General features: G+C 61.8%; 52 protein-coding genes (2 of these 52 running past the window's edge). 15 read left to right on the forward strand and 37 right to left on the reverse strand.

What is annotated here, in order from left to right; translation table 11 throughout:
• Window positions 1-796 carry the 3' portion of an SDR family oxidoreductase gene (locus ASG19_RS20005; protein ID WP_062461526.1) on the forward strand. Its footprint begins 266 nt before the window's first position, so 796 of the gene's 1062 nt are visible here — the last part of the coding sequence; its start codon lies beyond the left edge, outside the window; it ends in the stop codon at window positions 794-796.
• Between the two features lie 323 nt (window positions 797-1119).
• On the opposite strand, the gene alaE is transcribed toward ASG19_RS20005, so the two are convergent.
• The 3 genes from alaE to ASG19_RS20020 all read right to left on the reverse strand — a co-directional run bounded on the left by alaE (window position 1120) and on the right by ASG19_RS20020 (window position 4148).
• Window positions 1120-1584, reverse strand: a complete 465-nt coding sequence (gene alaE, locus ASG19_RS20010) for an L-alanine exporter AlaE (protein ID WP_062461529.1) — start codon at window positions 1582-1584, stop codon at window positions 1120-1122.
• A gap of 84 nt (window positions 1585-1668) precedes the next feature.
• Window positions 1669-2925, reverse strand: coding sequence for a DUF763 domain-containing protein (locus ASG19_RS20015; protein WP_062461532.1), 1257 nt, complete (start codon window positions 2923-2925; stop codon window positions 1669-1671).
• Between the two features lie 26 nt (window positions 2926-2951).
• Window positions 2952-4148, reverse strand: a complete 1197-nt coding sequence (locus tag ASG19_RS20020) for an aminotransferase (RefSeq protein WP_062461534.1) — start codon at window positions 4146-4148, stop codon at window positions 2952-2954.
• 90 nt (window positions 4149-4238) lie between these two features.
• On the opposite strand from ASG19_RS20020, the gene ASG19_RS20025 reads away from it, so the two are divergent.
• Entirely contained in the window at window positions 4239-4898 is a 660-nt protein-coding gene (locus tag ASG19_RS20025) for a sulfite oxidase-like oxidoreductase (protein WP_062461537.1), read from the forward strand.
• 476 nt (window positions 4899-5374) lie between these two features.
• On the opposite strand, the gene ASG19_RS20030 is transcribed toward ASG19_RS20025, so the two are convergent.
• Genes ASG19_RS20030 through ASG19_RS20040 form a run of 3 tightly spaced genes read right to left on the reverse strand, consistent with a single transcriptional unit; the run spans window position 5375 to window position 9157 of the window.
• Window positions 5375-7666 (reverse strand): xanthine dehydrogenase family protein molybdopterin-binding subunit, encoded by a 2292-nt coding sequence (locus ASG19_RS20030; protein ID WP_062461540.1) that lies wholly within the window; start codon window positions 7664-7666, stop codon window positions 5375-5377.
• Entirely contained in the window at window positions 7663-8661 is a 999-nt protein-coding gene (locus tag ASG19_RS20035; protein WP_062461542.1) for a xanthine dehydrogenase family protein subunit M, read from the reverse strand. The genes ASG19_RS20030 and ASG19_RS20035 overlap by 4 nt, the downstream gene beginning before the upstream one ends.
• Window positions 8654-9157 (reverse strand): (2Fe-2S)-binding protein, encoded by a 504-nt coding sequence (locus tag ASG19_RS20040; protein ID WP_062461544.1) that lies wholly within the window; start codon window positions 9155-9157, stop codon window positions 8654-8656. Before ASG19_RS20040 ends, ASG19_RS20035 begins: the two co-directional genes overlap by 8 nt.
• A 323-nt stretch (window positions 9158-9480) precedes the next feature.
• Between ASG19_RS20040 and ASG19_RS20045 the strand changes: the two genes are divergently transcribed.
• From ASG19_RS20045 to ASG19_RS20055, 3 genes are all read left to right on the forward strand, one after another.
• Window positions 9481-10068 (forward strand): TetR/AcrR family transcriptional regulator, encoded by a 588-nt coding sequence (locus tag ASG19_RS20045; protein ID WP_244476237.1) that lies wholly within the window; start codon window positions 9481-9483, stop codon window positions 10066-10068.
• 80 nt (window positions 10069-10148) lie between these two features.
• On the forward strand, window positions 10149-11255 hold the full coding sequence (locus tag ASG19_RS20050) for a carbohydrate kinase (RefSeq protein ID WP_062461550.1): 1107 nt from the start codon (window positions 10149-10151) through the stop codon (window positions 11253-11255).
• A 95-nt stretch (window positions 11256-11350) separates the two neighbouring features.
• Window positions 11351-12274 (forward strand): pseudouridine-5'-phosphate glycosidase, encoded by a 924-nt coding sequence (locus ASG19_RS20055; RefSeq protein ID WP_062461553.1) that lies wholly within the window; start codon window positions 11351-11353, stop codon window positions 12272-12274.
• A gap of 99 nt (window positions 12275-12373) precedes the next feature.
• Here the strand turns inward: ASG19_RS20055 and ASG19_RS20060 are convergent, their stop codons facing one another.
• The 12 genes from ASG19_RS20060 to ASG19_RS20115 form a co-directional block, all read right to left on the reverse strand.
• Window positions 12374-12976, reverse strand: a complete 603-nt coding sequence (locus ASG19_RS20060; RefSeq protein WP_062461556.1) for a DUF2026 family protein — start codon at window positions 12974-12976, stop codon at window positions 12374-12376.
• Between the two features lie 191 nt (window positions 12977-13167).
• A complete protein-coding gene (locus ASG19_RS20065; RefSeq protein ID WP_062461559.1) occupies window positions 13168-14541 on the reverse strand; it encodes a M20/M25/M40 family metallo-hydrolase in 1374 nt (457 codons plus the stop codon).
• A gap of 10 nt (window positions 14542-14551) precedes the next feature.
• Window positions 14552-16354 carry an adenine deaminase C-terminal domain-containing protein gene (locus ASG19_RS20070; RefSeq protein ID WP_062461562.1) on the reverse strand — a complete coding sequence of 601 codons (1803 nt, stop codon included), beginning with the start codon at window positions 16352-16354 and terminating at the stop codon, window positions 14552-14554.
• Window positions 16355-16522: 168 nt separating this feature from the next.
• Entirely contained in the window at window positions 16523-18862 is a 2340-nt protein-coding gene (locus tag ASG19_RS20075) for a Wzz/FepE/Etk N-terminal domain-containing protein (RefSeq protein WP_062461565.1), read from the reverse strand.
• 93 nt (window positions 18863-18955) lie between these two features.
• A complete protein-coding gene (locus ASG19_RS20080) occupies window positions 18956-19858 on the reverse strand; it encodes a UTP--glucose-1-phosphate uridylyltransferase (RefSeq protein WP_062461568.1) in 903 nt (300 codons plus the stop codon).
• 47 nt (window positions 19859-19905) lie between these two features.
• A complete protein-coding gene (locus ASG19_RS20085; protein WP_062461571.1) occupies window positions 19906-20868 on the reverse strand; it encodes a glycosyltransferase family 2 protein in 963 nt (320 codons plus the stop codon).
• Window positions 20865-21797, reverse strand: a complete 933-nt coding sequence (locus tag ASG19_RS20090; protein ID WP_062461573.1) for a glycosyltransferase family 2 protein — start codon at window positions 21795-21797, stop codon at window positions 20865-20867. The genes ASG19_RS20085 and ASG19_RS20090 overlap by 4 nt, the downstream gene beginning before the upstream one ends.
• Entirely contained in the window at window positions 21794-22813 is a 1020-nt protein-coding gene (locus ASG19_RS20095; RefSeq protein WP_062461576.1) for a glycosyltransferase family 2 protein, read from the reverse strand. The genes ASG19_RS20090 and ASG19_RS20095 overlap by 4 nt, the downstream gene beginning before the upstream one ends.
• A gap of 13 nt (window positions 22814-22826) precedes the next feature.
• Window positions 22827-24020, reverse strand: coding sequence for a glycosyl transferase family 1 (locus tag ASG19_RS20100; RefSeq protein WP_156466573.1), 1194 nt, complete (start codon window positions 24018-24020; stop codon window positions 22827-22829).
• A gap of 24 nt (window positions 24021-24044) precedes the next feature.
• A complete protein-coding gene (locus tag ASG19_RS20105; RefSeq protein ID WP_082476447.1) occupies window positions 24045-24950 on the reverse strand; it encodes a family 16 glycosylhydrolase in 906 nt (301 codons plus the stop codon).
• The gene (locus tag ASG19_RS20110; RefSeq protein WP_244476238.1) at window positions 24947-26101 is read right to left on the reverse strand and encodes an acyltransferase; all 1155 of its coding nucleotides are present in this window, start codon (window positions 26099-26101) and stop codon (window positions 24947-24949) included. Before ASG19_RS20110 ends, ASG19_RS20105 begins: the two co-directional genes overlap by 4 nt.
• 389 nt (window positions 26102-26490) lie before the next feature.
• Window positions 26491-27975 (reverse strand): lipopolysaccharide biosynthesis protein, encoded by a 1485-nt coding sequence (locus tag ASG19_RS20115; RefSeq protein WP_062461581.1) that lies wholly within the window; start codon window positions 27973-27975, stop codon window positions 26491-26493.
• A 109-nt stretch (window positions 27976-28084) separates the two neighbouring features.
• On the opposite strand from ASG19_RS20115, the gene ASG19_RS20120 reads away from it, so the two are divergent.
• Window positions 28085-29068, forward strand: coding sequence for a glycosyltransferase family 2 protein (locus ASG19_RS20120; protein WP_062461584.1), 984 nt, complete (start codon window positions 28085-28087; stop codon window positions 29066-29068).
• Between the two features lie 45 nt (window positions 29069-29113).
• Complete coding sequence (locus ASG19_RS20125; protein ID WP_062461587.1) at window positions 29114-30076, forward strand: polysaccharide pyruvyl transferase family protein; 963 nt, start codon at window positions 29114-29116, stop codon at window positions 30074-30076.
• On the opposite strand, the gene ASG19_RS20130 is transcribed toward ASG19_RS20125, so the two are convergent.
• A complete protein-coding gene (locus ASG19_RS20130) occupies window positions 30067-31098 on the reverse strand; it encodes a glycosyltransferase family 2 protein (RefSeq protein ID WP_062461590.1) in 1032 nt (343 codons plus the stop codon). The two genes, ASG19_RS20125 and ASG19_RS20130, sit on opposite strands and share 10 nt — an antisense overlap.
• Window positions 31099-31200: 102 nt before the next feature.
• The gene (locus ASG19_RS24645) at window positions 31201-31482 is read right to left on the reverse strand and encodes an exopolysaccharide production repressor protein (RefSeq protein ID WP_082472025.1); all 282 of its coding nucleotides are present in this window, start codon (window positions 31480-31482) and stop codon (window positions 31201-31203) included.
• Between the two features lie 742 nt (window positions 31483-32224).
• On the opposite strand from ASG19_RS24645, the gene ASG19_RS20140 reads away from it, so the two are divergent.
• From ASG19_RS20140 to ASG19_RS20155, 4 genes are all read left to right on the forward strand, one after another.
• Window positions 32225-32905: a sugar transferase gene (locus ASG19_RS20140; protein ID WP_062461596.1), complete on the forward strand. Its 681-nt coding sequence runs from the start codon at window positions 32225-32227 to the stop codon at window positions 32903-32905.
• A 151-nt stretch (window positions 32906-33056) separates the two neighbouring features.
• Window positions 33057-34424, forward strand: coding sequence for a polysaccharide biosynthesis/export family protein (locus ASG19_RS20145; protein ID WP_082476448.1), 1368 nt, complete (start codon window positions 33057-33059; stop codon window positions 34422-34424).
• A gap of 10 nt (window positions 34425-34434) precedes the next feature.
• On the forward strand, window positions 34435-35748 hold the full coding sequence (locus ASG19_RS20150; protein WP_082476449.1) for an O-antigen ligase: 1314 nt from the start codon (window positions 34435-34437) through the stop codon (window positions 35746-35748).
• 34 nt (window positions 35749-35782) lie between these two features.
• The gene (locus tag ASG19_RS20155; RefSeq protein ID WP_062461988.1) at window positions 35783-36808 is read left to right on the forward strand and encodes an acyltransferase; all 1026 of its coding nucleotides are present in this window, start codon (window positions 35783-35785) and stop codon (window positions 36806-36808) included.
• Between the two features lie 33 nt (window positions 36809-36841).
• Here ASG19_RS20155 and ASG19_RS24265 read toward each other — a convergent pair whose 3' ends face one another.
• The 3 genes from ASG19_RS24265 to ASG19_RS20165 form a co-directional block, all read right to left on the reverse strand.
• Entirely contained in the window at window positions 36842-36997 is a 156-nt protein-coding gene (locus ASG19_RS24265; protein ID WP_092659468.1) for a hypothetical protein, read from the reverse strand.
• A 41-nt stretch (window positions 36998-37038) separates the two neighbouring features.
• A complete protein-coding gene (locus ASG19_RS20160; protein WP_062461599.1) occupies window positions 37039-37734 on the reverse strand; it encodes a superoxide dismutase in 696 nt (231 codons plus the stop codon).
• Between the two features lie 109 nt (window positions 37735-37843).
• On the reverse strand, window positions 37844-39889 hold the full coding sequence (locus tag ASG19_RS20165; RefSeq protein ID WP_062461602.1) for an NAD(+) synthase: 2046 nt from the start codon (window positions 39887-39889) through the stop codon (window positions 37844-37846).
• A gap of 275 nt (window positions 39890-40164) precedes the next feature.
• Here ASG19_RS20165 and ASG19_RS20170 point away from each other — a divergent pair, with 275 nt between their 5' ends.
• The gene (locus tag ASG19_RS20170; protein ID WP_062461605.1) at window positions 40165-40383 is read left to right on the forward strand and encodes a hypothetical protein; all 219 of its coding nucleotides are present in this window, start codon (window positions 40165-40167) and stop codon (window positions 40381-40383) included.
• Window positions 40384-40407: 24 nt separating this feature from the next.
• On the forward strand, window positions 40408-41058 hold the full coding sequence (locus tag ASG19_RS20175; protein WP_174197076.1) for a hypothetical protein: 651 nt from the start codon (window positions 40408-40410) through the stop codon (window positions 41056-41058).
• A gap of 6 nt (window positions 41059-41064) precedes the next feature.
• Here the strand turns inward: ASG19_RS20175 and minE are convergent, their stop codons facing one another.
• The 7 genes from minE to ASG19_RS20210 all read right to left on the reverse strand — a co-directional run bounded on the left by minE (window position 41065) and on the right by ASG19_RS20210 (window position 48918).
• Window positions 41065-41328: a cell division topological specificity factor MinE gene (gene minE, locus ASG19_RS20180; RefSeq protein WP_062461607.1), complete on the reverse strand. Its 264-nt coding sequence runs from the start codon at window positions 41326-41328 to the stop codon at window positions 41065-41067.
• A complete protein-coding gene (gene minD, locus ASG19_RS20185) occupies window positions 41325-42140 on the reverse strand; it encodes a septum site-determining protein MinD (RefSeq protein WP_062461610.1) in 816 nt (271 codons plus the stop codon). Before minD ends, minE begins: the two co-directional genes overlap by 4 nt.
• 53 nt (window positions 42141-42193) lie before the next feature.
• A complete protein-coding gene (gene minC / locus ASG19_RS20190; protein WP_062461613.1) occupies window positions 42194-42997 on the reverse strand; it encodes a septum site-determining protein MinC in 804 nt (267 codons plus the stop codon).
• 91 nt (window positions 42998-43088) lie between these two features.
• Window positions 43089-44741, reverse strand: coding sequence for a urocanate hydratase (locus tag ASG19_RS20195; RefSeq protein ID WP_062461616.1), 1653 nt, complete (start codon window positions 44739-44741; stop codon window positions 43089-43091).
• Window positions 44742-45199: 458 nt separating this feature from the next.
• The gene (locus ASG19_RS20200) at window positions 45200-46288 is read right to left on the reverse strand and encodes a DUF917 family protein (RefSeq protein WP_062461619.1); all 1089 of its coding nucleotides are present in this window, start codon (window positions 46286-46288) and stop codon (window positions 45200-45202) included.
• Between the two features lie 10 nt (window positions 46289-46298).
• Entirely contained in the window at window positions 46299-47537 is a 1239-nt protein-coding gene (locus ASG19_RS20205; RefSeq protein ID WP_062461622.1) for a Zn-dependent hydrolase, read from the reverse strand.
• Window positions 47538-47541: 4 nt separating this feature from the next.
• Window positions 47542-48918 (reverse strand): amidohydrolase family protein, encoded by a 1377-nt coding sequence (locus tag ASG19_RS20210; RefSeq protein ID WP_062461626.1) that lies wholly within the window; start codon window positions 48916-48918, stop codon window positions 47542-47544.
• A gap of 173 nt (window positions 48919-49091) precedes the next feature.
• Between ASG19_RS20210 and ASG19_RS20215 the strand changes: the two genes are divergently transcribed.
• Window positions 49092-50306 (forward strand): LysR family transcriptional regulator, encoded by a 1215-nt coding sequence (locus ASG19_RS20215; protein ID WP_062461629.1) that lies wholly within the window; start codon window positions 49092-49094, stop codon window positions 50304-50306.
• Here ASG19_RS20215 and ASG19_RS20220 read toward each other — a convergent pair.
• Window positions 50278-51597 carry an Nramp family divalent metal transporter gene (locus ASG19_RS20220; RefSeq protein WP_062461632.1) on the reverse strand — a complete coding sequence of 440 codons (1320 nt, stop codon included), beginning with the start codon at window positions 51595-51597 and terminating at the stop codon, window positions 50278-50280. The genes ASG19_RS20215 and ASG19_RS20220 overlap by 29 nt on opposite strands.
• A gap of 222 nt (window positions 51598-51819) precedes the next feature.
• Here ASG19_RS20220 and tsaA point away from each other — a divergent pair, with 222 nt between their 5' ends.
• A complete protein-coding gene (gene tsaA, locus ASG19_RS20225; RefSeq protein ID WP_062461635.1) occupies window positions 51820-52347 on the forward strand; it encodes a tRNA (N6-threonylcarbamoyladenosine(37)-N6)-methyltransferase TrmO in 528 nt (175 codons plus the stop codon).
• Window positions 52348-52350: 3 nt separating this feature from the next.
• Here the strand turns inward: tsaA and speB are convergent, their stop codons facing one another.
• From speB to argH, 6 genes are all read right to left on the reverse strand, one after another.
• Window positions 52351-53403 carry an agmatinase gene (gene speB / locus ASG19_RS20230; RefSeq protein ID WP_062461637.1) on the reverse strand — a complete coding sequence of 351 codons (1053 nt, stop codon included), beginning with the start codon at window positions 53401-53403 and terminating at the stop codon, window positions 52351-52353.
• 21 nt (window positions 53404-53424) lie between these two features.
• A complete protein-coding gene (locus tag ASG19_RS20235; RefSeq protein ID WP_062461640.1) occupies window positions 53425-54303 on the reverse strand; it encodes a polysaccharide deacetylase in 879 nt (292 codons plus the stop codon).
• A gap of 145 nt (window positions 54304-54448) precedes the next feature.
• Window positions 54449-55282: an ABC transporter substrate-binding protein gene (locus ASG19_RS20240; RefSeq protein ID WP_062461643.1), complete on the reverse strand. Its 834-nt coding sequence runs from the start codon at window positions 55280-55282 to the stop codon at window positions 54449-54451.
• A 50-nt stretch (window positions 55283-55332) separates the two neighbouring features.
• Window positions 55333-56103 (reverse strand): amino acid ABC transporter ATP-binding protein, encoded by a 771-nt coding sequence (locus ASG19_RS20245; RefSeq protein ID WP_062461646.1) that lies wholly within the window; start codon window positions 56101-56103, stop codon window positions 55333-55335.
• A gap of 8 nt (window positions 56104-56111) precedes the next feature.
• Window positions 56112-56984: an amino acid ABC transporter permease gene (locus ASG19_RS20250; protein ID WP_062461649.1), complete on the reverse strand. Its 873-nt coding sequence runs from the start codon at window positions 56982-56984 to the stop codon at window positions 56112-56114.
• Window positions 56981-57671, reverse strand: partial view of an argininosuccinate lyase gene (gene argH, locus ASG19_RS20255; RefSeq protein WP_062461652.1) — the 3' portion only. The gene runs 770 nt beyond the window's last position; only the last 691 of its 1461 coding nucleotides appear in the window; its start codon lies off the right edge, out of view; it ends in the stop codon at window positions 56981-56983. Before argH ends, ASG19_RS20250 begins: the two co-directional genes overlap by 4 nt.

Raw genomic sequence — 57671 nt, forward strand, 5'->3', positions numbered from 1 at the left:
GCGCAACGTCCTCGATGCGCTGTCTCCGGCCGGTTCCGTCAAGCATGTGGCGCTGGTAACGGGCCTCAAGCATTACCTCGGCCCGTTCGAGAACTACGGCAAGGGCGCCCTGCCGCAGACGCCGTTCCGCGAGGAACAGGGCCGGCTCGAGGTCGATAATTTCTACTACGCCCAGGAAGACGAAGTGTTTGCGGCAGCCGCCCGCGACGGCTTTACCTGGAGCGTCCATCGCCCGCACACGATCGTCGGCAAGGCTGTCGGCAATGCCATGAACATGGGCACGACGCTTGCCGTCTATGCTGCCATCTGCAAGCACACCGGCCGTCCGTTCCGCTTCCCCGGCGTCGAGATGCAGTGGGAGGGGCTGACCGACATGACCAGCGCCAACCTTCTCGCCCGCCATCTCCTGTGGGCTTCCACGACACCGGGAGCAGCCAACGGCGAATTCAACGTCGTCAATGGCGATGTCTTCCGCTGGAAGTGGATGTGGAGCCGCATCGCCGCCTGGTTCGAGCTGGAACCCGCCACCTTCGACGGGACGGTCCAGCCGCTTGAAAAGCAGATGGCCGAGGATGCCGCGATCTGGCGCGAGATTGCTGAACGCCACAATCTGGCCGAACCGGATATGAACCGGCTCGTCTCGCCGTGGCATACGGATGCCGATCTCGGTCGCCCGATCGAAGTCGTCACCGACATGTCGAAGAGCCGCCGCCTCGGCTTCCTCGAATACCAGCCGACCGACGATGCCTTCTTCGATCTGTTCGAAGATTTGCGCGCAAACCGTCTGATCCCGTAAGGCAGCGAGCGCCAATAGAATCATGTGCCCGGGGATTTCTTCCCGGGCGCATCAGACTGCTGACGAACTCTGAAGAAGCTTTGTTGGGGAGAGCGATACCCCACTCTCCCTCATCCTCGCCCTTGTGGCGGGGATCCAGCGACCCGACGTCCGTCGGGTCAAAGACTCCTTCAGCTCAAGGACTTGAGCTGACTGGATCCCCGCCACAGGGGCGAGGATGAGGGGAGTTTGGCGACAGGCTCAGTTTCCCAAGTAACCTGCAGAGCTGTGAGGAAATACTTCCTCAGCAGTCTGATGCGCCCGGGCATTCTTCCCGGGCGCATTTACGTGTTGAGAGACATCGGCTTCGTTCCGCCCGGCGACAGGCCGAAGCGGCGCCTGATGAAGTTGAGGAAGGCTCCGTAGGGCCGACCCGATGCCAGCATGATCACGATCACACCCAGCGTCCCCCGCAAAAGCTCAGCACTATCAGCCCCGCTGATGGCGAGGATCGCCGCATAGAGCGGCACCTGGAAGCTGACGAGCGCGAGCGTATCAAACAGGATCTGCGACACGCGTCCGGGGCCGGCAAAGCGCATTACCCAGTCTCGCCAGAGACCGTATGGCCGTCCCGACGGAACCATCAGCACGGCGCCGAGAAGGCGCGCGTCAAACACCTGCTCCCAGCTCATTCCCGCAACGAACCGCTCGTTGATGATGCCGGTCGTGGTGAAGAACAGGATGAGGGCTAACGTATCGGCCGCGAACGATCGCCACCCGGCGCTTCGCGTCTCCGTTTCATGCGACAAATTGCTGGTCTCCCGGCCATCTCTGGAACGAGCGCCTTCGTGTTGAGGTCGATATGGGACAACCACGGTCGACGGCAAGCGCACTTACCCAGTCCGTTTATCGTCTTCCGCCTCCGGCTCCCAGCCGAACACGCTGCGTCCATCCCATTCGTGCGAGCGGGAAAATTCGCCGGCGACGATTTCCTTGAGGTCGGGGCCGGTCACGTATTTTTCGAGCTGGCGGGCCTGGTCGTCTAGGCGGCGCAACGCCTGCATTTCCTCGTCGCGGCCAAGCCTTGCCTTGCCGACGGCCGATTTCATCACCCTGATCGTCTCGTCATAGACCCGGATCGGCACCGGGAACGGATGCCGGTCCTTGCCGCCATGGGCGAGCGAAAAACGCGCCGGATCGGAAAAACGGCAGGGTGCGCCGTGCACGACTTCGGCGACCATGGCGAGCGCCGACACGGTGCGGGCGCCGACGCCGGGCGTCAGAAGCAGATCCTCGAAATCCTTCGGCCCACGATCGGCAGCGGCGGCAAGCGTGCCATGCAGGCGCCTCATGTTGACGTCTTCCTGGCGGACGTCGTGATGATCAGGCATGATCAGATGCGGCAGCATCGGCTGGGCCAGATCCTTCTTGCGCTGCCGGCCCGGATCGATCGCGATCACTTCGCGGACAATGCGGTCGGGACCGAGCGATGCGAGCAGATCCAGTTGGCCGTTCCGCGACGCCTGTGCGCGGTGATCGGAGAGGTTGACGATGTCGCCCTGACCGCGTCCTTCGATCGCCGCATGCGGCGAATCCACGAAGCTTTTGAGGCCCTGCGACTGCCAGTGATAGCGCCGCGCCTGCTTCCGGTCGCCATTCATGCCCTGCTGGACGACGACCCACTTGCCATCGTCGGTAACGATGAAACCGTGCAGATAGAGATCGAAACCGTCCTGCACCGCGGCGCTGTCGACCTTGGCGACGAGCCGGCTGGTCTTGGCAAGGGCAAAGCCATCGATGCCGACGCGGTTGCCGATGGCGATCAACTCGTCCGGCGTCTGCCGCGAATTGCGGCCGCGACCGCCGCAGACATGAATGCCGAGTTCGCCGGACATCGGCGTCAGCCCGCGTTTGAGCGCGCCGATGACGCTGGTGGTGATGCCGGATGAGTGCCAGTCCATACCCATCACCGCCCCGAAGGACTGGAACCAGAACGGATGCGCCAACCGGCTGAGCAGCTCGTCACGGCCGTAATGCAGGACGATAGCTTCGGTGATGACGGCGCCGAGCTTGGTCATGCGGTCGCCCAGCCACCGGGGAACCCGGCCACCATGAAGCGGAAGATCGGCGCTGCCTGCTCTCTGAACCATGGTTCCTTATAGAGCCGGCAGCCGCTTTACGACAGCGAAAAGTTCCGTAAACGTTCTTCCAGAAGACCGATGGTTTCGACATCCGCATTGGCAAAGGCAAACCGCAGATAGCCATCCTGGCCTTGCCCGAAATAGACGCCGGGGATGCAGCTGATGCCGGCGCGTTTGGCAAGCTGTTCGGCCACCTCGGCCGAGCCCTTGCCCGGGAAGGGATGCCGCACAAAGGCGAAATAGGCGCCGATCGCATCGAGCTTCCAGCCGGAGACGCTGCGCATGACCGCTTTCAGCGCTTCGGCACGACGGCCGATTTCCTGACGATTTTCCTCGCGCCAGGCAGTCAGCAGCGGCAGCGCTTCGGCAACCGCTGCCTGGGCGGCACGCGGCGCGCAGATCTGCAGATTGTCCATGATCTTGGCGATCTGACCGATCGCCGCCTCGCCGGCGGTGATGGCACCGAGGCGATGGCCGGGGATGCAGAAGGATTTAGAAAAGCTGTAGAGGCTGATCAGCGTTTCTTCCCATCCGGACTGCGAAAACAGCCCATGGGCGCGGCTTCCGGCTTGTGGCAGGAAGTCACGATAGGTCTCGTCGAGGATCAGCCAGATGCCTTTTTCCTGGCATAGCTTGAAGATCGCCTCGAGCAGCGATGCAGGATAGATCGCGCCGGTCGGATTGTTGGGCGACACCAGCGCCAGCGCCTTCACCCCATCCGTCATCGCCGCTTCGAGCGACACGAGATCCGGCAGGAACCCGTTTTCGGCAGAACAGGGCACGAAGGCGGTGCCGATGCCCATCATGGCAAGCGTCGTTTCGTGGTTGAAGTAGAACGGCTCGGTCATCAGGATGCTGCTGCCGGGACCCGCAACCGTCATCGCCGCGCAGACGAAAGCCTGGTTGCAGCCGGAGGTGATGTGGATGTTTGCCTCGCCAAGCGCTGCGCCATAGACTTCCGCGACGTGGCTTGCATAGGCGGTGCGCAGACCCGCCTCGCCCTCGATCGGGCCGTAGCCGGTATAGGCCTTGGACGACGCCGTCTCGCCCAGAAGCCGCAGCATGTCCGGATGGGCCGGATAGCCGGGCACCGCCTGCGACAGGTCGATCAACGGCCCCAGAGCCTTGTCATAGGCACGACCCCAGGCCGCGACGGCGGGAACCGGTGGCAGGGACAGTTGTTCGATCAAGGGGTTGAAGGGGGCATTCAGGCGCGGATGGGAGGCGGGCATGGGGTCTCGACGAAATCTCGGGCGGGGGCATCAGGAATTGATTGCCCTTGTTGTTTATCAGATTATCCTCCGAGGCAAGGAGAACCACTTATGGACGACAATCTTCCGCAGGATTCCAAGCTCACCAGCACCAAGCGCAAATGGGCTGATGAAGGGAAATTCCTGACCGGCCGGCATGCGCGGCCAGATACCGATCGCCTACCGCCCGGCCAGCATCTGGTCAAGAACTGGCCGGTGCTCGATCTCGGCCAGCAGCCCAGCATTGCGCCGTCGCAGTGGAAGCTCGACATCTACGGTCTCGTCAACAAGCCGACGACCTTCAACTGGGAGAGTTTCCAGGCCTTGCCGCAGTCCGAGATGCGCTCCGATATCCACTGCGTGACGACCTGGTCGCGCTACGACAACGACTGGAAGGGCGTGTCCACCCGCGATCTGCTCGATGCCGTGGAGCCGACCGACAAGGCGACCGCGGTGATGCTGACCGCCTATGACGGCTATACGACCAACGTTCTCCTTTCCGATTTCGCCGTCCCCGACGCGCTCATCGTGACCCACTGGGAGGGCAAGCCGCTGACGGAAGAGCATGGCGGACCGGTGCGCCTCGTCGTGCCGCATCTCTACTTCTGGAAAAGCGCGAAATGGCTGAAGCGGATCGACTTCCTCGGCATCGACAATGCCGGCTTCTGGGAAAAGAACGGCTACCACATGCGCGGTGACCCCTGGGCCGAGGAACGGTATTCGGAGGATTGAGCGGCGCCGACCTATCCCGTTGCTTTGCCTGAAAGAATATGCAACGGAAAGTTGATCACCCTTCCGTTGCTCCAGGAATTTTCATGCGTCCGATAGCCCTAGTCTTACTGAGCTTTCTCGTTGTCGGCTGCAGTCCTGGCGAAAGAATTGGAGAAGTCCTGATCAGGACAGATGCGGCGGGAAAAATGGCCACAGTTTCCATGCGGAAATCGACTGGAAATCCCAAGGCAGATGCCCGCGTCATGCTGTATGCGCGCACGACGTTTCCTTCCAGAGTTCCGCATGCGAAGCCTAACCACACCTACATCCATGCGGTAGTTGGTGATCCGAAAACAAGTTCTGGCGACGTAAGGGTGTGGGGACCGCTCGGGGTGTGGGGACCGCTCGGGTTGCGGTGACACTGCAAACGGGAATTCCAGCCAGCCGATACCGCAAAGTGTGAGAAAGGCTGCCGCCAGAGGCGACAGCCCATAAGATCACATCAGTTTTTCCAGCGTGATCGGCAGGTCGCGGATGCGTTTGCCTGTCGCGTGGAAGACGGCGTTGGCGATTGCCGGGGCGACGCCGACGATGCCGACTTCGCCAACCCCTTTGCCGCCCAGCGTCGATGCATCAAGATCCGGCACGCCGACCGAGATCACCTCGATATCCGGAATGTCGGCATTGGTCGGCACCAGATAGTCGGCCATGTTGCTGTTGATGGTGCGGCCGTTGCGCGGATCGACGACACCTTCCTCAAGCAATGCCTGGCCGATGCCCATGATGATGCCGCCCTTCCACTGGCTTTCCACCAGCTTCGGATTGTAGAGGCGGCCGCAATCGAAGGCAGAGACCATGCGCGAGACCCGGATCGTCCCGAAATCCTCATCGATCCGGACCTCGACGAAATGCGCAGCCCAGCTGTGCATGGAGAGGTCGCCCGAGGTCGGCCCCTGCACTTTCGACATCGTGGTCCAGGCCTGCTTCTGATCATCAGGCGTCTGCGCGTTTTCGGCAAGCGTGTTGCGGCGGATCTCTAGCTCGTCACGGCCGAGCGCCTGCATCAGCTCCTGCAGCGAGAGCGATGGTCCACCCCCACGTGATGCCTCGATCCGCCCGCCAACCAGCGAAAGCGTGTTGGCGCCGGTATCGCGGAACGGCGAACCGGTCTCGTTGAGCGCAAGGCCGATCAACTCGTCGCGGGCTGCGATCGCGGCCTTATGCACGGCACCGGTGATGGATCCCGCCAGCATCGATCCGCCGGCGATCGACGAACCCGGCATGCGGCTGTCACCCAAGAGCACGTCGACCTGCGAGACCGGAACGCCGAGCGCTTCGGCGGCCGTCTGGGCAAGGATCGTATAAGTGCCCTGCCCCATATCGATCGAGCCGCTGACCACCTCGACGCGGCCGTTCGCAAGCACGCGGATCATCGCTTCGGACGGTGCCCGGATGACCGGGAACGTGCCGCAGCCGATGCCCCAGCCGATCAGCGTCTTGCCGTCCCGCATCGAGCGGGGCTGTTGGCTGCGCTTTTCCCAGCCGAAGGCGGCGGCCCCTTGCGTCAGGGCTTCGCGCAGCATCCGCGTCGACCACGGCTTTCCGGACTGATAGTCGTGATCGGCATAGTTCTTCAGCCGCAGTTCCAGCGGATCCATATCGAGCTTGTAGGCAAGCTCTTCCATGGCGCTTTCGATGCCGTAGGCGCTGGGGTTCTTGCCCGGGCCCCTAAGCGCGCCTGGTGTGACGGTATTGACGGGCACGACGCGCGACTGGGAGGAGAAGTTTTCCACCTTGTAGAGGATGGGCGTCGCTGCTCCGGTCTGTTCCGGGTAATCCATATAGACTGACGTCTCGGTCCGGCCGCGGTGGACGATCGCCTGCAGCACGCCGTCTTCGGAAGCGCCGAGCGCAATCGTCTGGCGAGTTGCCGCACGACCGCCATAGCTGGTGAAGTTCTGCGGCCGTGTGACGGCAAGCTGGACCGGTCGGCCAAGCTTTCTCGCCGCCGCAACCGCCACCGCGCCATAAGCGAGCGGCTGGCCCTTGGAGCCGAAACCGCCGCCGATATAGGGCGAGATGATCCGCACCTTTTCATAGTCCATGGCGAACCATTCGGCATACATGCGGGCCATGCCATGCGACCACTGGCTGGGCTCCCAGATCGTCAGCTCGTCGCCGTCCCACTTGGCCGTCAGCCCGTGCGGCTCCATGGCGCAGTGGTATTCGCGCGGCGTGCTGTATTCGCTTTCGATCCGGACCGGCGATGCCGCAAGGGCGGCTTCCGCATCTCCCCAGCCGATGGTGAGATTGTCCATCAGCTTGCCTTCGCCAGCCGCGGGATCGTCGATGCTCATGACCGGCGACGTTTCCTCATAGGTGACGACAACAAGTTTTGCGGCCTCCGTCGCCTGTTCGCGGCTTTCGGCGATCACGGCTGCAATCGACTGGCCGTTGAACTGCACCTCGCGCGGCAGCGGATGATAAGGCTTGTCTTCCGGCCGGTTGCCCTGCCAGTCGGCGGAAACACGCAGTCCGAGATCGTCTTCCGGTGTCAGCACCATCAGGACGCCGGGCGAGGCGAGCGCGCGGGTCACATCGACGCTGACGACGCGGCCTGCGGCAATCGTGCTCTGCACGAGGGCCGCGTGGGCGAGGTTATCGATCGGGTATTCCAGCGCATAGGTGGCAGCACCTGTGAGCTTGAGGCTGCCTTCGAACCGGGTCAGACGTCCGCCGACCATGCCATCGGAGGCATCGCCGTGTTTGCGGGGGGGCATAATAGTCATGCGAGACCTCCAGATTTGTCCGTCGAGACCGTCTCGATCGCCCGGGCCACGACCCGCGGCACAAGATCGATCTTGTATGTGTTATCGCTCTGGGCAACGGCGCCCTCCATGGCAAGCAGGCTCGCCGCTTTGATGGTGGCATCGTCGAGCACTTTGCCGATCAGCGCCTGTTCGACGGCGCGCGCCCGCCACGGCTTGGTGGCAACGCCGCCGAGCCCAACGCGGATATCCCTGACCGTGCGGCCATCGTCCTCCAGTTCCAGGCCGACCGCAGCGCTTGCGGCCGCAAACTCGTAGGACTGGCGGTCGCGAACCTTCAAGTAGGTGGAGTTTTTCGCGGCAGCGCTTTTCGGGATCGACAGGCCGATGATCATCTCGCCGGGCTGAAGCACGGTTTCCCGGTCCGGGGTATCGCCGGGCAGGAGGAAGAACTCGTCGAATGGAACCCTGCGGGAACCGAGATCGACGACGGCATCGAAGGCGACAAGCGCCACAGCCAGATCGCCCGGATTGGAGGCGAGACAGTGCTCGCTGGTGCCGAGAACCGCATGGTTGCGGGTGATGCCGCCAAGCGCCGAACAGCCGGAGCCGGGATTGCGCTTGTTGCAGGCCGGAAACGTGCCGGGATCGCGGAAATACGGACAGCGCGTGCGCTGCATCACGTTGCCACCGATCGTCGCCATGTTGCGCAGCTGCGCCGACGCCGCCAGCAGCAGCGATTCCGAAACAGCCGGCATTTCCGCCTGGATGCCGGAATGATCGGCAACGTCAGACATGCGCGAAAGCGCGCCGATGGTGACGGACTGGGGCGTGACCTCGATGCCGGAGAGCCCTTCAAGATGGGAGATATCGACGACCGTTTCCGGTTCAGCAACGCCGCATTTGGCAAGGTCGATCAGGGTCGTGCCACCGGCCAGGATGGATGCCCCCGCCTGCAGCACCGCCTGGCGAGCCTCATCGAGGGTCGAGGCGCGAAGATAGGAAAAATCACGCATCGGCCATCTCCTTCGTTGCAGGAACGACGGCCTGCGCCGCCTGGCGCACCGCAGCGACGATGCTGTTATAAGCGCCGCAGCGACAGAGATTGCCGGACATATATTCGCGGATTTCCGCATCCGATCCCGCATGGCCCTCACGAATGCAGGCGACTGCCGACATGATCTGGCCCGGCGTGCAATAGCCGCACTGGAAAGCGTCCTGCTCCAGGAAGGCAGCCTGAACCGCATGCAGGGTTCCGTCGGCCCCGGACAGTCCTTCGATCGTTTCTACCTGACGGCCTTCGACCTGGGCCGCCAGGGTGAGACAGGATAGTACCCGTCTGCCATCCACATGGCAGGTGCAGGCGCCGCACTGGCCCTGGTCGCAACCCTTTTTGGTGCCGGTGAGAACAAGATGGTCGCGCAGCGCATCGAGCAGCGTCACGCGCGGCTCGACATCGAGGTCGTAACCCTTGCCGTTGATATCGAGGTTGAGGTGAATGGTTCGTGTCATGACAGGCTCCTGCAATCTTCACGAAGAGAATTTCAAAGAATTAGGCTGGACCGGCCGTCTGGGGAGGGCATGGGTCGATGATATCGTGTAAACGTCCGCCGCCGATCGCGGTCGATAAGGCGGAGCGACATCTTTCGACATGACATCCGGCCGCCTTCTGATCTAAAAAGACATATGCGCCGCCTCAAACGGAGGCAACTCCGTTTAAACTAGCCGCTCGCTGAGATCAGTCAAGGCTGGATTTCGAAAACATCCGTTTCAGGATGCCGGAAACCAGGATTACGACCCCAGAGAGCCTAACCACTGGAACAGGATTTCGGGCTTTGGCCACGCCGAAAAATGCACAGACCCCGGCTCCGAAACTTCGCGCGGACGCTCGCCGCAACCGCGACAAGCTGGTTGAAGTGGCAGCCCAGGCATTTGCGGAAAAGGGCGTCGAGACCTCGCTGGAAGAGATTGCCCGCCAGGCCGGCGTCGGCATCGGCACGCTGTATCGGCATTTCCCGACCCGCGAACATCTGGTGGAACTCGTCTATCGCCGCGAACTGACGGCTCTAGCGGCAGCGGCGGACGAACTTGCCGCCAACCATCCGGCCGACAAGGCACTGGAGCTCTGGATGCTGCGCTTCGTCGGCTATATGGCGACCAAGCGCGGCATGGCCAACAGCCTGAAAATCATCGCCAGTTCCAACACGACACTGTTTGCGGAGGGGTTCGGTACCATCCGGCAGGCACTCGACAGGCTCCTAACAAACGGCCGCGAGGCAAATCTCATCCGCAGCGATATAGGCCAGGCGGATCTGATGCACGCCATGTCGAGCATCTATTCCATTCCCGACTCCCCCGAATGGCGCGCCAGCGGCAATCGCCTGATCATGCTTTTGATGGACGGCCTGCGGGTTCGAAGCTGACGGCGTGAAGCGCGATCTAAAACAACTGTTGACGAGAGGAACAGTTGTTTATACACCGTGATCCTTCACGGGAAGCCACGATGGACGATCTGACCAGCCAGGAAGCCGCCGTTCTCGGCATTATCAGGGACAATCCTTTTGCCGGACAGCAGGAGATTGCCGAGATGCTGGGCCTCGCACGCTCCACCGTGGCAGCGCATATCGTGCAGCTGATGCAGAAGGGGCATGTCCTCGGCCGCGGCTATGTGATGCCGCAGCCGTCACGCGCGATCTGTCTCGGCGGCGCCGTTCTCGACCGGAAATATCACGCGAAGCAGGAGATCGTGCCGGGTACGTCGAACCCGGTCGACAGCACCCGCTCGATGGGTGGCGTCGCCCGCAACGTCGCCGAAAACCTCGCCCGTCTCGGCACGCAAACCGGTTTCATCTCGATCGTCGGCGACGACGAGGGCGGCCGCACGCTGATGACCTATATGCGCGAGCGCGGCATCGACGTCAGCCAGATGATCATCAGCACCGAGCGACCGACCGCCGAATATGCGGCCATCCTCGATCCGCGCGGCGATCTTTCGCTCGGTATCGCTGACATGGGCATATTCGATCTGCTGCGACCCGAACATCTCGACCGCGTCTGGCCGCATCTGGCGTCGGCAAGCTTCGTGTTCTCCGACTGTAACCCGCCCGCCGAGACGCTGGCAGCGCTGATCACGCGGCGACGCGACGCGCGGTTCCGGCTGGCGATCGATGCGGTCTCGACCGTCAAGGCCATGCGCCTGCCGAAGGACCTTGCCGGTATCGACCTTCTGTTCATGAATATCGACGAGGCCAACGCCATTCTCGGCCTGTCGGCCCGCGAGACGATCGACGACGCGCTGAAGGCGGCACGCGGCCTGCAGGCGGCCGGTGCCCGCGAGGCGGTGGTGACGATGGGGGCGGCCGGCATTGCGGTCGCCGGCATCGACGCTTCAGCCAGTTTCGAAGCAGTCGAAGCCAAGGCGATCGACATGACCGGCGCTGGCGACGCGATGATTGCCGGCACCCTGCACCGCGTGATTGCCGGCGACGACATTCACACCGCTGCCCGCATCGGCGCACTGGTTGCGACGCTCACGACCGAAAGCGCGGCAAGCGTCCACCCCGAACTCTCCGAGGCCTTTTTGCAGGTCCATATGCACCGTTTGTCCTGAAGTACTTGAGTGCTTCCAGTGTTTAATCCCAACGCAGGTCCAGACGCAAAACCGCTTCACGGCTTTGCCGGAACTGCTTCCAGAAAGGAAATCCCATGTCTTTGCTGAAGCCGAAACTCAGCCCGGAAGTTGCAGATGCTCTTGCGAAGGGCGGTGCCATCGTGGCGCTCGAATCGACCATCATCACCCATGGCATGCCCTATCCGGCCAATCTGGAAACGGCGCTGTCTGTCGAGGCTGTCGTGCGTGAAAACGGTGCCGTGCCGGCAACTATCGCCGTCATCGACGGTGAACTCCGCGTCGGCCTGGAACACGATGAGCTGGAAAAGCTCGCCCAGGCCAAGGGCGTGGTCAAGGCTTCCGGCCGCGATCTCGCGGTTGCCATGGTGCGCGGCCAGACGGCGGGCACGACGGTGTCCGCCACCATGCTTCTGGCGGAACTTGCCGGCATCGAGATCTTCGCAACCGGCGGCGTCGGCGGTGTGCATCGCGGCGCCGAGCAGACTTTCGACATCTCCGCCGACCTGACCGAGCTTGGCCGCACCAGGACAGCCGTGGTTTGCGCCGGCGTGAAATCGATCCTCGATATTGCGAAGACGCTGGAATATCTGGAAACCCAGCGCGTGCCGGTCATTGCCTACGGCACCGAGGACTTCCCGGCCTTCTTCACCCGCCAGAGCGGCTACAAGGCCGATCACCGGCTGGATACGGCAGAAGAGATTGCCCGCGCCATGCACCACCACCACCAGCTCGGCACCGGCACCGGCCTCCTGATCGCGAACCCGATCCCGGAAGAAGCTGCACTGACGCCCGACTTCATCGACGGCACCATTGCCGATGCGGTGCGCGAAGCGGAAGAACGCGGCATCGGCCGCAAGGAACTGACCCCGTTCCTGCTCGCCCGCATCAACGAGTTGTCGAAGGGCGAAAGCCTGAAGGCCAATATCGAGCTGGTCAGAAACAACGCCCGCCTCGCCGCCAAGATGGCTGTGGCCTATGCGGCGCTGAAGAAGGGCTGAATTCAAGGGCGGCGGGGTGCGACAGCATCCCGCCGCTTAGCGGCTCGCGCAGGCTGGTCGGCTATGGGCGAGCCTGTGCCGGCTCGCAAGCCTCCGACATCACCAGGCGCCCGAAAGCGCATTCCCCAGCAACGGCACGTTATTGCCCGGCTCGCTCGCGATGGACAGTGACTTCGGCATCTGCTTAGGCGACTTCCGGAACCAGTTTGCGGCGACCGAGGCGAGATCCCCGATCATGGCGTGCTTGTGCCAATCCGCGAACCGCCTTGCGCTCGCCTCCGGCTCCGACTGATAGAAGAAATCGCCGGATTGCTCGAGATCGTTGATGCTCGAAGCCATGGACGACAGCTGCCGCTGGAACATCTTCGAGGGCACGCGAAGCTCGGATGCGCTCTGCGAAAACGCAGGCGCCATGAAATCGATCGCCCAGCCGTCGGCCTCCACCCAGCAATGAAAATTCTCGCCCGCCCCCGTGACATACCCGTCTTCGCGCTGATCTGCGAAGAGAATGCGGGTGCCGCCGAGGTTATAGGCAGCCAGCCCACTCTTCGGCGTGGCCGTGACCCCGTAATGCTGGCGCAGGATGAACGCGCCGAACGTGCTGAAATACATGCCGGCAACGGCGGTATTGGCGTTTTCGTTGACCAGCAGGCTGTTGATGACCCGGTAAATGCGGTGATAGTCGCTCTGCTTGATCAACATGATCCGTAACCTGCCCGTTCCTGATATGGCACCCTGCCTAGGCGGCCAGCGCGGCAATGTAAACTGCGGCGTTGCAGTGGGGCCGGACAGCCTGAGCTTTGAACCATAATAAGGGTCAATTTTCTGATTGACCCTTATTATGGTAAATTATAGCGCCTCGGCACCCCACTCCACCATCCCTGCCCTACCATTCACCCCTTCATCTCACCCAGCTTCGCCAGCAGCGCAGCACCGGTGCGGATGCCGGCGTGGAAGAGGTCGAGCTTGAGGTTTTCGTTGGGGGCGTGGTTTGCCTGGTCGGCATTGGCATAGGGCACGACGAAAGCGGGCTTGCCGAGGATTTTTGTGAAGACGTAGTCTGGGAGGCTGCCGCCGAGGCTTGGGTAGAGAAGTGGTTCGACGCCGCGGGCTGCGACGATCGCTTCGCGGATCACGGAAGCGAATGGGCTGTCCATCGGGGTTTTCGATGGCAGCATCGAGTTTTGCGGCACGAACTCCACTTCTGGCGCGTATCTTTCCACATGCGCCCGGACCTTTTCGAACACGTAGTCCGGCGTCAGGCTCTCGACGAGGCGGATATCGCATTTGGCATAGGCTTCGCTTGGAAGAACCGTCTTCTGTCCCGGTCCGCCATAGCCGCCATGCAGGCCGTTGATGGTGAGCGTCGGCTGGAACATCAGCCGCTCGTAATAGGGGCGGTCCACAGGCTCGTCGATCGCCGTCATGCCAAGCTCGGCCTTGATCTTCTCGATATCGAGCGGCAAGGCCGCCATCGCCTGCAGTTCCAGATCGGTCGGCGGCACCACCGGATCGTAGATGCCGTCTATGGTGATCTCGCCGCGGTCGTTCTTCATCGTTGCGAGCAGATGCACGAGCTTCCAGATCGCATTCGGCATGACGCCGCCGAAATTGCCGGAATGGGCATCGCGATTGGCAGTCTTTGCGCGCAGCTCGAACGAGGCGACGCCGCGCACGCCAAACGTGACGACCGGGCGGCCGCTGTCATGCAGCGAGCCATCCGAGGTGACGACGAGATCGGCATTGAGCTTGTCGGCATGCTCGGCGACGAATTGCGCCATATGGGGACTGCCGATCTCCTCCTCGCCTTCGAGCAGAAAGATCACATTGCAGGGCAGTTTGCCGACCACCTTGAGATAGGATTCGATCGCCAGCAACTGCGCGAAATGCTGGCCCTTGTTGTCGCCGATGCCGCGCGCATAGATCCGGCCATCGCGGATTTCAGGCTCGAAGGGCGGGCTCTTCCAGAGGTCGAGCGGCTCGGGCGGCTGCACGTCGTAATGCCCGTAGAGCAACACGGTCGGCTTGCCGGGCTGGTTCTCCATCCGGCCGATCACCATCGGGTGGTTGCGGGTGGTGATCGCCTGGGCCTGCATGCCGAGACCATTGAGGATGCCGACGAGGATATCGGCGGCTTCCGTGATCCCCTCGTTGGAGGCGCTGATCGACTTGTGCTTCACATACTCCATCACCCGTTCGACGAAACTGTCGCTGTTGGCGTCGATATGGGCGAGAACGCGGGCGAGATCGGTGTTTTCAGGTGTCATTCTCAAAAACTCATGCCGGTTCGAACAGGGTCTGGATCTGCATTTCCGGCACCAGCACGAGGCCCTTGTCGGTAATGCGGATATCCGGAATGACGGACAGCGGAATGAGATTGAAGCCCATATAGGCGATCGTGCATTCGGCCTTTTCCCATTCGAGCTTCAAGGCCTTCACCTCGTCGGCGACCTCGTGGACGCGCTTGTCGGACAAAAGCCCGGCGATCGGCAGCGGCACCATGGCCGTCACCTTGCCATCCATCACCACGCAGACACCGCCCTGGGTAGCCTCGATCGCATCGAGCGCCACCTGCATGTCGCGTTCATTGGTGCCGGCGACGATGATATTGTGGCTGTCATGCCCGACCGACGAAGCGACGGCGCCCTTCTTCAGGCCGAAGCCGTTGAGCAGACCGTGCGCGACATTGCCCGGCGATTTGCCGTGACGTTCCACGACCGTGACAAAGCAGAGCCCGTGGCGGTCGAACTGGGTCTGCCAGTCATTGGCCGGCTCCAAGGTGACGGTGACATGGCCGAGCGTGATGCCCGGCAGCTCCGTCTTGATCGTGTGGGCAATGACGGTCTCGGTCGGCAGATCCGGCGTCAGCTTGAGGTTCTTCGGCAGCTTGACCGTATGATAGGCGGCTTCCGGATAGCGATAGGGTTTGGACAAAGCCTCATCGAGAACAGGCGTGATCTTCTTCTGGTCCACGACCAGTTCGCCGCCATACCAGGTACTGACTGGCTCCAGGTTATCGGACAGGAGCACCAGATCGGCACGCCGTCCACCGCCGAGACCACCGATCTCGTTTTCCATGCCGAAGCGGGTCGCGCCATGCAGCGAGCCCATCGCCCAGGCCTGTTCCGGCGTCATGCCGTATTTGACGGCCTCGCGGGTGACCCAGTCCATGCCGAATGCGAGCAGATCCTCGGCGTCGCGGTCGTCGGTGCAGACAGCGACGCGCTTGTGCGAGGCGCCAAGCTCGGTGATCGTCTTGATCGCCTGCGGCAGCGAGTGCCAGGGCGTGGTGGGCGGGCCGCCGCGCAGGAAAAGCCAGACGCCCGCCTCCAGCAGATCGTCAGCAATATCGCGGTCGATCGCCTCATGGGTATCGGTCACGCCGGAGGCCGCGTAGGCCGCGACGAATTCACGGCCATAGACATGTCCAGACACCGGACGGCCGCGCGACAGAGCAGCAGCGAGGATCGCATGGCTGCGTTCGTCGCCCATCGCGACAGGTACGAAATCCATCTTTTCGCCGAGCGCCACAGCTTCCGGCCATTTGTCGAACAGCGCTGCGATCTTGTCCGGCGTCAGGTCGCCGCCGGCGGTTTCCAGTTCCGGCGAGGTGGCGGGAACGGTGCTCGGCACCGTCAGGAAGATCGACAGCGGCGCCATGCGCGCGTCTTCCAGCATCGCCTCGACACCGGCGACATCCATGACATTGCCGATCTCGTGGCTGTCGCAGAAGATCGTGGTGGTGCCATTGAGAAGGGCAGCCTCCGCATAGGCGCAGGCCGTCACCATCGAGGATTCGATATGGATATGCGGATCGACGAGGCCAGGCGCGAGAATGCCGCCCTTTGCGTCGTAAATCTTGGCCGATGTTCCCTTGTAGGAACCGGTGGGCTTTACCGCGGCGATACGGCCGCCGGAGAGCCAGATTTCCCGCCCGGGCAGGATGCGCTCCGAATAGGTCGACAGCATCCGTGCATCCCGGATGACCAGATCAGGCTCGCGCCGTGCCGACGCGACGTCGGCGAGCAATCGCGTCATGGATGCCAGCGGGTGAACGGAGAAACGGTTGAGAGTGCTCATGAAATTCGGCCTCGCGGATCATCGGACTGGGGACATGGTAGGGAATTTTGTTCCCGCACGGAAGCACGCATTGGCGCTAAAGGCACATGGCAACCACTGAAACGTGAAAGGCCGCCGGTTCCTCAGGGAGCGGCGGCCTTCGATCAGTCTTTCGGAACGTGCCGCAACTTAGCGCGGCACGCCGGGAATGGCATCCTTGTAATAGGATGAATAGCTTGAATGCAGGCGCTCTGGCGCGCCCGGATCGGCATATTTGCGCAGCTCGCCCATCTCGGTCTTGTTGAGAATGACGCCGATCGTCTTTGCGGCAATCTGCGGTTCCGACTGAAGCACGCTCTGCACGGCCTTGACCGGCGTGACACCCCATTCGGTGACGAAGATGAAGCCGTCGACATAGGGCTCGAAGGCCTTCGCATCGATAACAGGGATCAGCGGTGCCAGGTCGACGATGATGACGTCAAACGTGTCCTTGATGCTTTCGAGGAACTGGCTCATGCCGGTCGAGGCGAGAAGCTCCGATGTATGGGCAAGCTGGCGGCTGCGGGTGGTCATCGGCAGGATCGTCAGGCGCGAGCGGCGGTCGACGCGGGCGGCAGCCGTCCATGGAACCTTCTGCAGCACGACGTCGATCAGGCCGACATCCGGCTCGCTCGCCAGCATCTTGGACAGACCCGGATTGCGCAGATCGCCATCGATGACCAGCGTGCGAACGCCGTTGGACGAGATCAGGCCGGCAAGGTTTGCCGCAACCATCGACTTGCCTTCGCCGGGAAGGCAGGAGACGACGCCGATGACAGAGCATTTGCGACCCTGCAGCACGATATCGGCGGCAAGCTTGGCATTGCGCAGCGTTTCGGCAAACTGCGAGCGCGGTGCTTCGACGGCGACACGCATCTTGCGGCGAAGCGCGATCGGATCACCCTCCGGCAGGATCTGGCCGTCGATGGCGTCGGCTGGCTTGTCGGAGCCGTTGTCGTCGGTCTGGGCGCTGCCAATCTTCGGGAGGTAACCGAGGAAGCGGACGCCGAGCTTGTCCTGCACGTCGGCGCCGGTGCGGAAGAAGCGCTCGCGGAATTCCAGAAGCGCTGCAAGTGCGCCGCCGAGCAGCAGTCCAAGCACGACGGACAGAGCCATGGTGAGCGTCTTGCGCGGGCTGGACGGCGAGATCGGCACGCCGGCTTCCGAGATGACGCGGGCCTTGGCGATCGGCAGCGATTGCAGCTGCGACGCCTGTTCGAACCGCTGCAGATAGGACTGGTAGAGCGTCTTCAGAGCATCGGCGCGCTGCTGCAGTTCCTGCAGCTGTACCATGGAGACATTGGCATCCTGGTTGCGGCCGGCGACGCTTTCGATGCTGGCGCGCAGCGACTGCTCGCGCGAGCTTGCGACATCCAGCTCGTTGCGGAACGAACCGGTCAGCTGCTGCAGTTCGCGCAGGATCTGTTGCGCCAGGTCCTGCTTTTCCGAGCGAAGTGCGACTGCCTGCGGATGATCGGCGCCGAACTGCTCGACCACGCCCTTTTCACGATCGTTGACCATCGTGTAGCGCTGGCGAAGGTTCTGCAGCACCGTGTTGTCTGTATCGCGGTTGGCGACGACGGCATTTGCGACGGCTGCTTCCGAGCCCTTGTCGATGATCACCTTGTACTGGTTGTAGCGGGCCTGGGCGCTGGCGACTTCGGCCTGCGCCGAAATGAGCTGGGTGTTGAGATCGGACAGCTGCTGGGCCGACATCAGCTCGCCGCGCGGCGATACGAGGCCGTTGTCGCGCTTGTACTGCTCGACGGTCAGCGATGCCTGCTGTGCCCGGATATTGAGGTCGTTCAAACGCTCCTGGAGCCATACGGAAGCGCGCTCGGTCGCGTCGAAATTGGCGTTAAGCTCTTCCGTGAGGAAGGAACTGGCATAGGTCTTGGCAAGCTGGGCGGAAAGAACCGGGTCTGGCGAGCGGACGGAGAGCGAGATGACCGAGCTGCGTCCGACGCGCTCGACGGTGATCGACTGCTGAAGGATGGCGGCAGCCTTTTCACGGCGTCCGGCGCGCACCTGGTCTTCGCTCGGCAACGGGCCGCCTGATGACACCAGCGAGACAACGCTTTTCACCATGTCCTTGGCAAGATCGACCGGCGATTTGGGCGGATCGACGATCAGATCGTTTTCCGCAAACTTGCCCTTGTCGACGACGCTGAGCGCCAGCGCCTTGGATTTCAGGATCTCGACCGAACTGGACATGCGGTTGTCGATCTGCTGCGCGGTCTGGCCTTCGGTTTCCTCTTCCGCATAGCGGGACAGGTTGTCGTCCACCAAAATCTGCGTCGCGGCCGTGTATTTCGGCTGCGCCGTAAACAGATAGGCTGCCGCAAGCGCGACCATGGCGACCACGCAGATGATGATCACGCCAAGCCGACGCATAGCTGCCGACCACAGCTTGTCGAGGTCGATGAACGTGTCAGTTTCTTTTTGCTCGTTCGGGAAGATGTTCATCGGCCTATAATTAACCTGGTCCATGGCTTTGTCCGCTTTCCGGAATTGTCGAGAGGAACGGCAGAAATGGACTGCCGTTCCTCGGGCTTTGGTCTGACTGCGACGTTGGAGCGGCCCTTAAGCCGCCTTAACCTTCGATTCGTGGTTGGCGAGAAGCTCCTTGACGGAGTGATAGATCTCCTCGCCCATATCGCTCCGCAACATCGCGAAGGCCACATTGGCTTCGATGAAACCGCGCTTGGAACCGCAGTCGAAGGTCCGTCCGGTATAGGGCTGTGCGTGGAACGGCTGCTTCTGCAGCAGTTTCTGCATGCTGTCGGTCAGCTGGATCTCGTTGCCGGCTCCGCGTTCCTGGCTTTCCAGCAGTTCGAAGATCTGCGGCTGCAGGATATAGCGACCATTAAGGTAATAGTTCGACGGTGCATCGGCCGGTGCCGGCTTTTCGACCATGCCGGTCACTTCGAAGCCGTGCTGCTTGCTTTCGCCGATCGCGACGACGCCATAGCTCGACGTCTCCTCGGGCGCGCACTGCTCGACACCAAAGACGTTGCCGCCGACTTCCTCGTAGAGATCAACGAGGCCTGCCATGCAGCCGCGGGCGCCATAGGACACCATATCCGGCAAAAGCAGCGCGAAGGGCTCGTTGCCCACCAGTTCGCGGGCGCACCAGACGGCGTGGCCGAGACCGAGCGGAACCTGCTGGCGGGTGTAGCTGACGGTGCCGGCGAGCGGCAGCATCTTTTCGAGCTGGGTCACCTGAACCGTCTTGCCGGCGCGGGTGAGGCTGGCGATCAGTTCGGGATTGCTGTCGAAATAGTCTTCGATCGCCGTCTTGTTACGGCTGGTCACGAAGATGATGTGCTCGATACCGGCCTGCATGGCCTCATCCACCGCATATTGCACGACGGGCCTGTCGACGATCGTCAGCATTTCCTTTGGCATCGCCTTGGTAGCCGGCAGGAACCGTGTTCCATTGCCTGCAACCGGAATGACCGCCTTGCGAACAGGTCTCATTTCCATAGTGTCGTTGTCCTTTCCGGGACGCCCCCGCCCCGTCGATCGGATTGTCAAGAAACGCCGGCAGCTCTTGCGAACCGGCGCATACGGACGGCAATCGGCATGCGCAGGTGCTTGAGCGCCCGCGGATTGTCGATTGCCGTTTTCAGGATCCCGCCGACCGACCGCTTCTTGATCTGGTCGACGAGTGTGAGGAAGGATGCCGCTTCCCGAATGCTCTGCGTGCGGCGGCGCTGGGCGGTCATTGCCCGCGGCTCGAGAGAGAAGCGCTTAAGGAACTTCTCGTCGCCGGCAAGCATCGCCGTGAGGTGTTCGGGTTTCAGCACCCTTGAGATCGAACCGTGGCGCAGGTGGTAGACGTAACCGGCCTCGGGCTCGATGGCGCAGACGCCGCCGCTCGCAATCGCAGATGCAAGCAGGATGTAATCCTCGCCGATCCGCAGGTTCTCGTCAAAGCGCAAGCCGTGCTGATTGAGGAAATCGCGGCGGAAGATCGGCTTCATATAGCCAAAATTGAACGTGCTTTCGAAGATGATGTTGGATTCGATGAAATCGGCGAGTTCGAGCGTCTTGCGCGCTTCCAGATCGGCGCGCGAAAACATCGCTGTCGGCTCGCCGCCTTCGAGCGGGACGACGTCGATATTGTCGACCACGATCCGTGCATCCATCGCCTCGGCGCGTGCGATCATCCGCTTCAGGCGCTGCGGATGGATCGTGTCGTCGGCATCGAGCACGGCGATCCAGCGGCCGGTTGCCGCATCGAACCCGGCATTGCGCGCGGCCGCCGGTCCGCCATTGGCGGGCTGGACGATGAGCTTCACGCGATCGTCGCGATCGCGGCAGCGAAGCGCAAGCTCGCGCGTGCCGTCGCTGGAGCAGTCGTCGACGACGATTACTTCCAGGGACACGTCGACCTGGGAGAGCGCGCTATCGATCGCGCTTTCCAGCGTCTCCTCAGCATTGTAGGCGGCGATGACGAAGCTGACATCGGGTGCGGTGACAACAGATGTCATGTGGCCTCCACCATGCCGTACTGGCGGATCTCGCGCATGCCGAGCGTCCCCATGACCGAACCGGCGTGCAGTGCTGCGCGCAGGGCATAGCGCGTGCGGGTGACCGGAATTGTGACAGTTGCGATGGTGACCACGGCGCAATAGCCAAATTTCAGCCCGGCGATTGCTGCTTTCTTGAACCGCGACAGACCGGCACTCTTTGCGGCAACGATGCGGCCATGGGTCTGGCCGGAGCGGAAGCGGCGTTTGGCAAGCCACGAGAAGCTGGCGCGCTTCTTCGGCACCGGCTCTTCCAGCATGGCCTCGCGGGCAAACTCGATTTGTCCGCCGGCATCGGTCAGCTGAGTGAAATAGTGCGTATCCTCGCCACCGCTCTGGCCGAGCGACAGCGCGAACTTGCGGGCCGCAAGCTTCGGTGAGCGCATGTCGAGCAGCACGTTGCAGGTATAGCCGGTGACGATACGCCCATCGACCCAGACGGGATTGGTCGAGTGGAAATCACCGCTGCGCATCCAGGCCGGCACATCGGCGGGATAGATGGCGCGGACGGGGCCGAGGACAGCATCGGCCGACGTCGCCTCGGCGCGATCGACAAGCGCTGCGAGCCAGCCAGGACCGGCCGTCTCGTCATCGTCGATAAACGCCAGATAATCCGCCTGGCAGGCGGCAAGGCAGGCGTTGCGGGCAATCGAGATGTTCGATTTCGGGCAATGGACATAAGTGATCTCGAAGGGCGAGACAGCTTTCAGTCTCTCCACCAGGGCTTGCGCACTCGGCTCTGCGTCATTGTCGGCGACGATCAGCCGGACCTGCGTGTGTTCAGGCACGTCGAGAGCGAACAGCGACCGCAACGTGACCTCCAGTTCCGGGCGCCGATAGGTGCAGATGCCGATATCGATGCGGAGCTTGCCGCTGCCAGCCACGATCATGCACGCCTCCTCGATTTGATGCCGATCAGTTCCAGCCAGAAACCTGCCGACCAGGCGAAATGCATGATCATCGCCGACACCGCGGCAAGCGGACCGAGCGGGTTATTTTGGCCCACAGCCATCCAGACGCCGTAGCCGAGGCAGGCGACCGCCCAGACAACCAGCGGAATGGCCGCCCACCAGTAGAGGACCGCAAGCACCGCGCCGATCACGACCGGTGCGACCGCCAGCGGAATGGCCTGGCGGATCTTGGGGATCGACCGATGCTTCAGAAGGTTCTTCGCCCGGCCGCGGCCATAGCCGAGATACTGCCGGAACAGCGCCGACGCACTGGAGCGCGGATAGTAGGTCATGTAGGTCTTGCCGGTCATCCAGATGCGGAAACCGGATTGGCGAAGGCGGAAATCCAGTTCCGCATCCTCGTTATGGCTGAAGCTCTCGTCGTAGCCGCCGACAGCCTGAAACGCGAAGATGCGCATCAGCGCATGGTGACCGTGATCGACCCACTCGCCGCCGCCGCCGGCCCGGTGCTTGGAGCCGCCATTGCCGAGCTTGGAGTTTTGCGCCGCAGCCGTTGCCCGCTGGAACAGGCCAAAGCCCACCGTTTCCATGCCGACCACGATCGAATCCGCTTCCAGCGACACCGCTTCCTGCAAAAGCGTCCGGCAGTAATCGTCGGGATAATCGCCATGCGCGTCGATGCGGATCAGATATTCGAACTCCGCGCCGAACCGCTGGACGGCGAGATTGATCGCCGCACTCTGGATGCGCTTGGCATTGTGCATCAGCGCCACGTTCGGCAGTTCCTGCGCGACGCGAAGGACGATCTCCTGCGTGCCATCCTTGCTGCCGCCATCGGCAACCACGATCATGTCGCTGGCCGAGCTTCGCTGCTGGTCGAGCTTGCGCAAAAGCGGCTCGATGGTCTTTGCCTCATCAAGGCACGGAACGACGATCAGTGTCCGGATCAAGGACAGGTCGCCATGGGAAACATCGGCATTCGAAGGCACACGCATGACCTATCTCACCTCACGACTGCACGGTTGAAACGGCCGGTACCGACGGTACGGCCAGCGAATTATTGCGATTGAGCCCCGCAAGCCTGTCGACCAGCGCGCGGCAATCGTCAGCATCAGTGACCCACTGGCTGCGATCGACGGCCGCAAGCCGGGTGAACCGATCGAGGTAGAGTGCGTCGGTCATGCCCGAGAACAGGGTTTCCAGATCGGAAGGCGTCGCGTTGTCGAGAAGGATGCCGATATCGCGCTTAGCCACAAAGCGGCCGGTCTCGGTGCGCGCCAGTGCGATCGGGACCGCGCCATGCAGCCCGCCTTCATAGAGACGGTTCGGCAAAAGCCACTCGGAGTTCAGACCTTCCTCGAAGAAATCGATCGCCCAGGTGAACTGCACCTCGTTGTAGATCTCCGCCAGATCCTCCGGGTTGCGGTAGGGACCCTCGAAACGCACGAACGGCGCGTTCTTCACCTGCGCGTCGAAATCGGCAAACTCGCTATAGGCCGGCCGTCCGCGGATGATGACCTCGACCGCGCCGTTCATGTGCTTTGCGAAGGCCGTCAGGATATCGAGCGACTTGCGGCAGCGGATCGCACCGAACCAGCCGATCTTCAAGGGTTCACCCTGCTTCGGCAGACGTGGTTGCGGCTTTGCGGCGGACGCCTCATGAAGCTGGAGAACCTTGTTTTCGAGCAGAAGGACCGGAAGATCGAGACCCGATCTCGGCTTGAAGAAGTTTTCGACAAAGGCCGGCGAACTGGTGATCAGAAGCCGGGCCGATTTTGCGAAATGCCGCTGCACGGCACGCAGCATACGGCCCTTGGCGCCCTCATCGAGCAGCAGGCGGTGGATATCGAGACATTCGTAGACGACGGGCACGTCGCCGCCGAACAGCGACGCTGCCCCGTCGGCCAGAACCAGCATTTCGAGATTGCGGGCGATGATGACCTGCGGCACCGGAATGCCGGCAAGCTTCTTCTTCAACTGCATGCGTGCGGCCACCACGGCCTTGATGCGCTGGCTGAACTGTCCGTCCTGCGTTGCACCGAGATCGACAGAGCGCACGCCGTCTTCCTGACCCAGCAGGTTTCCCGCGCGCCTGAAGCCTGCCACCGTGACGCTGGCGCCGCCGGTTTTCAACGTCAGCACCCGCCGGCGAATGGCCGGGTCGGCAAGATCATGGGCCAGATAGAGAACCTGCAGTGTCAAGTCGTTCAACTCCGTGTCGAAAGATCAGTTGAGCGTGCAAAGCACGGATTGCGGGAAAGCACAGTCTTCGCCGAGCGCCGTATAGGCGATGCGGTCGATTTCCATCGTGGTGGGACCGGAATAGGCGAACGGGCCCATCCAGGATTTCAGCGTATCGCTGCCCCACAAGCTCAGAAAGATCTTCTGGGCGTTCTGCGGGATCTTCGCCGGGTCGGTGACTTCCTGCACGAGCTTGCCGTTGAGGAAGTAGCGCAACCGCTCCGGCTCCCAGATGAAGGCGTAGTCGTTGAAGCCCTTGTCCGCGCCACCGGCGACGGGAACGATCTTCTCGTTCTTGCCCTTGCCATTGATGTACTGGTTGAGCTGAACCTGATCGACATTCTTGCCGAGCACCTCGAAGTCGATCTCGTCCCAGGGCTTTTTGTCGGTCGGGCCGATATAGGTGAAGAAGGCCGAGTTGAGGCCAGGACCGGTCGCCGATTTGTAGCGCGCCTCATAGGTACCGTAACCGAACCGCGCGCGGGTCTGAACCTCGCCGCAGACGTTCTTCCGGTCCTTGTTCTGGCGCTCCTCGAAGGTGAGCTTCAGATTGCCGCCATCCGTCGTGACCTGGCGCTGTGACCAGGTGCAGTTCTGATGGGCGCCGTTGTTCCAGCCGTTCGATACGAACCAGAACGAGCGGTCGAGCCGATCGAAATTCTCGACGAAGGACGTGCCCTTGGCATCCGGCTGCGGCTTGCCACCCGGGTGGGGTTTGCCACCCGGATGCTTGCTGGCTGCCTGATCTGGAGCATTAGGGGCTGTCCCGGGAGGCGCCGGAGGCTGAGGCGCCTGGGCAAAAGCTGGAGCGCAGGCGAGCACCGTCAACGCGGCGAATGCCGTTGCAGCGGCTCGGAAAGCGGGTCGAATCTGTCTGGCTGGTGCCGTCATGTTTCACCTCTTCTGTGGGTCAGGGCGGGCTCGCGGCCATGCGCGGAATGCCCGGACGAATTGGAGTTCTGTGTCTGCGCAAGCTTTGCCTTGCGGCCGCGACTGCCCGTCAGCGTCTGATAAAGGCCGGGCATAAGGCGCGACACCAGCGCATTCGAAATCACCAGGATCACGAGGGCCGAGGAAATCGCGCCGACATAGAACAGCGGGTAAAGCTGATCGCCCGCAATGCGGTTCCAGACCATCCACATCACCACGAGCAGCGGGTAATGGGCGCAGAAGATCCAGAAGCTGAGGCTGCCGGTGGCGGCCAGCCGTTTGCCGAGCGTCGAGCGGATAGCAAGTGCCGACATCAGCCAGAATCCGCCCGCACCGATGATCGACAGCGCGTTGCGCAGAAGCTCAAGCGACCAGGAATAGTCCGGTCCCGTCTGATAAAGCGCGATCGACAACAGGACGGCGGCGGCGACAACCAGTGCCGTTCCGGGAATGGCGAAACGGTCGAGCGCCGAGAGATCGATCCGGTTCAAAGCGAGGAAGATGCCGAAGGTAAAGGAGAACAGGATCGACTTCTTCAAAACGATGAAGAGCGTGAGATCCGGCAGGATCGCCACCACGAACAGGATGACCAGCGTCGGCACCGCAGCCTTGCGCACGAAGAAGGCGAGGATTGGCGACAGGGCGATGCAGACGACAAGATCACGCAGGAAATAGAGCGGGATGTCGACGGGAAAATTCTCGCTCGCAAACGCATAGTTCGCCAGTTCACGGGAGGATGCATTCCACAGGTCCGGGAAATACCCGATGCCCATGCCGGCGCGCTGCACCAGAAGGACGACGGCGAACAGGCCGAGGTTCCACAACAGGAACGGCACAAGCACGGTCCGCGCCTTGGATTGCATCACCTTGCCGTAGTCGAAAGCATCCCAGCCACGGCGAAACAGCAGATAGCCGGAAATCGCGCTGAGGCACGGTACGCCGATACGAAACAGGCTGTCGCCAAAAAACACGCGGAGCCAATCGAAGAAACCGTTCTGGCCGAGGAACGGGCTGGTCTGCGGATCGAACGGGACGTGGACGAACACGATGCCCGAGATCAGAAGGATGCGCATCAAATTGATACGGGAGGAAATGGTTTGATCAACAGTCAAACGAACTACCCTTTTTGGGCGGCGCCTCCCGTCACCACCGTTTCAATCAGAGCAGACTTTGAGCCCGCATTTTCGAGTGCCAAGGATCAGGTGCAGTTTGGCACAAAATGTGGCGGCGCAGCGAAAAGCCGGGATCCGCCCGGCCCGCAGCGGCATCCCGTTACCCGTTCCATTCGCGAGTTCTACTTTCGCGAGTGCTGAAACGCTATGGATTCCGGGGGGATCACTGATTTCCTATGCTGCACTGCACAACATAGAAAAAAATCAATTCGTCGTGAAAATAACTTCGACCTCAGACGATGCTCAATCAAATCGGTTCGCATCCTCGCCCGATTGCGGCGCGATTAAGGCGAAAATGCGTCTCAACGATGAGGCAAAGGCATCCTTCGTTATGCAGGAGGTGCGTCCGCAACCGCCCCACCACGACGCCGCTTGACCATGCCGATTATTTTTTTGACCAGCGCCCTTTCCGTCACGAGGAACATGGCGCCGTAGAGCACGCCGCCCACGACAGCGCCAACGAGGAGCTGGAGATAGGGACTGGTGAGCTGTGCTTCGAAGGTGGAAAGGGTCAACCGGACCCCGACGCCCATGACGAGCGAGGTGAGCATCGACCGGCTGCTGGTCATCAGACCCCAAAAGAACGGAATGCCGTCGACCCGGAACACGGCCCAGGAATAACCGACCAGCGTGATGGCGTTGACGACGCAAAGCGCCACCATGGCATCTACAAGGCTGCCATAGGTGGCACCGAGGATGATGGCGAGTGTCGTTGCAATGGCGCGCAGCACCGCCGACCAGAACAGAACCCGGCTTTGGCCCGTGCCCTTGAGATAGGGGATGAACGTGCTGCAGGGCGTTACGATCGCCTTCGACAGCGCGAGCAGGCCAAGCACCGGCCAGGCATAGGCCCATTGTGGCCCGAACAGCACCAGCATGGCCGGTTCCGCCACCGCCCACAGCCCGAACATGGCCGGCGCCAGCACGACCGTCATCACCTGGGTGGACAGCATCAGCGCGTCGGTGCGGCGCTTGCGGTCGTCGCCCATCAGGCTGAAGGCGGGGAACAGCACGCCCATTACCGCCGACAGCACGACCTGGTTCGGAATGCTGGCAAACCGGTTGGCCGCCGAATAGGCGCCCGCATCGGCAAGGGTCAACATACGCGCGATCACCACCATCGGCGCCTGAAAGGTCACGAAATTGGCGATCTCGGACCCCATCAGCCCTGAAGAATAGCGCACCAGCGGCCCCATCCGATCGGGCTTGATGACAAAACGCGGCACGTAGCGCGTGATCGAGTAGAGGCCGACAAGCCGGATCACCGCCGAGGAAAACAGCTGCACGACCAGCGCCCAGATGCCGAACCCCATGAAGGCAAGCGCCAAGGCGACCAGCGCCGCCGTGGTTTCCGACACCGTGCTGAGGATCGCGTCCTTGCTGAAATTCATCTCGCGGGCGAGCAGCGAATAGGCGACATCGGCCGTCAGTTGCAGCGGAATGAGAAAGGCCATGATACGCAGGAGATCGGCGCTCTGGGCCGCACCCATCCAGCTGCCGATGCCGTTTGCGCCGAGGAAAAGGATCACGGACATGATCAGAGACATCGCGAGATTGGCCCAGAAAACGGTGTGCACCGTATCCATGCCGCTGTCCCGATCGACGATCAGCGCCGACGTCAAACCGGCACCACCGATCATCGCCAAAAACTGTACAACGGTGAGTGCGACAGCCACCGTTCCGAAATCTTCCGGGGTCAACAGTCTTGCCAATATCGGTACAGTGACAAATTTCAGCCCGAATGTGGCGGTCTTTGACAGCACACTCCAACCGACATTTGTCGTGATCGTCTTCACGCCTTGGGTTGGGGCCATCTTCGAATTCCTATTGTTGGATACTGATTGAGAGCCAGCGTGAAGCCGCAATCCAAGCCGTCCAGGCGGCTAGCGGTTTGCAATTCTTGAAAAAAGCAGGGGCAGAAACATGGCGACATTCACCGTAATTATTCCATTTTATCAACGGGAACCGGGTATCCTTACCCGGGCCCTGCAATCTGTTTTCAGCCAGAGCTTCGTGGATTTTGATATCATCGTCGTGGACGACGAGTCACCCCATAACGCGAAAATCGAACTTCAGGACGCCGATCCGACCTGGCTCGAGCGCATCCGAATCATCGAACAAAAGAATGGCGGGCCGGGGGCGGCGCGCAATACCGGGCTGGACGCGGTGCCCGCCGAAACGCGTTTTGTGGCGCTTCTCGACAGCGACGACGTGTGGCTTCCGGATCATCTCACCAACGCATTCGAGAGCATGAGCCGCTTCGGCGCCGAGTGCTACTGGGCCTCGATGCAGGCGAGCGAAGAGTTCTATTACCACTTCGGCATGGCGCAGCTGGAAAAGACCGAAGGCGGCACACGGCTATCGGAAAAGCCGCTCATCATCGAGCTTCAGGACCTGGCAAGCGTCATGCTGCGCAACTGGAGCTTTCTGCATCTCACCTGCATGGTGATGTCCCGTCCGGTCTTCGAGGCTGTCCGCTTCGAGCCCGAATTGAGACTGGCCGCCGAAGACGTGCTGTTCTTCTGCGACTGCATCCTGAAATCGAAGCGGACGATCCTCTGCGACGAGCCGGGCGCTGCCCGCGGCATGGGCATCAACATCTTCCATTCGATCGACAACCAGTCGCCGGAATTCCTGCGCCAGCAGTTCAACACCTGGGTGGCGCTTGATACGCTGGAACAGCGTTTCAGCAACAGGCCGGGCGACGTCGCGTCGATTGCAGGTTATAAGAACACCGCAAGACGGCAGGCATTGTGGAGCCAGGCCGGGCGGATGAAGCGGCGCCAGAGCCCGGAATTCGGCCTGCTGGCCAAATGGGTGATGCGCGATCCGGCGCTGATCCGCGCGGCCTTCGAACTGGGCGCAGGGAAACTCGGTATGGGTGCGCGCGAGCGCTCGGCGACGTAAACTTCGCATTTTTTACAAAGACTTCACTCCCATCAGGAGGCTTGCATGCAACCTTATTACTGGGCATCCCACCACGGCAATTTCGGCGACGACCTCAATCTGTGGCTCTGGGATTATCTTCTTCCGGGCTTTCGCGACGTCCACGCCGATACGATGCTGGTCGGCGTCGGTACCGTTCTCAACCCCGTCCTGCTTCCGCCCGGGCAGAAGAAACTGGTGATCGGCAGCGGCTATGGCTATGGCGAGGCACCCGATATCAATGATCCCGAATGGGACGTGCGCTGCGTGCGCGGACCATTGACGGCGGCGAAGCTCGGTCTTCCCCTCGACAGAGGGATCACTGACCCCGCGGCCCTCATCCCGGACATGCCGGAATTCCAGAACCTGCCAAAGATCCACAAGAAGACCTTCGTTCCCCATTGGGAATCGGCGGAATTCGGTATGTGGCAATCGGTCTGCGAGCCCGCCGGACTGACCTGGCTCGACCCGCGCGGCGAGGCGAAATCGGTCATCCGGGCGATTGCCCAGTCCGAGATGATCGTTGCTGAATCCATGCATGGCGCGATCCTGGCCGATGCATTCCGGGTGCCGTGGATTGCGGTCAGCACATCCAGATCCATCAACAATTTCAAGTGGAACGACTGGGCGCAGTCCGTCGGTGCGACCTACAATCCGCACTTCGTGCCGGTTTCGACACGCGCCGAGGCAGTGGCCAAGAAAACCAAGTTCTGGGGAATGAGCTTCGACGGCGGCGGCGGCCAGCAGCAGCCGGCCCATCACGAAACTGCAAGCGCAGACGCATCGGTGATGACGCGGACCGCTGCCCCTGCAGCTCCTGCTCAGTCAGGCCTTCGCGGCATGGCGAAGCAGGTCCTTGCGGCACCGTCGATCCTGGCGCTCTGGCAGGCCAGCCGTACCGAGCCACAGCTCAGCCCGGATGCGATGCTCCAAGACAAAAAGCAGCGTTTTCGCGCTGTTCTGGACGAGATCCGCCGCGACTACTTCTGAACGGCGGCAGGGTCCGCTGCGGCCGGAACCCCGGCAAGCAGATAGCGCATGGCATGCGGCGTGGCGACCGGAACCGGTCCGCCACGTCTTGCCTCCATCTTGTCCAGCAGGATCGCCTGCGCGACATAGGGCAGGAACTGCGGCCGGCCGAACATGTAGCTAGCGGCTGCGACAATCCCCGAATTCGACTTGGTATCAAGGAAGGCGCGATGCTCGTAGCGTTCCCGGATGTGGTCGCGGTGACGGGTAATCACCGCCCTGGCCTGCATCGGCAGCAGCGGATCCGACAGGATCGCCTCGTCCGCTTCGTATAGCGTCTTGAGGTCATGGGTCCGGTGGCGGCTGCTGAGCGAATCGGCCCTGACGACGGCGCCGTAGCCGCAATGCTCGATCACCTTGTAGCGCGCACCCTTGGCCAGAGCCCGCAGATAGAGATCGTAATCCTCGCCAAGCCTCAGGCCCTCGTCGTACCGAAGACGATGGGCATCGAGGAACGAGCGACGAATGATCGGCTTCAGAAACCCTGTCTCGCCGCGCGGCTTTCCGCGCTCGGAAATATTGCCCTCGACGAATTCGATGAGCGAGATCGTCCGCGCCCTCGACTCGAACTTTTCGGGCGGCACTGCGGCGGCAGGATCGGAGATGAAGGCGATGTTGTCGGCCAGCATGTCCCAGTCGCCAAGCGCCAGCATTGGCTCGAACCGTCCAGGAAAGAAGAAATCGTCCGCATCGAGAATGGCGATCAGCGGCGCACTGGAAGCGGCGATCGCCCGGTTTCTCGCAGCAGACGGGCCCTGGTTCTTCTCCAGCGAGATGATCTGCAGCCGCCCACTGCCATCATCCACACTGCGGGCAGCGCCGGCCGTGTCGTCGCTCGAGCCGTCATCGACCACGACGACTTCGCTGACAAGCGCTTCCTGCAACGCGGACCGGACGGCGGTGGCGATCGTGTCTGCCGCGTTCTTGGCTGCGATGACGACGCAAATCGTCTGAACATCGGGGTGGGCCGTTGCGCTCTCCATGAGACTGTCTCCATCGTTCGTCGTGCGAGGACCTGAACGCAGGAAGATGGCCTCCATATGGAAGCACTGCAACAAAAACCGAAATGGGACTGAGAGCGCCGGCTAGATATCCCGGGCAGGCAGGTGTGACGTCACGTCGGACGGAAGGTTGGAAACCTCTCTGGAGCGCGCAGCGACGGCGGTATCTGTCCGACCCCTGCTACCCGCGAGCTTCTCGCGGTGAACGAGGTAAACGATGCCAACGAAATAACCCACCTGGATAATAACCGCGCAGAGGAGCGTGTGTATAAATGCTGTGTAGACGGACCCGCTGATGAAAAAGGACGCGAGCGCGAAAACGACCAGGACGCAAAGGATACTTATAAATACGCGCGGCGCATACATGATCGCCCTCCCGAGCAGCTTATAGTTCTTGGCTTCTAGACGCAGGCTCCTCCCTGCACCGTCACGATAGGACCGGCAGTAGTCGGATGCAAGCAATACAGCATCTGCTATGCCGAGTATTAATGAAACTTTCGTAAGGTTTGCCGGTTCCCTGCCCCGCCTCGGCAGTTCCTTGCGATTAGCGTGAATGGTTTCTTACCTTGGTACCACAGCGCCCAATCGCATTTTCGCCACAATTTGGACGTGAAGCTCGCCGTCTGGAACATTCCGCTGCTGGATGTCGCAGAGTCCGGGTCACCGGCGTTCAACTTTTGTTACAAAGGTGACGAGGCCCGACGAAGCCATATTGCGCTGCATCATTGTATTGCGGTGCGAAATGCGTAGGCCTTTGGTCTTATACGCAAGCTACTTCCTGGCCCTGCGCAAAGAAGCAATCACAGGTTTAGCTCTGGACTGGCCCTGCGCAGAAGCCCCCCAATACGCTAATGGCACGGGTATTATTCTAACTCCGGGTATAGTTGCCAGAAAAGAACAGTAGACCTGGGGTCGCTATTCAATCGATTGTAAAAAAATCGGAGTGCTGATCGGATTTTGGCGCGCATCGACCCGCATCGGGACAGCGCTCCCGGAAAAAATTGGCTGGCATCAAATTCCGAACACAGACTTATTATCAAATTGTCGACGAAAAGACCCGCCGAAAGGCATCACCGACTATCGCAAAACCTAAATGGAGTTACCCTCTATGAAGTCAGCGACACGTTCGGCTAGTTCGCCGTTTGTAGACTCCGACCAGGCCTTCGGTACCCTCCCGATCGGTGGCCTCGCTAAACGCAGCTTCGATATGACCGCAGCTGCATGCGCGCTGATCCTGTTCAGCCCGCTATTTCTGATGATCATGGCCCTGGTGAAACTCACCGATAAGGGCCCGGCCTTTTATGGCCATAGCCGTATTGGCCATAACGGACGCATTTTCAAATGCCTCAAGTTCCGGACCATGGCGACCGACGGCGACGAATTGCTGCGCAACTATCTGCGTGACAATCCGCATGCCGCGGAAGAATGGCGTCTGACGCGCAAGCTGAAAGACGACCCACGCGTGACTTCGGTTGGCAAAGTCCTGCGCAAGCTCTCTCTCGACGAGCTGCCGCAGTTGCTCAACATCGTGCGTGGCGAAATGAGCGTGGTAGGACCGCGTCCGGTCGTGGACGAGGAACTGAAAGTCTATGACGCCTTTGCCGTCTACTACCTTCGCACCCGTCCTGGCCTCACAGGCCTGTGGCAGATTAGCGGTCGCAACGATGTGTCCTACGAGACCCGCATCGCTTTCGACACGCAATACGTCCAGAACTGGTCGCTGGTTCGCGACATCGCCATCATTGCAAAGACCATCCCTGCGGTCTGCTTTGCCCGCGGCAGCTATTGATCTGAGTTTCTTTTGATAGCCTGAGAAATCCTGGTCGGTCACCGGCCGCAAGAAAAACCAAGAACAAGTCACCAGACGAACTCAACAGTCGAAACAAGCGCGAGCCGACCTCCCACGGATTTGCGTTTGAATGCGATTGAAGGACCCGTAGATGTTGAAGAACGATCATTCGAAAAGCGGTTCGCCGGCGCTCCTTTTTGCAGCCGGCGCCCTGCTGCTGAGTTCAGTCGCGCCAGTCCTGGCGCAGGACAAAGCCCCGAAGAACACACAACAGACCGCCACTGAGGCCGAAACCGCAACACCTGGCAAGGCAGCGGCACCCAAGACCCCTGCAGCGGTTGCCGCAAGCGGTCCTGCCAGCGGCGGCTATAAGCTCGGCGTCATGGACAAGCTGCGCATCCGCGTGGCCGAATGGCAGCCGGCCGATGGCACGGTGCGCGACTGGGACGTGGTCGGCGGCGAATACACGGTCGGCCCGTCCGGCGCGCTGTCGCTTCCGTTTATCGGCGATCTCGACGCAGCCGGAAAGACGACCGCCGAAGTTGCCAGTCTGATCGGCCAGCAGCTGCGCGACAAGTTTGCGCTTCGAAACCTGCCCTCTGCCTCGGTTGAAATCAGCCAGTACCGGCCGGTCTATCTCGCAGGCGACGTCACGACCCCGGGAGAGTTTCCCTATTCCCCGAACCTGACCGTGCTGAAGGCGGTAAGCCTTGCCGGCGGCTTGCGCCGTTCAGATGCTGGTCAGCGCTTCGCCAAGGATTTCATCAACGCGCAGGGCGACGTTGCCGTCTACGACAACCAGCGCGGCCGCCTGATTGCCCGCCGGGCACGGCTTGTGGCCGAGGTTTCCGGATCGCGCGATCTGCCAATCCCGGCGGAACTGAAAGACGTGCCCAATGCCGCGCAGCTGATTGCCAGCGAGACATCGCTGATGAAATCGCGCCGCGACCGCTATGAGCTGCAGCTGCAGGCCCTCAACGAGCTGCGCAGCCTTCTCGAAAGCGAAGTGAAGTCGCTCGCGCAAAAGACAGAGACGCAACAGCGCCAGCTCGATCTCGTGTCGGAAAACCGGGACAAGATGTCCCGGCTCACCGAACAGGGTCTGGCAACCAGCAGCCGCCTTCTGACCATCGAGGAGCGCACGGCCAGCATCCAGTCGACCCTGCTCGACATCGACACGTCGACCTTGAAGGCAAAGCAGGATATCAGCCAGGCGAACCAGGACGAGATCAACCTGCGCAACGACTGGGAAGCAGACCGGGCGAAGGAGCTTCAGGATACCGAAGCGGAACTTGAAAAGCTCGGCCTGCAGCTGACCACCAGCCGCCAACTGATCTCGGAGGCAGTTGCACAGTCTGCCGAGGCGCTGCGCTTCGACCCGAGCAAGACAGCCGCGACGATCAAATACACCGTCGTGCGCGACGAAGGCGACGGCCCCAAGGAAGTGGCCGTCGACGAGAATGCCCGTCTGATGCCGGGCGACGTGGTGAAGGTGACCTCCGAACTGCTGATGCAATAGGGGTAACCGGATGAAGATTGCCAAGTCGTCCCTGATCGACCCGGAGAAGAACGAGATCTACGGGATTGCCGCTGTCGCGCTGTCCTTTTTCGTCTTCGCCTATTCGAGCAGGTTCGGGCAGATCTCGATCCTTGCCTATTACGGTGTATGGTTCCTCCCGGTCGTGACCGACTACCGACGGGTGCTGGGCCGCTATTCCCGTTTCCTCTGGATCTTCTCCTTCGGCATCTTCTGCTTCATCTCCGCTTTCTGGTCGCCAGCCTTTGGCGTGTCGCTGCGCACGGCCATCCAGTATCTGACGCATATCGTCTGCGCATTGATTGCCATGCGGATGCTCAGCACCAAGACGCTGCTGCGCGGCGGCCTGATCGGAACCGGGATCGTGCTCGTCTATTCGATCCTGTTCGGCACCTATCTGATGGACGCGATGGACAATACGTTCAGCTTCGTCGGCGCATTTTCCTCCAAGAACCAGCTGGGTTTCTTCGCGTCGCTCGGCGTGATCTTCTCCTATGCGGCGGTGATGCTGTTTCGCATGCGCGGCATCTGGATGATCGGTGCCGGCGGCGGCGCGCTCCTGTCGGCCTACTGCTTGCTCGCCTCGCAGTCTGCGACCTCTGTCATAACCACGGCCGGTGTCGTTGCGCTCTGCATCGGCCTGCAGGGGTTCATGTTCTTTTCGCCGAAGCACCGACGCGGCTTCTTTGCGATTGCGCTCGTGTTCGGGCTTGCCGGCATTGTCGGTGCGCTGCAGTTTGGCGCGATGGATGCGATCCTCGGCGTGTTCGGCAAGGACTCGACCCTGACGGGCCGCACCTATCTGTGGCAGCAGGGCATTGCCGCCGCTGCACAGTCTCCCATCATCGGCATGGGCTACCAGGGGTACTGGGTTCCAGGTGCCTCCGAGGCCGAACGCCTCTGGCAGGAATTCTTCATCACCGGCCGCAGCGGTTTCCATTTCCACAACACCTATATCGAAAGCATGGTGGAGACTGGAATCATCGGCACGGGCCTGCTTGTCTTCATCCTGATCGCCTGCCTCACCGGCCATCTGAAACGGCTGCTGACCATCTCGCGCACGCCGGAATCGCTGCTGTTTGTCGGCCTGTCGACCCTGCTTGTGATTCGGTCCTTTGTGGAGATCGACATCCTCAACCCATACCAGGTCGGGTCTTTTCTGTTCTACTTCATGGCCGGTCGTCTGACGCTGGCGGTGAGGCCGGTCAAGGCAAAGGCGGACCGCCCTCAATACGGTTTCATGCCGAATTCACCCACGGGGCCCGAGCGCGGGCAAAATGGCGAACCGGGCATTCCGGCAGGCTGACACGCCCGAACGGGCGTCGAAGGACGTGAAGACAATGCCTACTCTCTATTCGATCCAGTATCTGAGAGCCTTTGCGGCGCTGGCCGTGGTGCTGTTTCATGCCGGCGAGAAAAGCGGCCTGCACTTCACCATCGGTGCGGCGGGTGTCGACGTGTTCTTCGTCGTCAGCGGCTTTATCATGATGGCGATCAGCGACGCCCGCTCGGCAAGTCCCGGCAAGTTCTTCAAAAACCGGCTGCTGCGCATCGTGCCGATCTACTGGGCGGCGACGCTTCTGATGATCGCCGGCGCCCTCGCCGGTGCGTTTCCAAACCTCGTGCTGAGCCTGCCGCATGTGCTGGGCTCGCTGCTGTTCCTGCCCGTTGCCTCGCCCAGCACCGGCGCACTCTGGCCTGTCCTCGTGCAGGGCTGGACGCTGAACTACGAGATCTTCTTCTACGCCGTGTTTGCGCTCACCCTGTTTGCGCGCCCATCGGCCCGGCTTCCGTTGCTGGCGCTGGTGTTCGGAACGCTTGTCGCAATCGGCCTCGTCATGCCGCCCGAAAATCCGTCGGTTGGCTTCTACACGGCCCCGGTCATTCTGGAATTCGTGGCAGGTGCAGCACTTGCGAAACTCTGGCAGCGCGGCGCGGTCCCGCCGGCCACGATCGGGCTGGCGCTGATCTGCCTGTCGATCGCCGGGTTCGCGGCGATCCAGATTTTCAAGCTTGAATTCGATGCGTGGTCCTGTGGACCGCTTGCGATCATGCTGGTGACCGGCGCGCTCAGCCTTGAAAAGAGCCGCTCGGTCCCAAAGATCCCTGCCCTCGCCTATCTCGGCGATGCGTCATACTCAATCTACATCTGGCATACGTTTGCGGTCTCGGTCGCCGTCAAGATCCTGTCGTCTGCATCCCTGCCGCCTGTCGCGGCAACCACGATCGCCGTAGTCGCCGGCACGCTGGTCGGCGTCCTCGCCTATGAAGCGCTGGAGCGGCCGATGCAGGCACTGGTGAGGGGAAAGCGGACGGGCCTATGGCGCCTTCCGGCGAAGCAGACAGAAAGACAGCCGGTCCCTTGACCGGCCGTCCGTTCTTCGTGGTGTGCCGCTAACTCAGGCGTATTGCGGCGGATCGTCGTTTTCATCCGGGTTCGGCACCGGATCTTCGTCCGGCAACCTGTCGGGCTCCGGCTCACCGATCGGAGGGACCGGCGGAGCGGGTGTTGGCGGGATTGGGCCGGGTACGGGTTCAAATGGATCCTGGGCCATGGGCACTCCTCTCTCTGTTGACTAAAGGGAACATCGCAGCTTCAGGCTGCCATGCGTTCCTCGACCGAACGCCAGTTCACGAGCTTGTCGAGGACGGCGCGGATATGCTCCGGCTTTCGGTTCTCGTAATCGACGTAATAGGCATGTTCCCATATATCGATGCCGAGATAGGCGGGACGTCCGACAGCAATCGGGTTCTTGCCGTCCTCATAGCCGATCAGCGCCAGCTTGCCGGCGTCATCCCGAGTGAGCCACACCCAGCCGGTGCCGAACACGGTATCCGAGATATCGACGGCGCGCTTGATGAAGCCATCATAGTCGCCGAACGTCTCGTTGATCGTCGTTGCCAGCTCGCCCTGCGGCCGGTTCGGGCCACCGGGTACGAACTGATCCCAGTAGGCCACATGGTTCCAGGCCTGGGCGGCGTTGTTGAAGATCTTCTTGTCCGCATCGGCATCGGACTTGGCTGATTCCACAACGATCGCCTCAAGATCCATGTCGGCATATTTGGTGCCGGTCGACAGCGTGTTCAGCTTGTCGAAATAGGCCTTGTGATGCTTGCCGTAATGCAGGCCCACGGTCTTTGCGGAAATGACGGGTGCCAGATCGCCCTCGCCGAATGGCAGCTTCGGCTGTGCAAACGGCGCGGCGGCCCGTGCGATATTGGGAATTGGAAACACCGCAGCGGCCGCTGTGAAAGCGGTTGCGGTGAGAACGGTTCGACGGTTGAGTTCCATGAATTGAGCTCCTTCCCTGTTGTCTCTGGAAGGAACAACCCCGTAGGCGCTCATCGGTTTCCCGATTTCGCCGATTCCGCCTGACAATTGCGTGTTGTGACCGCCGCCGTCATGCGTCCGGCACGTTGTCCTTGAGCTCTTTGATCCAGATCCGGCCGTTGCCATCCGACGGCGCCCGCCAGTCGCCGCGCGGCGAGAGCGAACCGCCCGACGTCACCTTCGGCCCGTTCGGCGACGCGGAGCGCTTGAACTGGCTGATTGTGAAGAACCGGAACAGGAACGTCTCCATCCAGCGCTTGATGACGGGCAGATCGAACTGCCGCTTTTTCTCCTCCGGGAAATGCGACGGCCAGGCACCAGCGCCGGCGTCCTTCCACGCCTGCAGCGCCATATAGGCGATCTTCGACGGCTTCAGGCCGAAACGGGTGAGATAGTAGAGCGTGAAATCATGCAGATCGTAGGGGCCGATCTTGTCTTCCGTGCTCTGCATGGCGCCATCGGCGCCCGCCGGCACCAGTTCCGGCGAAATCAGCGTATTGAGGATGCGCTGCAGCGTCGCATTGGTTTCGTCATCGAAGCTCTCGGCCTCGATGACCCAGCGGATGAGGTGCTGGATGAGCGTCTTCGGCACCGAAGCGTTGACGTTGTAATGGCTCATCTGGTCACCGACGCCGTAGGTCGACCAGCCGAGCGCGATCTCCGACAGGTCGCCGGTACCGAGCACAAGCGCGTTGCGCTGGTTGGCGGCGCGGAACAGGAAATCGGTTCGCAGACCCGCCTGCACATTTTCAAACGTCACGTCATAGACCGGCTCGCCGCCGCTGAACGGATGTTTGAGATCGTGCAGAAGCTGGGTGGCGAGCGGCCTGATATCCACCTCTTCCGCCGTAATGCCCATGCCGCGCATCAGCGCCCAGGCATTCGACTTCGTGTCGTCGCCGGTGGCAAAACCCGGCATGGTAAAGCCGAGAATATCGGTGCGCGGCCAGCCGAGCTGGTCATAGGCCTTGGCTGCGACCAGCAGCGCATGGGTGGAATCAAGGCCGCCTGAAATGCCGATGCAGAGCCGCTTGATGCCGGTCGATTTCAACCGCTTCATCAGGCCTTGGACCTGGATGTTGAAGGTTTCGTAGCAATCCTGGTCGAGCCGCTTCGGATCTGATGGCACGAACGGATAGCGCTGGATGGCCCGCTCCAGATCAAGCGTTTCTTGCGGCCGCTCGAAGTCGAACAGGACGCGCCGGAACGTCTTGCCTGCCGTCAGATGCAGCGTTGCGGCATCGTTGAACGTGCCGGTGCGCATTCTCTCGAGACGCAGCCGCTCGACATCGATATCGGCGACGCACATCTGCGGGCCGGCCGGAAAACGCTCGGTCTCGCCCAACAGATCGCCCAGTTCGTAGATGCAGGCCTGGCCGTCCCAGGCGAGATCGGTGGTGGATTCGCCGGGGCCTGCGGCCGAATAGAGATAGGCGGCAAAGTTGCGCGCCGACTGGGTGGCGCAAAGCAGCTTGCGCATCTCCGCCTTGCCGACGGTGATGTTGCTGGCCGACAGGTTGGTGAGGATCAGAGCACCGGCCATGGCGCCGAAATCGCTCGGCGGCGCTGGCAGCCAGACGTCTTCGCAGATCTCCACGTGGAAGATGAAATCGCGGATATTTTCAGCGGCAAACTGCAGATCGATGCCGAAGGGCACCGATTGTCCGGCAACCGAAATCATCATGTCGCGCACGCTGCGGCCGGATGCGAACCAGCGCTTCTCGTAGAATTCGCGGTAATTCGGGATATGGGTCTTCGGCACCACACCGAGAATGCGGCCTGCATGGATGACGACGGCGCAGTTGAACAGACGTCCTTCGTGACGCAGCGGTGCGCCGACAAGAAGCACGGGAAGCAGCGCCTTGCTTTCCTCGACGATCGTTGCGAGCGCGCTTTCGACCGCATCGAGTAGAACGTCCTGGCCGAGCAGATCGTCGATCGAATAGCCGGAAATGCCAAGCTCCGGAAACACCATCAGCGCAACGCTGCGCGCGTGACCTTCACGGGCGAGGTCGAGCGTTGCACGCGCGTTGAAGTCCGGGTCGCCGAGTTCGCAGACGGGCGTGCAGGCGGCGCCGCGAATGAAGCCGTGGCTATAGGGCGAATGGAAATTCATCTGGCACTCCGAAGGCATGGTCATTGGCCGCGATCGTGACGTCTCGCATTTGCGACTGCCCGAGACGCCTACCTAAATCATTGGCCTGTATAGCACCTCTGTAAACACGCGCCAGCATAGCGACATCAGAATCGGGTGACGTTGGAAATGGCGACGGCGATTGGCAAAATCGAATTTCCGTGACAGCTTGTCCGAACGTGTGACCGCACACGGTTTTTCCCGCATGCAATTTTTCAAGAAAGCCAAATTCAAACGTCATATTTTGGAGCGTTGTCATGTCCGTACTGGATGATCTTCTTCGCCAGAAAGCTGAGATCGAGGCACGCATTCTCGATGCCCGGGCGCAGGAAATCGATCGCCTCAAGCTGGAATTTGCCTTCCTCGCGCTCAAGCTGCGGGAGCTGAACGGTCTGCCGAAGCCGCTTGTGGACCTGTTCACCGACAAGGGAGGAACGTTCAACTCATTCCGGGCGCTGAACGTCAAGAAGCCATAGCCGCCAGCGTCAGAGGACCCTGCGATGGACCTGGCGCAGCTTGCGAAAGACTTAGCTCTCACCGAGCGGACACGACTGAAGATACTGCGTTCGGGCTTCACCGTCAGCGGACACAAGCTCTGGACGGATGAGGAAGACCTGATCTGCCGGATCTTTCATCCCGATTACTTTGCCATAAGCCAGGTTCTGCATGCCCGGTCGAAAAAGGCCATACAGACACGCTGCCAGAGACTGGGTCTTGCACCACGCCGGCAGGCCTGGGGATGGTCGGCCCGGCAGAAATTGCGCAGGCTCTATCCCGCCGCAGACCGGAAAGAGATCTGCGACGCGTTTCCGGGCGTCAGCTGGGACCGGATCCAGGCGGCGGCCCGCTATTACGGTTTTCGCCGCAGCCGGAAGCCCTACAAGCTGACAGGCATTCCGGCGCTGGATCAGCTGCGAAGCCGCTGCTACGCGATCCGGTGGATCATGCGCGATATGGATGAAGAGGCCGGCACCGGCCAGTATTTCCAGACCCGCGGATACAAGAGCCGCTACCCGGATTTCAAAGCCATCGACAAGGGTGTCCGGGCGCTCGGCGGCCATCTGGAAGTCCGCTGGGACGACGCAAAAGGCGGGCATGTCCCGCCGGACATACCCGCCTTTCAAACCAGCCTTGGGAGGCTAACTCGATAGAGACGTTCAGGCTGCGGCCTGGGCGCTCGCATTGAGCGGGATCTCGACGTCGATCTCCAGGATAGTGCAGTGCTCGTCGCGATCCATCTTTACCGTTACGCGGTCGGCGTCCAGCTGGACGTGTTTGGCGATGACGGCCAGAATTTCCTCGCGCAGCACGGCGACCAGATCGGTGCCGACAACCATGCGTTCATGAGCAAGCAGTACCTGGAGACGCTCGCGGGCCGCGGGCGCCGATTTCGGCCTGTTGAAAAGGCGGAACATGTTCATGCGGCCTTCCTTCCGAAGATCTTGCCGAAGAGACCGCGCTTTTCGCCCGGGATGGTCATTGGCAGGACCTCGCCGGCGAGACGCCGCGCGGCATCGAAATAAGCCTGGGCCGGAGCGCTCTTGGCGTCGGCCAGCGTCACCGGTGCACCGATGTTGGAGGCACGCAGCACATCCATGCTTTCCGGAATGATGCCGATCAGCGGGATCGACAGGATTTCCAGAACGTCGTCCACCTTCAGCATGTCGCCACGCTCGGCACGGTTGACGTCGTAGCGGGTCAGCAAAAGATACTTTTCCATCCGCTCACCGTTTTCGGCCTTGAGCGTCTTGGAATCGAGAAGACCGATGATGCGGTCGCTGTCGCGCACCGAAGAGACTTCCGGATTGGTGACCACGACGGCCATATCCGCATGGCGCATGGCAAGCGTTGCACCGCGCTCGATGCCGGCAGGGCTGTCGCAGATGATCCAGTCGAAGTAGCGCTTCAGATCGGCCATCACGCGCTCGACACCTTCGGATGTCAGGGCATCCTTGTCGCGTGTCTGCGAGGCGGGCAGCAGGAACAGGTTGTCGAGGCGCTTGTCGCGGATCAGGGCCTGCGGAAGCTTCGCATCGCCCTGGATGACGTTGACGAGGTCGTAGACGACCCGGCGCTCGGCACCCATGACGAGATCGAGGTTACGCAACCCGACATCAAAATCGACGACGACGACCTTTTCGCCGCGGCTGGCGAGCGCCGCGCCGAGGGCCGCGGTCGAGGTCGTCTTGCCGACCCCTCCCTTGCCCGAAGTCACAACTATGACTTTCCCCATACCAATCTCTCCTGTGTCCTGCCGGCCCGTTATCATTTGCTTTTTTTCATTTCTTAACTGAGCGTTTCTGCCATGATGATGTCGCCGTCGAGCCAGAGCTGGACCGGCTGCCCGCGAAGGCTTGCGTCCATGTCCTCGGCCATCTTGTAGATGCCGTCGATCGCGACCAGTTCGGCCTCGAGCTTGCGGCAAAAGATCCGAGCCGTTGCATTCCCCAATGATCCAGCCATGACTCGGCCGCGTATTGCGCCGTAGACATGCACCGAACCGCCGGCAATCACTTCGGCACCGGAGGCAACCGAACCGATAACGGTCACGTCACCTTCCGCGAAGATGACCGACTGACCGGAGCGAACCGGCTCGTTGATCACCAGCGACTGGATGACCGGCCGGACCTCGGCAACCTTGATCGGCTCGTTGCGGAGCTGACTGTCGGTATCCGTTTCCGGCTGCTTGGCACCTTGCTTGGTAGCAACGCCAACTTGTCCGGAGCTTTCTTGAGCCGACTTATCCTCGGACTTTTCCGGGACTTCGAAATCGGATGCAGCCTTGCCGCCCCGCATCGCCGGCGGCATGCCGGGGCCAAGCATCGACGGGCGAGCGCCTTCGATACCCATGATCCGGACATTGCGTTCGGCCAGTTGTTCGAGCAGGTCCTTCAGCTCGATCTTGTCGATCGAAACCTCGGAAATATCGAGCACGACCGGCCGGTCGAGAAAGAAGCCGGCCGAGCGGGCAGCCAGATCGTCAAGGCGCGCGAGCCAGTTGTCGAGCGGCAGATCGGGGGACAAGACGACCGCCAAAAACGAGCGGCCCTTGATACGGATTGAGCGAGCGTCTGTTAGCACTTTGGTCATCTACGTAAACAAATCGTTGACGTTAGATGTAGCGCCGGGGTGGTTAACAAAAGGTTAACGCACCCCTCCAAAGCTTTAACGAAGACCCGTTCTAGGGCAATTTAAGACCGGCCGTTTCGGCAGCCTCGATCGCCTCGTCATAGCCGGCATCCGCATAGCGGATAATGCCGAGCGAGGTATCGTTGGTGATCGAATGTTCAAGCCGTTCCGCCCCCTTTTCGGTGCCATCGGCAATGATGGTGACACCGGCAGATGTCATGTAACCCGCATATCCGCCGCCGCCCGAATGGATGACGACGAGATCGGCCATCGAGGCGCACATCGTCATCGCGTTGATCAGCGGCCAGTCGGCGATCGCATCCGATCCGTCCTTCATGTTCTCGGTCATGATATTGGGATGCGCCATGGCGCCGGCATCGAGATGATCGCGCGAAAACGCGATCGGCCCGGCAAGTTCGCCGCTTGCGACCAGTGCGTTCACGGCCAACGCGAGCCTGGTGCGTTCGCCATGCCCGAGCCAGGCGATGCGTGCTGGCAAGCCTTCGAAGGGCACGTTTTCGCGCGCCAGCCTGATCCAGTTGGTGACGATGAAATTATCCGGGAAAAGCTCGAGCACGAGATCGTCGATGCGGGCGATATCGCTCTCTTCGCCCGATAGCGCCATCCAGCGAAACGGCCCGATCGCCTTGCTAAACAGCGGCCGCAGATAGGCTTCGGTAAAGATCGGAATGTCGAAGGCGTTGGCAACGCCGCCTTCGCGTGCCTGGGTGCGGATCAGGTTGCCGTTGTCGAACACTTCCGCACCCTTTTCCTGCAGGCTCAGCATGGCGCGGACATGATCGGCGATCGAGGCGCGGCTCGCGGCCATCAACTGGCCCCGACCTTCCTTGCGAAGACGCCGCACTTCCTCAAGGCTCATCCCCTTCGGGACGTAGCCATAGACGAGATCATGCGCCGAAGTCTGGTCGGAGACGATATCGGGCACGATGCCGCGCTTGACGATCTGCGGGTAGATGTCGGCGGCATTGCCGACCAGACCGACCGAGACGGCGCGTTTTTCGCTGACCGCCGCATCGATCATCGCAATCGCCGTATCGAGATCCGGCGCAACCTCGTCGAGAAACCCGATCTCGCGGCGCTTGGCGACCCGCTCCGGATCGATATCGATCACCAGGATCGCAGCGCCCGCCATGCGACCGGCAAGCGGTTGCGCGCCGCCCATGCCGCCGAGGCCGGCGGTCAGGATGAAGCGACCGGCAAGCGTGCCGCCGAAGCGCTTCTCGGCAATCCGCATGAAGATCTCGTAGGTGCCCTGAATGACGCCCTGGCTGCCGATATACTGCCACGCTCCGGCCGTCAGCCCGCCCCAGCAGATCAGACCCTTTTCCTGCAGCGCGTAGAAATACTCGGCCTTCGCCCACTGCCCCACGATGTTGCAATTGGCCATGATGACGAGCGGCGCCTTGTCATGGGTCTTGAGCAACCCGACCGGCTTGCCGGACTGGATGATCAGCGTCTGATCCTCGTCCATCGTCTTCAGTGTGCGCACGATCGCCTCATGCGCCGCCCAATTGCGCGCCGCCTTGCCGAGCGCCGCATAGACGATCAAATTGTCCGGATCCTCGCCGACTGAAAGCACGTTTTCCAGAAGCCGCAGCAGAGCCTCCTGCCGCCAGCCCTTGGCGCGCAGGTCAGGCCCGCCGGGGATCGGGAATTTCGGATGGCGCGGATTGGGCTTTGGCATGGCGTGATCTCCTGTCTCGTGAGGATTGCCTCACCCAATGTAGTGCCGGGCCAAGAAAGCCCCCCTCTGGCCTGCCGGCCATCTCCCCCACAAGGGGGGAGAAAACCAGCGGCACGCTCCCTGCCCCAATCGAGGCACGTCCCATCTCCCTGCTCGCGGGGAGAGGGTTAGGGTGAGGGCAGCCACCCCCTCTGGCCTGCCGGCCATCTCCCCCACAAGGGGGGAGAAAACCAGCGGTACTCTCCCTACCCCAATCGAGGCACGTCCCCTCTCCCTGCTCGCGGGGCGAGGGTTAGGGTGTGAGGGCAGCCAGGCCCCCTCTGGCCTGTCGGCCATCTCCCCCACAAAGGGGGAGAAGATCTGCGGCACTGTCGCGTCCTATATCCAGCGCTGTCGGTGCGGCAGGTTAAGCCCCTCCCCCTTGTGGGGAGGGGTTGGGGGCGGGGTTTTGTTCGACCCTACCCCAGCGCATAATCCGCAATCCTGATCCCCAGCGCCGCCTCGCAGATCGGATAGACCGATGGGTCCTTGACGCTCGACGACAGCGGGATGAGTGTCTTTGGCACATGCAGCAGAAACACCGGCATGCCGACCTGCAACTGACCGACGCTCATCGGTTCGCCCTGCGGAGACAGCGTCGCGATGATATCCGGGAAGGTGGCGAGGCGGTTGCCGCCGGCATCGTCCACCGCCATGTATTCGTTCATGACATGCAGCGTGATCGCCCCGTCGCCGCGCCCAAGCGTGATCGTGCCGACATCGAAGGCTTCCTTGGTATAGACCACGGATTTGGCGGTCACCTCGGCCTCGACCAGGATAGTGCCGCCGGTGGTCCTGACGATCGCGTCGATGATGGCAGATCCGCCCTTCGCATCGGCCTCGATAATCGCCTCGCCAAGCGTCAGCGCCAGACTGATGCCGCCGAGCGCTGCATTGTTGCGCACATAGGACGCGCGCAGCGGATTGCGGCAGGAGGCGATGAAGCCGCCGGACATGTCCGAGGCGGTGCGAAGGATCGGCGAGACCTTGGCGGTGGCGCCGCGCACGACGAGTTCGATGTAGCGGTTTTCCGCCCGGTTGCCGCCGACTGCCGTCTGGATCATCTGTTCGGGCGAATTCGCCATGCCGATCGAGCCCATGTCGCCGGTCGGATGGGCGCGCACGTCGCCCACGGCATCGAGCACCTTGGTCCCGAGGATGGCCGATGGCAGCCAGCCGTTGAGCGTCGAGGATTTGCCGTTCTGGCCGATCATCAGCGCCGCAACCTTTTCGCCGAGCGCATCCTGCAGCAGCTGCACGGCCTTGACGTAGTCGATGCCCTGCATTTCCCAGGCGGTGGTCGAGGCCGGTGCGCCGATCGCGGCAGCCGTCGCCACCCAGTCGTCGTCGGACAGTTCGTCGATGGTCACGAGTTCGGGCCTGCCGACCGAGACGGCCGCATAGCCGAGCATGCGGCCGTGATCCGACCAGCCGCCGCCGCCCGCCGCATAGACCGAGCCGCCGCGCACCGCCGCCTCGACATCGTTCTCCGTCAGTATGCGACCCATGCCCTCGCCCCTATTGTTTGTCGAGTGCCAAGACCGCCTCGTAGAGAACGGCAGCGCCCAGTGCGATATCGTCGTTGTCGGACCATTCCTCCGCCGCGTGGCTGCGGCCATCCTTGCTGGCAATGAAGATCATCGCAGCCGGCGCCACCTTGGACAGAAACGCCGCATCGTGACCGGCGCCCGACACCATCGGCCGGCTGGTCGCGCCGATCCGCTGCGCACTTTCGGCAAGCACACCGGTCACCATGTCCGACATCGGCGTCGGCGCCGCATGCGACACCCGCCGCGGGTCGGCGATCGTCACGCTGCGCTCCGAGGCCGTCTGTGCACAAAGCGCGGTGACGGAAGCGACGAATTCGTCCATCACCGCGTCATCGACGGCGCGCGCATCGATCAGCATGCGGACATGCGAGGGGATGACATTGGCGGCGTTCGGCTCCATCGAGAACTCGCCGACGGTGCCGGCAAAATAGCTTTTGCCCGACGCAAGCTCCCGGGCGATCTCTTCGATGCCGAGCACGATGATCGATGCGGCCCCCAGCGCATCATAGCGTGCATTCATCGGGGTGGTGCCGGCATGATCGGCACGGCCTTCCACCAGGATTTCGAAACGGGAAATGCCGGTGATGGCGCCGACGATGCCGATATCGACGTTTTCGCGCTCCAGCACCGTGCCCTGCTCGATATGCAGTTCGAGGAAGGCTTTGATATCGGTGCGCGTGAATACGGTGTCCGGATCGCCGCCGACCTGACGGATGCCGTCTGCGAGCGTGACACCATCGGTGCTGCGCTCCAGCCATTCGGGCGGCCGAACGCCGGTCATGCCGCGGCTGCCGATGCAGGACACACCGAAGATCGAGACTTCCTCGGCGAGAAAATCGACGATTTCCAGATCGTGTTCCAGCGCGATGCCGGCATCCTTGAGCGAACGCGCCACTTCGAGACCAGCAATCACCCCGGCAATGCCATCGAACCGGCCGCCGTTCGGCACCGTATCCGTATGCGAGCCGAGCATGATCGTGCCCTTGCCCTCCACCGTTCCCCTGCGCCGCCCGGTCATGTTGCCGGCGGCATCGATGTGGGTTTCGAGCCCGGCCTCGCGAAAGATCTTCTCGACGTAAGCGCGGCCCTTCAAGAACATCGGCGTGAAGGCCCGGCGCGCCCAGGGCCTGTCCGGTTCGGTGATAGCAGCCAGCGCCTCGATATCGGCTGCGATCCGGTCGGCGTTGACGGCGAGATTGGAGGTCATGCGATCAAAAATCCTGAAGTGAAAGGTTGGCCGGGGGCCGCACGAACCGGCCGGTGCCGGGCTGCGCCAGCACCTTCGATCCGTCATAGGCGAGTGTGCCGCGAAGATAGGTTCCGGCCACCTTGTAGGGCAAGGTCATTCCGTCATAGGGCGACCATCCGACGACGTTGTTGCCGGTCTTCGACGCGTCGAACACATGCTCTTCCGCCGTCAGCACCGCGATATCGGCGTGCTTGCCGACTTCCAGCGCGCCCTTGACGTGATCGATGCGGAAATGCCGGGCGGGATTGAGCGCCATCAGCCTTGCTGCCCAGGTGAGCGATACGCCGCGCTCCAGCGCGCCTTTGATGAACAGCGGCACCATGGCTTCGAGACCCGGCAGGCCGGAGGCATTGGCAAGCATGTCCGGATTGGTCTTGCGGTCGAGCGACCAGCTGACGTGATCGGTGGAGAGAAGCGTGACATTGCCGGCCGCCAGATGTCGCCAGAGCTTTTCCACCTCCGCCCGCGGCCGGATCGGCGGATTGCATTTCGACTTGCCGCCGAGCCGTCTCGCATCGGTTTCCTGGTCGAGCGTCAGGTAATGAATCAGGCATTCGACCGTGGCGCGATGCCCTTGCGCGCGGTAGCCGGCGGCGATCTCGTAACCGCGACCGAGCGAGCAGTGCACCACATGGGCCGGACAGCCGGTGGCCGCACCGATCTCGTAGATCTCGGTCATCGCCAGAAGCTCGGTCAGCGGCGGACGCGACATCTCGTGGGCACGGTAATCGGTAATGCCGGAGGCCTTCACCTCAGCCATCGCCCAGCGGACATATTCGTCGTTCTCGTTGTGGACGCCGGCCGTCAGTCCGGTTGGCGCGATGGCGGCAAAGCACTCAGCCATCAGCGGCGCAAAAATGCGCGGAAAACGCTTCGGATCGGTCCCGAACGTGGAGAACTTGAAGGCCGCGACGCCGGCATCCACCTGTTCGCGAATGCGCACCGCGCCCTCCTGCGGATCGACGGTGCCATAAAGCGCGAAATCGACCCGCGCTTGGCTTTCCGCATGAGCAACTTTGCTTCGCACCGCATCCGCCGAGCAGACCAGATTGCCCTCGTCATAGGGCATGTCGACAATGGTGGTGACGCCACCGGCAGCTGCCGAGCGGGTCGACCAGATGAAATCCTCCTGGTTTTTCTGCGAAAGCGAATGAACCTGCGCATCCACGGCACCCGGAAGGATCAGCGACGCGCCGAGATCGTGGCTTTCGCGCGCGGACGGCATCTGGCCCTGACCGACTGACGCAACCAGCCCGTCGCGGACCGCCACATAACCTTCGGGAACGATGCGGTCGGCAAGGACCAGCGTGCCTTTCAGAACAAGATCGAAATCCGACATCGGCCTGTCTCCTTGAAGCCTTGAAGCCTTGAGCCCTTTAGCCTTGGGGCGCGCGTTCGATCGGAACCGCTTGGGGGCAGACTAGGAGAATTTGATCGGCAGAGGGATATCCCATATCGTGAACGCACGATATCATTGCTGTCATCCTCTTATATGCTCACCCGGAAGCCGTCATGGACCTTGCCTCGCTGCTGATCGCCCATCATGTGCTCGCCTTGGGCGGCATCCGCGAAACGGCGAAGGTGCTGGACCGACCGGTCTCCAGCGTCTCTGCCGCGCTGGCAAGGCTGCAGTTTCATATCGCCACACCGCTGACGACGACATCCGGCAACCGCATCCAGCCAACGCTTGAGGGCGTCAGGATCGGTCGCGATCTGCAGCGAGCTGCCATGCTGGTCGGCGAGCTCTCGGGTCTCGGCGACAAGGACGGCTCGCCCGAAGACGGAGCCCGGCTTTCCGTACCGCTTCTGGCGCTGCAGCGTTTCCTCGTGGTCGGCCGCAGCGGCAGCATAAGGCGGGCGGCGCAGGAGATCGGCATCGGCCAGCCGCAGCTGACGCGGCAGATCCGCAGTCTGGAGCGCGATCTCGGCCTTCCCCTTCTCGACCGGGCGGCCGCCGGCGCCGTTCCCAATGCGAGCGGGCAACGGGTGATCGCTCTCGGAGAAGAGCTCGAAGCGATCTGGCTGAAAATTTCTGACCATGCCGGCGACCGTTTCCGGCGTGCCGCATCGACGACCCGCGTCGGCTCGGTGACGCCGCTCGGACGCGAAAGCCTGATTGCCCGGATCCTCGCAAAACTTGCCGCCGACTGGCCGAAGCACATGCCGCGACGGCCGCTCTATATCTCCAGCACCAATGCCGAGGAGCTGCTGTCCGGCATTACCGACCGGACCTACGATCTCGTGCTGGTCGACACGCTCGACATGCCGCCCGGCGTCGAACACCGGGTGATTTCGCGGAGCGGACTTGCCATGGTTGGAGCCGCTGATGTGATCGCTGACCATCGCGGCGATCTGCGGCAACTGCTGCTGCGTCATCCGATCGCGCTGCCGAGCCTCAAAAGCGGGTTGCGGCAGAAATTCGGGGCGCTGACCGAGGACATCCTAACTGCGGACGAACGGGCGGCACTGACCTTCGTCGAAATCGATTCCATTCCCGTCATCGCCAACCTCGTCAGCGATCACGGCTATATCGCGCTTCTGCCGCTCTGGGCCATTCCACAGCCGGACGAGCGGATGGCGGCGATCGCGCTTCCCGAGGCCTACGACATGCATCTGTCGCTTGCCTGGAAAAAGGGAGCGGCCGCCGAGACGATTGCCCGCACGGCCGAGCACATTCTGGGCTCGATGACTTTTCCGGTTACAGGACGAAATCCACCAGCAGCTTGATGTTGAGGGCGCCGATGACGATGGCGATCAGCCAGGCAAAGGCGCGCAGCCAGAGAGGTGCGACGAAGACGCCCATTTTGCGCTTGTCGGACGTGAACATCACCAGCGGGAAGACCGCGAAGGAGAGCTGCAGGCTGAGCACGACCTGCGTCAGGATCAGAAGCTCCGCCGTGCCGCCATCGCCGTAGAAGATGGTGACCGCTGCCGCCGGAATGATGGCGATGCCGCGGGTGATCAGCCGCCGTACCCAGGCTGCGAGCCGGATATGCAGGAACCCTTCCATGACGATCTGGCCCGCCAAGGTCGCTGTCACCGTGGAATTCAGGCCGCAGCAGAGGAGTGCGATCCCGAACAGCGTCGGCGCGATGGCATAGCCGAGAACCGGTGAGAGAAGATTGTGCGCGTCGCCGAGTTCCGCCACCGCCGTATGGCCGTTGGCATGAAAAGCGGCGGCCGCCAGAATGAGGATCGATGCGTTGATCAGAAGCGCGAACATCAAGGCGACGGTGCTGTCGATCGTCGCGAACTTGATCGCCTCCCGCTTCTCCTCGACGCTGTCCCCGTAATTACGGGTCTGGACGATGCCGGAATGCAGATAAAGGTTATGCGGCATGACGGTGGCGCCGAGAATACCCAGCGCCAGATAGAGCATGTTGGGATTGGTGACGATCTCGGTGGTCGGCGCAAAGCCACGAATGACCTCGCCCCAGTTCGGGTCCGCCATGGCGATCTGGATGGCGAAACAAGCGGTAATGACGCCCAGCAAACCGATGACGAAGGCTTCCAGGAACCGGAATCCGAGCTTCTGCAGGTAGAGAATGAGGAAGACATCGAGCGCGGTGATGAGAACGCCGATTTCCAGCGGAATGCCGAAGATCAGGTTGAGGCCGATCGCGGTGCCGATCACCTCGGCGATATCGGTGGCGATGATGGCGATTTCGGCAAACAGCCAGAGCATGTAGGCGACGGGACGCGGGAATGCGTCGCGACAGGCCTGAGCGAGATCGCGGCCGGAAGCGACCGCCAGCCGCGCGCAGAGCGATTGCAGCACGATCGCCATGATGTTCGACAAGAGTGCGACCGACAGGAGCAGGTAACCGAACTGCGAACCGCCGGCGAGCGACGTCGCCCAGTTGCCCGGATCCATATAGCCGACCGCAACGAGATAACCGGGACCGAAGAACGCGAACGCCCGCCGGAGCTTCGATCCCTGGCCGCGCACCGGGATCGAGCGATGAACATCCATCAGCGAGGCATCACCGCCGCTTTTGAGCCAGCCGCTGGAATTCATTCGGGATCGGATATCCATCGTCGATCGTGCTCTCGTTGTTGCAATTGCAATTCATTCGCACATAAAGATCGTAGTTGCAAATTATTCGCAATAAGAAATCCGGAAAACGGGAAACTGTTCCGCGCAGCTTCACATTTTGCGAAACAGCAGTATTTCAGCCATGCTGGGGAGATCTGGTTGCTTCGCGAAACGTGGAGCAGAACCAGTTGATCGGAGAACGACATGGCGCACGATAACGGCATCCGCGAGAACGAGGTTCAGGTCACGCCGCCGGAGGCGAACGATGCGGGGCTGATCTTCATCGGACGCATTTCGACCCCCTGGACTGCACGCAGCGAAACGCCGCGTCAGGGCAGCCATACCGGACCGATCTGCCGGATCGAGATATTCGAGCCATGGGTTGCGGCCCTGAAGGGCGTTGAGAAATTCGAGAGGCTGGAAGTCCTCTACTGGCTGCATCAGGCGCGGCGCGATCTGGTTCTGCAGAGCCCCGCCAGCAGCGGCAAGGTGCACGGCACCTTCTCGCTGCGCTCCCCTGTCCGGCCGAACCCGATCGGGACGTCGATTGTGGTTCTTGAAGGCGTCGAGGGCAATGTGCTTCTGGTGCGCGGCATGGACTGCCTCGATGGCACGCCACTTCTTGATCTAAAGCCCGACCGGAGCCTGTTCAAGCCGATCGTGTCGCCGCAGCCAGGCGAAGCCGAGCCTGACAGCAACGCACCGACGGCGCATTACTGTCAGAAGGCTTAGAGGTCAGCCCTTCAGTGCAGGGCTGAAGCGGATCAGGCTGAGGATCTCGAACAGCATCTGGGCGCCCGCATGCGCCGTGTTGGTGGTCGTATCGTATTGCGGCGCCACTTCGACGACATCGCCGCCGACGAAGTTCAGACCTTTGAGCCCGTGCAGGATATCGAGCGCCTGACGGCTGGTGAGCCCGCCGATCTCAGGCGTGCCGGTGCCCGGCGCATAGGCCGGATCGAGGCTGTCGATATCGAAGGAGAGATAGGTCGGGCCATCGCCGACGATTTCGCGCGCCTTGGCAATGACGGCGTCGATGCCCATCTTGCCGATCTCCTCGGCATGAATGACGGTCATGCCGCTTTCGAAGGAGAACTCCCACAGATATTCGGCCGCACCGCGGATGCCGATCTGGATGACCCGTGTCGGATCAAGCACGCCGTCGAGAACCGCGTTGCGGAACGGGCCGCCATGGTGGAACTTGGTGAGATCGTAGGCGCCGCCCGTATCGCAATGGGCGTCGATATGGATCATTCCGACCGGACGGTCGCGGCCGACCGCCTTGAGGATCGGATGCGTGATCGAATGGTCGCCGCCGACCGACAAGGGGATCACGCCCGCATCGACGACCTTGTTGAAATGCGCCTCGATATCGTCATGGCTCATTTCCAGCCGGTAACGGCTGCGGAACGGCACGTCGCCGATATCGGCCACCTTCATCTCGAAGGTCGGCGCGGTCTTCAGCACGTGATTATAGGGACCGACGCGCTCGATCGTGCGCAGTGCCCGCGGCCCAAAGCGGGAGCCCGGACGGTTGGTGACGCCGAGATCCATCGGCACGCCGATCAGCGCTACCTGAAGATCGCCGAAATCCGGATTGTCCGCATCGATGTGGACGAGCGGCGCATCGAGAAGCGTCGGAACGCCCGCATAGGGGGCCGAGCGCGTGCCGCTTGCGGAAAAGATCCGGTCGGCGACGGCGCGAAATTCCGGATCATGGATGCTGCCGCCGTGGCCTTCGCCGTATTTTGCTCGAAGCTCTTCCAGCTTTTTCGTGTCGAACGTCATGTCGGTTTCTCCAGGTCTTTCTTAAAGCTCTGCGCGGGCCGCTTCCAGCGCGTCGAAATGGTCCGATATCTCGGCGCCCGTGGCAATCCAGACATCGGTTCTGCTTTGCACATGGATCAGGAAATCGCGCAGCAGATGCCAGCGCATCGGCCGTCCCGAAACCTGCGGATGGAGGACCAGCGTCGTGACGCCGCCCCAAGCATGTGTCGCCTCGAATTCGTCAATCCACAGCTGCAGCACCGCGTCGCGTCCGAAGATCGGGCGTGAACTGGTGCGGCTCGTCATGCCGAAATTCCAGTCGTCGAAGGCGAAGTTGACCGGGATCTCGATCAGACCGCGCTCGCCGCCATGATCCGCATGCCTGTAAGGCAGGATATCGTCGCGGAAGGAGCTGGAATAGCGCATGCCGGATTTCGAGAGATAGGCGAGCAGTTCCGGGAAATTCTCACCCGATGGTGCGCGGTAGCCGATCGGCCGCACGCCTAGCACCTGGTGCAGCGCCTCATAGCCGCGATCGATTTCCTCGAAGGCCTCATCCAGCTTGTCGCGGTCGGGCAGCTTGTGGAGATAGCCGTGATGGCCGATCTCGTGGCCAGCCTTCAGGATCGCTTCGCACTGGGCGGGATGCGCAAGCGCCGTCCAGCCTGGAATAAAGAAGGTCGCCGGTAGCGACAGTTCATCCATCAGCGACACGATTTTTGAAATGCCGACGCGGGCGTCGTAGCCGCCATGCGAGGTCGTCACCATGCGGTCGACATTGGAAGGGTTGTTGCCGATCCAGGCGGTTTCCGCATCCACGTCGAAGCCGATGAAGAGAGCGCTTTTCGCGCCGTTCGGCCAGACCATGGCGGGTGTGGGAGGCGCCGGATTGAGCGGACGGGGGGTAAGGTCGAAGGGCATTACAAAACCTCCGGTCGGAAAGAATGCAAAGCCGGGCCACCGCTGAACAGATAGCCCGGCTTCCGATGCAAAACGGACTGGTCCGCCGACCGTCCGGCCTGAAGGAGATCAGGCCGGAGGCACCCGTTCTGCGACACGTGAAAGATTACTTCTGGGCTTCGCTGTTGACGTAGATGCCGTCGAGGGCAGCCGATTCCAGGTTCCACTTGGCAAGGATCGTCTTGTATTCGCCGCTGGCCATCAGGGCCTTCATCGCGCCGATATAGGCGTCACGCAGCTCGGTATCCTTCTTGGAGAAACCGATGCCCTGGTAGATGGCAGTGAACGGCGCGCCGATCGACACATACGCACCCTTCTCAAGCGTCATCAGGTAGGGAACGGTTTCCGAACCCTGGACGGCGGCATCGACGCGGCCCTGCTTCAGCTGGGTGCGGGCATCGGCCGAACCTTCGGTGCCGACGACCTTGACGGCCGGCAGGCCCTTGGCTTCGCAGTTGGCAGCGCTCCACTTCGCCGTTTCGTCCGGGAAGGACGTGCGGCGGCTCATGCCGACATTCTTGCCGCAGAGATCGGTTTCGGACTTCAGTTCGTCCTTGCGGGCCGCCGTCGTGTAGAACTGGGCGCCGGACTTCATGTAGTCGACGAAATCGAGAGCATCGCGGCGCTTCGGCAGATCGCTCATGCCCGAATGGATGATGTCGACGCGGCCCGTGGCAACCGACGGCACCATCTGTTCAAAGCCGATATCCGACCATTCGACAGTCACGCCGAGCTGCTTGGCAAGCGCCAGGCTGAGATCGATATCGAGGCCCATCAGCGTGTTGGTGGCCGGGTCCTTGTATTCCATCGGCGGATAGTTCGGCGTGTTGGCAACGACGATCTTGCCGGCGGTCTTGATACGCTCCGGCAGGGCCTGAGCGGAAACCGAGCTGGCGGCAGCAACGGCTGCGAGGGCGACGATTGCGAATGTCTTGGTCATGATATCCCCTGTTCTCTTGTTTTTGGTCGACTGGTTGAACGTGAAGGCGGTCAGTTATGGACTGCCCGGATGAATTCCGCGGTGCGCGCGCTTTTCGGCGCCGACAACACTTCCGAAGCAGGGCCGGTTTCGACGACCTTGCCCGCTTCCATGAACGTGACGGTGTTGGCAACGTTGCGTGCAAATCCCATTTCGTGGGTGACGACGATCATGGTCATGCCGGACGCGGCCAGATCCTTCATCACGTCGAGCACTTCAGATACCAATTCCGGATCGAGCGCAGACGTCGGCTCGTCGAACAGGATGAGGTCTGGCTGCATGCCCATGGCACGGGCGATCGCGACGCGCTGCTGCTGGCCGCCGGAGAGTTCTGAAGGGTAATGGTTCGCCTTTTCAGACAGGCCGACGCGGGCCAGAAGCGCAAGCGCATCCTCGCGCGCCTTGGCGGCCGGCTGGCCGAGAACCTGGATCGGCCCTTCCATGACGTTTTCGACAGCCGTCAGATGCGGGAACAGGTTGAAGCGCTGGAACACCATGCCGATGCGGCGACGCTGGCGGGAGATTTCCTTGTCGGCCAGTTCATGCAGGTTGTCGCCTTCGCGGCGATAGCCCATCAGCTCGTCATTGACCCAGATCGCACCTTCGTCCATCCGCTCGAGGAGGTTGATGCAGCGCAGGAACGTGCTCTTGCCGGAGCCGGACGGGCCGACGATGCACGCGACTTCGCCGCGCCGGACTTCGAGGCTCACCTTGTCGAGCGCCTTGAACGCATCGAAGCTCTTGGTGACGTCGATTGCCTTGACCAGAATATCTTTCGTCATGTCCAACCTCACATCGATGCTCTGATAGATTTCGATCCGCGGCCATAATAGCGCTCGATGCGCTGCTGGATGACGGACAGAACGGACACCACGACGAGATACCAGAAGCTTGCCACCAGCAGCAGTTCGAGAACGCGGGTGTTGGCGTAGTAGATGACCTGCGCATTGTGCAGGATTTCGGAAAACTGGATGACGCTGGCAAGCGAGGTGAGCTTGACCATGCCGATCACCTCGTTGCCGACAGGCGGCACCATGACACGCATGGCCTGCGGCAGAACGATGCGGCGCAGCATCTTCATCTGCGTCATGCCGATCGTGCGGGCCGCTTCGTACTGGCCGCTATCGACCGACAGAAGACCGCTTCGCACAACTTCCGACGTGTAGGCGCCCTGCTGGATACCGAGACCGAGCATGGCCGCCACAAACGGCGTCATGATATCGACAGTGCGGAATTCGAACAGGCCGGGAATGCCGAGCGTTGGGAAGATCAGCGCCAGATTGAACCACAGCATCAGTTGCAGCAGTGCCGGCGCGCCGCGGAAGATCCACAGATAACCGATCGCGATCCACGACAGAACCGGGTTGCCCGAGATCCGCATGATGGCGATCACGACGCCGAGCACGATGCCGATCGCCATGGCAGCAACTGTCATGACCAGCGTGTTGACGAGGCCCTGCAGAATGACGGGCGCAAACAGGAAGTCGCGCACATAGGACCATTCGATCTGACCGACGCTGAAGGCGCGGATAAGCGCTGCCATCAGCAGAATGACGATGCCGGCGGCCACGTTGCGGCCGATATGCCGCTTCGGCACCAGCTTCAGATGGGCAACCTCGTATTTGGTGCTGTCGTCTGCAGCAACGGTCGTGGATGCACTCATCGCGTGCCAGCCTCCGCAGCGTTTGCGGCAACTGCCGTCTTTGCGCCGATATCTTCCAGCGCGAACTGACGGCGGGCGTCGATCGCTGCCTCGAACCGGCCGATCTGGTCGCGCACCGCATCGGGTGCCGTGCAGCCGTATCCGGTGCGGCTGGCAAGCGCATGTTCGAGCGTGATCGCCTCAAGCAGGCCGGGGCCGAGACGCGGATCGATCTTGGGCAGATCTTCGACGGTGAGCCCTTCAAGATCATGGCCGCGCTCTTCGCAGTAGCGCACCACAGCGCCGGTAATTTCGTGGGCTTCGGCAAAGGTGACGTTCTGGCTGACCAGCCAGTCGGCCACTTCCGTTGCGAGGGTAAAGCCGCGCGGCGCCTCTGCCCTCAGCTTCTCGACGTCGAACTCCAGTGTCGCGACCATGCCGGCAAAGGCAGGCAGGATGAGCTGCAGCGTATCGATCGTCTCGAACAGGACCTTCTTGTCCTCGGCGAGATCGCGGTTATAGGCGAGCGGCATCGCCTTCATCGTGGCAAGAAAGCCGGTGACATTGCCAATCAGCGTGCCGGACATGCCGCGCGTCAGCTCGGCGATATCAGGGTTCTTCTTCTGCGGCATGATCGAGGAGCCGGTGGAATAGCTGTCGTGCAGGCGCACCCAGGAGAACTGCTTGGAGCTCCAAATGCAGATCTCT

This window comes from Rhizobium sp. Leaf306 (assembly GCF_001423425.1).
In the GTDB taxonomy this organism is placed as follows: domain Bacteria; phylum Pseudomonadota; class Alphaproteobacteria; order Rhizobiales; family Rhizobiaceae; genus Neorhizobium; species Neorhizobium soli.

Bases quoted from the DNA above. Each gene is read 5' to 3' on its own strand.
- ASG19_RS20105 (WP_082476447.1), bottom strand. From the start codon at position 24,950: ATGACGGCACCAGCCAGACAGATTCGACCCGCTTTCCGAGCCGCTGCA.
- ASG19_RS20170 (WP_062461605.1), top strand. From the start codon at position 40,165: ATGTCCGTACTGGATGATCTTCTTCGCCAGAAAGCTGAGATCGAGGCA.
- ASG19_RS20175 (WP_174197076.1), top strand. From the start codon at position 40,408: ATGGACCTGGCGCAGCTTGCGAAAGACTTAGCTCTCACCGAGCGGACA.
- ASG19_RS24645 (WP_082472025.1), bottom strand. From the start codon at position 31,482: ATGTATGCGCCGCGCGTATTTATAAGTATCCTTTGCGTCCTGGTCGTT.
- ASG19_RS24265 (WP_092659468.1), bottom strand. From the start codon at position 36,997: ATGGCCCAGGATCCATTTGAACCCGTACCCGGCCCAATCCCGCCAACA.
- ASG19_RS20215 (WP_062461629.1), top strand. From the start codon at position 49,092: ATGGACCTTGCCTCGCTGCTGATCGCCCATCATGTGCTCGCCTTGGGC.
- ASG19_RS20250 (WP_062461649.1), bottom strand. From the start codon at position 56,984: ATGAGTGCATCCACGACCGTTGCTGCAGACGACAGCACCAAATACGAG.
- ASG19_RS20150 (WP_082476449.1), top strand. From the start codon at position 34,435: ATGAAGATTGCCAAGTCGTCCCTGATCGACCCGGAGAAGAACGAGATC.
- ASG19_RS20220 (WP_062461632.1), bottom strand. From the start codon at position 51,597: ATGAATTCCAGCGGCTGGCTCAAAAGCGGCGGTGATGCCTCGCTGATG.
- ASG19_RS20035 (WP_062461542.1), bottom strand. From the start codon at position 8,661: ATGCGTGATTTTTCCTATCTTCGCGCCTCGACCCTCGATGAGGCTCGC.
- ASG19_RS20145 (WP_082476448.1), top strand. From the start codon at position 33,057: ATGTTGAAGAACGATCATTCGAAAAGCGGTTCGCCGGCGCTCCTTTTT.
- ASG19_RS20210 (WP_062461626.1), bottom strand. From the start codon at position 48,918: ATGTCGGATTTCGATCTTGTTCTGAAAGGCACGCTGGTCCTTGCCGAC.
- ASG19_RS20050 (WP_062461550.1), top strand. From the start codon at position 10,149: ATGGACGATCTGACCAGCCAGGAAGCCGCCGTTCTCGGCATTATCAGG.
- ASG19_RS20130 (WP_062461590.1), bottom strand. From the start codon at position 31,098: ATGGAGAGCGCAACGGCCCACCCCGATGTTCAGACGATTTGCGTCGTC.
- ASG19_RS20235 (WP_062461640.1), bottom strand. From the start codon at position 54,303: ATGCCCTTCGACCTTACCCCCCGTCCGCTCAATCCGGCGCCTCCCACA.
- ASG19_RS20165 (WP_062461602.1), bottom strand. From the start codon at position 39,889: ATGAATTTCCATTCGCCCTATAGCCACGGCTTCATTCGCGGCGCCGCC.
- ASG19_RS20075 (WP_062461565.1), bottom strand. From the start codon at position 18,862: ATGGACCAGGTTAATTATAGGCCGATGAACATCTTCCCGAACGAGCAA.
- ASG19_RS20080 (WP_062461568.1), bottom strand. From the start codon at position 19,858: ATGGAAATGAGACCTGTTCGCAAGGCGGTCATTCCGGTTGCAGGCAAT.
- ASG19_RS20025 (WP_062461537.1), top strand. From the start codon at position 4,239: ATGGACGACAATCTTCCGCAGGATTCCAAGCTCACCAGCACCAAGCGC.
- ASG19_RS20070 (WP_062461562.1), bottom strand. From the start codon at position 16,354: ATGAGCACTCTCAACCGTTTCTCCGTTCACCCGCTGGCATCCATGACG.
- speB (WP_062461637.1), bottom strand. From the start codon at position 53,403: ATGACGTTCGACACGAAAAAGCTGGAAGAGCTTCGAGCAAAATACGGC.
- minE (WP_062461607.1), bottom strand. From the start codon at position 41,328: ATGAACATGTTCCGCCTTTTCAACAGGCCGAAATCGGCGCCCGCGGCC.
- ASG19_RS20020 (WP_062461534.1), bottom strand. From the start codon at position 4,148: ATGCCCGCCTCCCATCCGCGCCTGAATGCCCCCTTCAACCCCTTGATC.
- ASG19_RS20200 (WP_062461619.1), bottom strand. From the start codon at position 46,288: ATGGGTCGCATACTGACGGAGAACGATGTCGAGGCGGCGGTGCGCGGC.
- ASG19_RS20245 (WP_062461646.1), bottom strand. From the start codon at position 56,103: ATGACGAAAGATATTCTGGTCAAGGCAATCGACGTCACCAAGAGCTTC.
- ASG19_RS20030 (WP_062461540.1), bottom strand. From the start codon at position 7,666: ATGACTATTATGCCCCCCCGCAAACACGGCGATGCCTCCGATGGCATG.
- ASG19_RS20090 (WP_062461573.1), bottom strand. From the start codon at position 21,797: ATGATCGTGGCTGGCAGCGGCAAGCTCCGCATCGATATCGGCATCTGC.
- ASG19_RS20065 (WP_062461559.1), bottom strand. From the start codon at position 14,541: ATGACACCTGAAAACACCGATCTCGCCCGCGTTCTCGCCCATATCGAC.
- ASG19_RS20040 (WP_062461544.1), bottom strand. From the start codon at position 9,157: ATGACACGAACCATTCACCTCAACCTCGATATCAACGGCAAGGGTTAC.
- minD (WP_062461610.1), bottom strand. From the start codon at position 42,140: ATGGGGAAAGTCATAGTTGTGACTTCGGGCAAGGGAGGGGTCGGCAAG.
- ASG19_RS20160 (WP_062461599.1), bottom strand. From the start codon at position 37,734: ATGGAACTCAACCGTCGAACCGTTCTCACCGCAACCGCTTTCACAGCG.
- ASG19_RS20060 (WP_062461556.1), bottom strand. From the start codon at position 12,976: ATGTTGATCAAGCAGAGCGACTATCACCGCATTTACCGGGTCATCAAC.
- ASG19_RS20205 (WP_062461622.1), bottom strand. From the start codon at position 47,537: ATGACCTCCAATCTCGCCGTCAACGCCGACCGGATCGCAGCCGATATC.
- tsaA (WP_062461635.1), top strand. From the start codon at position 51,820: ATGGCGCACGATAACGGCATCCGCGAGAACGAGGTTCAGGTCACGCCG.
- ASG19_RS20155 (WP_062461988.1), top strand. From the start codon at position 35,783: ATGCCTACTCTCTATTCGATCCAGTATCTGAGAGCCTTTGCGGCGCTG.
- ASG19_RS20125 (WP_062461587.1), top strand. From the start codon at position 29,114: ATGCAACCTTATTACTGGGCATCCCACCACGGCAATTTCGGCGACGAC.
- ASG19_RS20085 (WP_062461571.1), bottom strand. From the start codon at position 20,868: ATGACATCTGTTGTCACCGCACCCGATGTCAGCTTCGTCATCGCCGCC.
- ASG19_RS20140 (WP_062461596.1), top strand. From the start codon at position 32,225: ATGAAGTCAGCGACACGTTCGGCTAGTTCGCCGTTTGTAGACTCCGAC.
- ASG19_RS20195 (WP_062461616.1), bottom strand. From the start codon at position 44,741: ATGCCAAAGCCCAATCCGCGCCATCCGAAATTCCCGATCCCCGGCGGG.
- ASG19_RS20120 (WP_062461584.1), top strand. From the start codon at position 28,085: ATGGCGACATTCACCGTAATTATTCCATTTTATCAACGGGAACCGGGT.
- ASG19_RS20055 (WP_062461553.1), top strand. From the start codon at position 11,351: ATGTCTTTGCTGAAGCCGAAACTCAGCCCGGAAGTTGCAGATGCTCTT.
- ASG19_RS20015 (WP_062461532.1), bottom strand. From the start codon at position 2,925: ATGGTTCAGAGAGCAGGCAGCGCCGATCTTCCGCTTCATGGTGGCCGG.
- ASG19_RS20240 (WP_062461643.1), bottom strand. From the start codon at position 55,282: ATGACCAAGACATTCGCAATCGTCGCCCTCGCAGCCGTTGCTGCCGCC.
- ASG19_RS20115 (WP_062461581.1), bottom strand. From the start codon at position 27,975: ATGGCCCCAACCCAAGGCGTGAAGACGATCACGACAAATGTCGGTTGG.
- ASG19_RS20095 (WP_062461576.1), bottom strand. From the start codon at position 22,813: ATGCGTGTGCCTTCGAATGCCGATGTTTCCCATGGCGACCTGTCCTTG.
- minC (WP_062461613.1), bottom strand. From the start codon at position 42,997: ATGACCAAAGTGCTAACAGACGCTCGCTCAATCCGTATCAAGGGCCGC.